At 59.7% G+C, this 54824-nt stretch carries 59 protein-coding genes (2 of these 59 running past the window's edge); 31 read left to right on the top strand and 28 right to left on the bottom strand.

Annotated elements, in window-relative coordinates; genetic code table 11:
• A protein-coding gene (gene tldD / locus KW841_RS24310) for a metalloprotease TldD (RefSeq protein ID WP_007970251.1) crosses the window boundary here: on the top strand, positions 1-1228 show its 3' portion. 215 nt of this gene lie to the left of the window's left edge; 1228 of the gene's 1443 nt are visible here — the last part of the coding sequence; its start codon lies off the left edge, out of view; it ends in the stop codon at positions 1226-1228.
• A 103-nt stretch (positions 1229-1331) separates the two neighbouring features.
• Here the strand turns inward: tldD and yjgA are convergent, their stop codons facing one another.
• Entirely contained in the window at positions 1332-1856 is a 525-nt protein-coding gene (yjgA, locus tag KW841_RS24305; protein ID WP_007970253.1) for a ribosome biogenesis factor YjgA, read from the bottom strand.
• A gap of 108 nt (positions 1857-1964) precedes the next feature.
• Between yjgA and pmbA the strand changes: the two genes are divergently transcribed.
• Complete coding sequence (gene pmbA / locus KW841_RS24300) at positions 1965-3311, top strand: metalloprotease PmbA (RefSeq protein WP_218480089.1); 1347 nt, start codon at positions 1965-1967, stop codon at positions 3309-3311.
• 80 nt (positions 3312-3391) lie between these two features.
• On the opposite strand, the gene KW841_RS24295 is transcribed toward pmbA, so the two are convergent.
• From KW841_RS24295 to KW841_RS24250, 10 genes are all read right to left on the bottom strand, one after another.
• The gene (locus tag KW841_RS24295; protein ID WP_007970256.1) at positions 3392-3664 is read right to left on the bottom strand and encodes an HPr family phosphocarrier protein; all 273 of its coding nucleotides are present in this window, start codon (positions 3662-3664) and stop codon (positions 3392-3394) included.
• Between the two features lie 15 nt (positions 3665-3679).
• Positions 3680-4537, bottom strand: a complete 858-nt coding sequence (rapZ, locus tag KW841_RS24290) for an RNase adapter RapZ (protein WP_218480088.1) — start codon at positions 4535-4537, stop codon at positions 3680-3682.
• Between the two features lie 2 nt (positions 4538-4539).
• A complete protein-coding gene (ptsN, locus tag KW841_RS24285) occupies positions 4540-5004 on the bottom strand; it encodes a PTS IIA-like nitrogen regulatory protein PtsN (RefSeq protein ID WP_116580967.1) in 465 nt (154 codons plus the stop codon).
• Between the two features lie 12 nt (positions 5005-5016).
• Complete coding sequence (hpf, locus tag KW841_RS24280) at positions 5017-5325, bottom strand: ribosome hibernation-promoting factor, HPF/YfiA family (RefSeq protein WP_007941242.1); 309 nt, start codon at positions 5323-5325, stop codon at positions 5017-5019.
• Between the two features lie 74 nt (positions 5326-5399).
• A complete protein-coding gene (locus tag KW841_RS24275; protein WP_218480087.1) occupies positions 5400-6893 on the bottom strand; it encodes an RNA polymerase factor sigma-54 in 1494 nt (497 codons plus the stop codon).
• A gap of 245 nt (positions 6894-7138) precedes the next feature.
• Positions 7139-7864, bottom strand: a complete 726-nt coding sequence (lptB, locus tag KW841_RS24270; protein ID WP_007970262.1) for an LPS export ABC transporter ATP-binding protein — start codon at positions 7862-7864, stop codon at positions 7139-7141.
• Positions 7864-8412: a lipopolysaccharide transport periplasmic protein LptA gene (gene lptA / locus KW841_RS24265; RefSeq protein WP_104450946.1), complete on the bottom strand. Its 549-nt coding sequence runs from the start codon at positions 8410-8412 to the stop codon at positions 7864-7866. Before lptA ends, lptB begins: the two co-directional genes overlap by 1 nt.
• Positions 8399-8971: an LPS export ABC transporter periplasmic protein LptC gene (lptC, locus tag KW841_RS24260; RefSeq protein ID WP_218480086.1), complete on the bottom strand. Its 573-nt coding sequence runs from the start codon at positions 8969-8971 to the stop codon at positions 8399-8401. Before lptC ends, lptA begins: the two co-directional genes overlap by 14 nt.
• Positions 8972-8978: 7 nt before the next feature.
• Positions 8979-9503, bottom strand: coding sequence for an HAD family hydrolase (locus KW841_RS24255; RefSeq protein WP_008018712.1), 525 nt, complete (start codon positions 9501-9503; stop codon positions 8979-8981).
• A complete protein-coding gene (locus KW841_RS24250) occupies positions 9503-10477 on the bottom strand; it encodes a KpsF/GutQ family sugar-phosphate isomerase (protein ID WP_218480085.1) in 975 nt (324 codons plus the stop codon). The genes KW841_RS24255 and KW841_RS24250 overlap by 1 nt, the downstream gene beginning before the upstream one ends.
• 276 nt (positions 10478-10753) lie before the next feature.
• Between KW841_RS24250 and KW841_RS24245 the strand changes: the two genes are divergently transcribed.
• The 10 genes from KW841_RS24245 to hisC all read left to right on the top strand — a co-directional run bounded on the left by KW841_RS24245 (position 10754) and on the right by hisC (position 18693).
• Entirely contained in the window at positions 10754-11563 is an 810-nt protein-coding gene (locus tag KW841_RS24245) for an ATP-binding cassette domain-containing protein (protein WP_218480084.1), read from the top strand.
• A complete protein-coding gene (gene mlaE, locus KW841_RS24240) occupies positions 11563-12360 on the top strand; it encodes a lipid asymmetry maintenance ABC transporter permease subunit MlaE (protein ID WP_007970268.1) in 798 nt (265 codons plus the stop codon). Before KW841_RS24245 ends, mlaE begins: the two co-directional genes overlap by 1 nt.
• Positions 12360-12827, top strand: coding sequence for an outer membrane lipid asymmetry maintenance protein MlaD (mlaD, locus tag KW841_RS24235; protein WP_007970271.1), 468 nt, complete (start codon positions 12360-12362; stop codon positions 12825-12827). The genes mlaE and mlaD overlap by 1 nt, the downstream gene beginning before the upstream one ends.
• 11 nt (positions 12828-12838) lie before the next feature.
• A complete protein-coding gene (locus tag KW841_RS24230; protein WP_218480083.1) occupies positions 12839-13480 on the top strand; it encodes a phospholipid-binding protein MlaC in 642 nt (213 codons plus the stop codon).
• The gene (locus KW841_RS24225; protein ID WP_218480082.1) at positions 13477-13782 is read left to right on the top strand and encodes a lipid asymmetry maintenance protein MlaB; all 306 of its coding nucleotides are present in this window, start codon (positions 13477-13479) and stop codon (positions 13780-13782) included. The genes KW841_RS24230 and KW841_RS24225 overlap by 4 nt, the downstream gene beginning before the upstream one ends.
• 114 nt (positions 13783-13896) lie before the next feature.
• A complete protein-coding gene (locus tag KW841_RS24220) occupies positions 13897-14136 on the top strand; it encodes a BolA family protein (protein ID WP_015093504.1) in 240 nt (79 codons plus the stop codon).
• Between the two features lie 22 nt (positions 14137-14158).
• A complete protein-coding gene (gene murA / locus KW841_RS24215; protein ID WP_007970276.1) occupies positions 14159-15424 on the top strand; it encodes a UDP-N-acetylglucosamine 1-carboxyvinyltransferase in 1266 nt (421 codons plus the stop codon).
• Between the two features lie 127 nt (positions 15425-15551).
• Complete coding sequence (hisG, locus tag KW841_RS24210; RefSeq protein WP_007970278.1) at positions 15552-16187, top strand: ATP phosphoribosyltransferase; 636 nt, start codon at positions 15552-15554, stop codon at positions 16185-16187.
• A 125-nt stretch (positions 16188-16312) separates the two neighbouring features.
• Positions 16313-17638, top strand: coding sequence for a histidinol dehydrogenase (hisD, locus tag KW841_RS24205; RefSeq protein ID WP_218480081.1), 1326 nt, complete (start codon positions 16313-16315; stop codon positions 17636-17638).
• Positions 17639-17640: 2 nt separating this feature from the next.
• Positions 17641-18693 carry a histidinol-phosphate transaminase gene (gene hisC, locus KW841_RS24200; protein ID WP_116580972.1) on the top strand — a complete coding sequence of 351 codons (1053 nt, stop codon included), beginning with the start codon at positions 17641-17643 and terminating at the stop codon, positions 18691-18693.
• Positions 18694-18815: 122 nt separating this feature from the next.
• Here the strand turns inward: hisC and algW are convergent, their stop codons facing one another.
• Positions 18816-19976, bottom strand: coding sequence for a Do family serine endopeptidase AlgW (algW, locus tag KW841_RS24195; protein ID WP_007970284.1), 1161 nt, complete (start codon positions 19974-19976; stop codon positions 18816-18818).
• A gap of 103 nt (positions 19977-20079) precedes the next feature.
• Here algW and KW841_RS24190 point away from each other — a divergent pair, with 103 nt between their 5' ends.
• From KW841_RS24190 to cysN, 3 genes are all read left to right on the top strand, one after another.
• Positions 20080-20838, top strand: coding sequence for a Nif3-like dinuclear metal center hexameric protein (locus tag KW841_RS24190; protein WP_116580973.1), 759 nt, complete (start codon positions 20080-20082; stop codon positions 20836-20838).
• 257 nt (positions 20839-21095) lie between these two features.
• The gene (cysD, locus tag KW841_RS24185; RefSeq protein ID WP_007970286.1) at positions 21096-22013 is read left to right on the top strand and encodes a sulfate adenylyltransferase subunit CysD; all 918 of its coding nucleotides are present in this window, start codon (positions 21096-21098) and stop codon (positions 22011-22013) included.
• A 9-nt stretch (positions 22014-22022) separates the two neighbouring features.
• Entirely contained in the window at positions 22023-23921 is a 1899-nt protein-coding gene (gene cysN, locus KW841_RS24180) for a sulfate adenylyltransferase subunit CysN (RefSeq protein ID WP_102701496.1), read from the top strand.
• A 178-nt stretch (positions 23922-24099) separates the two neighbouring features.
• Here cysN and KW841_RS24175 read toward each other — a convergent pair whose 3' ends face one another.
• The 3 genes from KW841_RS24175 to KW841_RS24165 form a co-directional block, all read right to left on the bottom strand.
• Entirely contained in the window at positions 24100-25005 is a 906-nt protein-coding gene (locus KW841_RS24175; RefSeq protein ID WP_218480080.1) for an acyltransferase, read from the bottom strand.
• Positions 25006-27105, bottom strand: a complete 2100-nt coding sequence (pta, locus tag KW841_RS24170) for a phosphate acetyltransferase (RefSeq protein WP_218480079.1) — start codon at positions 27103-27105, stop codon at positions 25006-25008. It abuts the gene before it with no gap.
• Between the two features lie 61 nt (positions 27106-27166).
• Positions 27167-27493, bottom strand: a complete 327-nt coding sequence (locus KW841_RS24165; protein WP_218480078.1) for a DUF3565 domain-containing protein — start codon at positions 27491-27493, stop codon at positions 27167-27169.
• Between KW841_RS24165 and KW841_RS24160 the strand changes: the two genes are divergently transcribed.
• The 3 genes from KW841_RS24160 to KW841_RS24150 all read left to right on the top strand — a co-directional run bounded on the left by KW841_RS24160 (position 27462) and on the right by KW841_RS24150 (position 29875).
• Positions 27462-27947 (top strand): peptidylprolyl isomerase, encoded by a 486-nt coding sequence (locus KW841_RS24160; RefSeq protein WP_007942189.1) that lies wholly within the window; start codon positions 27462-27464, stop codon positions 27945-27947. The genes KW841_RS24165 and KW841_RS24160 overlap by 32 nt on opposite strands.
• A gap of 122 nt (positions 27948-28069) precedes the next feature.
• Positions 28070-28552, top strand: coding sequence for a glutathione peroxidase (locus KW841_RS24155; RefSeq protein WP_007970293.1), 483 nt, complete (start codon positions 28070-28072; stop codon positions 28550-28552).
• A 219-nt stretch (positions 28553-28771) separates the two neighbouring features.
• Positions 28772-29875 carry an NADH:flavin oxidoreductase gene (locus tag KW841_RS24150; RefSeq protein WP_218480077.1) on the top strand — a complete coding sequence of 368 codons (1104 nt, stop codon included), beginning with the start codon at positions 28772-28774 and terminating at the stop codon, positions 29873-29875.
• Between the two features lie 119 nt (positions 29876-29994).
• On the opposite strand, the gene KW841_RS24145 is transcribed toward KW841_RS24150, so the two are convergent.
• Positions 29995-31194 carry a glycosyltransferase family 1 protein gene (locus tag KW841_RS24145; RefSeq protein ID WP_218480076.1) on the bottom strand — a complete coding sequence of 400 codons (1200 nt, stop codon included), beginning with the start codon at positions 31192-31194 and terminating at the stop codon, positions 29995-29997.
• Positions 31195-31225: 31 nt separating this feature from the next.
• On the opposite strand from KW841_RS24145, the gene KW841_RS24140 reads away from it, so the two are divergent.
• The gene (locus tag KW841_RS24140) at positions 31226-32023 is read left to right on the top strand and encodes a hypothetical protein (protein WP_218480075.1); all 798 of its coding nucleotides are present in this window, start codon (positions 31226-31228) and stop codon (positions 32021-32023) included.
• A gap of 215 nt (positions 32024-32238) precedes the next feature.
• On the opposite strand, the gene cysZ is transcribed toward KW841_RS24140, so the two are convergent.
• On the bottom strand, positions 32239-32994 hold the full coding sequence (gene cysZ, locus KW841_RS24135; protein WP_218480074.1) for a sulfate transporter CysZ: 756 nt from the start codon (positions 32992-32994) through the stop codon (positions 32239-32241).
• A gap of 315 nt (positions 32995-33309) precedes the next feature.
• On the opposite strand from cysZ, the gene trxB reads away from it, so the two are divergent.
• Positions 33310-34266, top strand: a complete 957-nt coding sequence (gene trxB / locus KW841_RS24130) for a thioredoxin-disulfide reductase (RefSeq protein ID WP_007970300.1) — start codon at positions 33310-33312, stop codon at positions 34264-34266.
• Between the two features lie 173 nt (positions 34267-34439).
• On the opposite strand, the gene KW841_RS24125 is transcribed toward trxB, so the two are convergent.
• The 7 genes from KW841_RS24125 to KW841_RS24095 form a co-directional block, all read right to left on the bottom strand.
• Positions 34440-35690 (bottom strand): aspartate aminotransferase family protein, encoded by a 1251-nt coding sequence (locus tag KW841_RS24125; RefSeq protein ID WP_218480073.1) that lies wholly within the window; start codon positions 35688-35690, stop codon positions 34440-34442.
• 248 nt (positions 35691-35938) lie between these two features.
• Entirely contained in the window at positions 35939-36277 is a 339-nt protein-coding gene (locus tag KW841_RS24120; RefSeq protein ID WP_218480072.1) for a HopJ type III effector protein, read from the bottom strand.
• Positions 36270-36566 (bottom strand): DUF1244 domain-containing protein, encoded by a 297-nt coding sequence (locus KW841_RS24115; protein WP_008023232.1) that lies wholly within the window; start codon positions 36564-36566, stop codon positions 36270-36272. The genes KW841_RS24120 and KW841_RS24115 overlap by 8 nt, the downstream gene beginning before the upstream one ends.
• A gap of 96 nt (positions 36567-36662) precedes the next feature.
• On the bottom strand, positions 36663-37034 hold the full coding sequence (gene folX, locus KW841_RS24110) for a dihydroneopterin triphosphate 2'-epimerase (protein ID WP_007970304.1): 372 nt from the start codon (positions 37032-37034) through the stop codon (positions 36663-36665).
• 2 nt (positions 37035-37036) lie between these two features.
• Entirely contained in the window at positions 37037-37597 is a 561-nt protein-coding gene (folE, locus tag KW841_RS24105; RefSeq protein WP_218480071.1) for a GTP cyclohydrolase I FolE, read from the bottom strand.
• Positions 37598-37617: 20 nt separating this feature from the next.
• Entirely contained in the window at positions 37618-38328 is a 711-nt protein-coding gene (folM, locus tag KW841_RS24100) for a dihydromonapterin reductase (RefSeq protein WP_218480070.1), read from the bottom strand.
• A gap of 171 nt (positions 38329-38499) precedes the next feature.
• Complete coding sequence (locus tag KW841_RS24095) at positions 38500-39069, bottom strand: antibiotic biosynthesis monooxygenase (RefSeq protein ID WP_116580984.1); 570 nt, start codon at positions 39067-39069, stop codon at positions 38500-38502.
• 223 nt (positions 39070-39292) lie between these two features.
• Here KW841_RS24095 and KW841_RS24090 point away from each other — a divergent pair, with 223 nt between their 5' ends.
• Complete coding sequence (locus KW841_RS24090; RefSeq protein ID WP_218480069.1) at positions 39293-40252, top strand: MerR family transcriptional regulator; 960 nt, start codon at positions 39293-39295, stop codon at positions 40250-40252.
• A 3-nt stretch (positions 40253-40255) separates the two neighbouring features.
• On the opposite strand, the gene KW841_RS24085 is transcribed toward KW841_RS24090, so the two are convergent.
• Positions 40256-40861, bottom strand: a complete 606-nt coding sequence (locus KW841_RS24085) for a hypothetical protein (RefSeq protein ID WP_007970311.1) — start codon at positions 40859-40861, stop codon at positions 40256-40258.
• 54 nt (positions 40862-40915) lie between these two features.
• On the bottom strand, positions 40916-41392 hold the full coding sequence (locus tag KW841_RS24080; protein WP_218480068.1) for a PAS domain-containing protein: 477 nt from the start codon (positions 41390-41392) through the stop codon (positions 40916-40918).
• Positions 41393-41494: 102 nt separating this feature from the next.
• On the opposite strand from KW841_RS24080, the gene KW841_RS24075 reads away from it, so the two are divergent.
• The 4 genes from KW841_RS24075 (at position 41495) to KW841_RS24060 (ending at position 45066) form a co-directional block, all read left to right on the top strand.
• On the top strand, positions 41495-41950 hold the full coding sequence (locus KW841_RS24075; protein WP_007970315.1) for a flavodoxin: 456 nt from the start codon (positions 41495-41497) through the stop codon (positions 41948-41950).
• Positions 41951-42176: 226 nt separating this feature from the next.
• Positions 42177-42959, top strand: a complete 783-nt coding sequence (locus tag KW841_RS24070; protein WP_102701466.1) for a class II aldolase/adducin family protein — start codon at positions 42177-42179, stop codon at positions 42957-42959.
• Entirely contained in the window at positions 42959-43861 is a 903-nt protein-coding gene (locus KW841_RS24065; protein ID WP_218480067.1) for an alpha/beta fold hydrolase, read from the top strand. The genes KW841_RS24070 and KW841_RS24065 overlap by 1 nt, the downstream gene beginning before the upstream one ends.
• Before the next feature lie 293 nt (positions 43862-44154).
• Positions 44155-45066, top strand: a complete 912-nt coding sequence (locus KW841_RS24060) for an SDR family oxidoreductase (RefSeq protein ID WP_218480066.1) — start codon at positions 44155-44157, stop codon at positions 45064-45066.
• A gap of 74 nt (positions 45067-45140) precedes the next feature.
• Here the strand turns inward: KW841_RS24060 and KW841_RS24055 are convergent, their stop codons facing one another.
• Positions 45141-45911, bottom strand: a complete 771-nt coding sequence (locus tag KW841_RS24055) for an N-acetylmuramoyl-L-alanine amidase (protein ID WP_218480190.1) — start codon at positions 45909-45911, stop codon at positions 45141-45143.
• A 639-nt stretch (positions 45912-46550) separates the two neighbouring features.
• Between KW841_RS24055 and KW841_RS24050 the strand changes: the two genes are divergently transcribed.
• The 5 genes from KW841_RS24050 (at position 46551) to KW841_RS24030 (ending at position 53662) form a co-directional block, all read left to right on the top strand.
• The gene (locus KW841_RS24050; protein ID WP_104450975.1) at positions 46551-48344 is read left to right on the top strand and encodes a DUF1302 domain-containing protein; all 1794 of its coding nucleotides are present in this window, start codon (positions 46551-46553) and stop codon (positions 48342-48344) included.
• Positions 48345-48367: 23 nt separating this feature from the next.
• The gene (locus KW841_RS24045; protein WP_218480065.1) at positions 48368-49738 is read left to right on the top strand and encodes a DUF1329 domain-containing protein; all 1371 of its coding nucleotides are present in this window, start codon (positions 48368-48370) and stop codon (positions 49736-49738) included.
• A 142-nt stretch (positions 49739-49880) separates the two neighbouring features.
• Entirely contained in the window at positions 49881-52427 is a 2547-nt protein-coding gene (locus tag KW841_RS24040) for a LuxR C-terminal-related transcriptional regulator (RefSeq protein ID WP_218480064.1), read from the top strand.
• Between the two features lie 169 nt (positions 52428-52596).
• Positions 52597-53286 carry a hypothetical protein gene (locus tag KW841_RS24035; RefSeq protein ID WP_218480063.1) on the top strand — a complete coding sequence of 230 codons (690 nt, stop codon included), beginning with the start codon at positions 52597-52599 and terminating at the stop codon, positions 53284-53286.
• A 64-nt stretch (positions 53287-53350) separates the two neighbouring features.
• The gene (locus KW841_RS24030) at positions 53351-53662 is read left to right on the top strand and encodes a hypothetical protein (protein ID WP_218480062.1); all 312 of its coding nucleotides are present in this window, start codon (positions 53351-53353) and stop codon (positions 53660-53662) included.
• Between the two features lie 60 nt (positions 53663-53722).
• Here KW841_RS24030 and KW841_RS24025 read toward each other — a convergent pair whose 3' ends face one another.
• The gene (locus tag KW841_RS24025; RefSeq protein ID WP_218480061.1) at positions 53723-54520 is read right to left on the bottom strand and encodes an IclR family transcriptional regulator; all 798 of its coding nucleotides are present in this window, start codon (positions 54518-54520) and stop codon (positions 53723-53725) included.
• Between the two features lie 163 nt (positions 54521-54683).
• Here KW841_RS24025 and hmgA point away from each other — a divergent pair, with 163 nt between their 5' ends.
• Positions 54684-54824 carry the 5' portion of a homogentisate 1,2-dioxygenase gene (gene hmgA, locus KW841_RS24020; RefSeq protein ID WP_218480060.1) on the top strand. The gene runs 1164 nt beyond the window's last position, so 141 of the gene's 1305 nt are visible here — the first part of the coding sequence; its start codon is at positions 54684-54686; the stop codon falls past the right edge of the window.

The following is a 54824-nucleotide window of genomic DNA, read 5'->3' as shown; positions in this document are numbered from 1 at the left end:
GCAATCGGGTGAGAAAACCGGTTTTGCCTACAGCAATGCCATCACCCTTGAAGCCCTGGGTGCGGCGGCGCGTGCCGCCCGTTCGATTTCCCGGGCCGGGCAACACGGTACGGTGCAGGCATTCACCAGCCAGGATGTCGCGCAGTTGTATGCGCCGGACAACCCCCTGGAAGTGCTGACCCGTGCCGAAAAGGTTGATTTGCTCAAGCGCGTCGACGCCGCGACCCGTGCACTTGACCCGCGCATCCAGCAGGTTACCGTGAGCATGGCCGGTGTCTGGGAGCGGATCCTGGTGGCGTCCACCGACGGTGGACTGGCGGCGGATGTACGTCCGCTGGTGCGCTTCAACGTCAGCGTGATCGTCGAGCAGAACGGTCGCCGCGAGCGCGGCGGTCATGGCGGTGGCGGCCGGACCGATTACCGCTATTTCCTCGGCGAAGACCGCGCCATGGGCTATGCCCGTGAAGCGTTGCGCCAGGCGCTGGTCAACCTTGAAGCCATTCCGGCGCCTGCCGGTACCTTGCCGGTGGTGCTCGGCTCCGGCTGGTCGGGCGTGCTGCTGCACGAAGCCGTCGGGCATGGTCTGGAAGGCGACTTCAACCGCAAGGGCAGCTCGGCTTATAGCGGGCGCATGGGCGAGATGGTTGCCTCCAAGCTGTGCACCATCGTCGATGACGGCACCCTGGCCGGTCGTCGCGGTTCGTTGAGCGTCGATGACGAAGGCACGCCGACCGAGTGCACCACGTTGATCGAAAACGGCGTACTCAAGGGCTACATGCAGGACAAGCTCAACGCCCGTCTGATGGGTGTGGCGCGCACCGGCAACGGTCGTCGCGAGTCTTACGCGCACCTGCCGATGCCGCGCATGACCAACACCTACATGCTCGCCGGCGAAAGTGATCCGCAAGAAATCATCGCCTCGGTGAAACGCGGCATCTATTGCGCCAACCTCGGCGGCGGTCAGGTGGACATCACCAGTGGCAAGTTCGTGTTCTCCACCAGCGAGGCGTACCTGATCGAAGACGGCAAGATCACAGCTCCAGTCAAGGGCGCGACCCTGATCGGCAACGGGCCGGAAGCCATGAGCAAGGTGTCGATGGTCGGTAATGATCTGTCGCTGGACAGCGGCGTGGGCACATGTGGCAAGGATGGGCAGTCGGTGCCGGTGGGTGTCGGCCAGCCAACGCTTAAGATTGATGCGATCACCGTGGGTGGCACGGGGTCGTAAGGAGATACACCGCCTTTGTAGGAGCTGCCGCAGGCTGCGATCTTTGCTTTTCAAAGATCAAAAGATCGCAGCCTTCGGCAGCTCCTACAAGGGCTGCGATGACTCAACGCAGTCCGCGTTGAGTCTCGTCCAGCTCACGGATGTACTTGAAGATTTTACGGCTGGAAGCAGGAGGCTTGTTTTGCGCAACCTCATGCTGGGCCTGACGGATCAGGGAGCGCAGTTGCTGGCGATCCGCGTCGGGGTATTCGACGACGAATTTTTCCAGTACGGCGTCGTCACCGGCAATCAGACGATCGCGCCAGCGTTCCAGGTTATGGAAGCGTTCGTTGTATTGACGGGTGGAGGCATCGAGTTGATCGAGCAGAACCAGAATCGCGTCAGTGTCCTGATCGCGCATCAGTTTGCCGATGAACTGAAGGTGCCGTTTACGCGCGATATTCGCGGTGTGCTTGGGCGCATCGGCCAGGGCCCGGCGCAATCCGTCGGTCAATGGCAGTTTGTTGAGCAAGTCAGGCTTGAGCGTTGTAAGGCGCTCGCCGAGGTCAACCAGAGCATGCAGCTCGCGTTTGACCTGGGATTTGCTTTTTTCTCCCGTATCGAGGGAGTCGTCGTAAGAATCAACCATGGTGGCAGTCCGCAAAGAAACGCCGCCATGATAACCAGTCGGGGGCCGCTTGTCCGGCCCGGTCGCTCGATGACCGTTACCGAAAGCAGAATTTGAGTGGAGAACAGCATGAGTGCAGTTGAAAGCGTCGGCCCACAAGCATTGCCGGCACTGCAGGAACAGGTCGAGCAGATCATCGCTGAAGCCAGGCGCCAGGGTGCCAGCGCCTGTGAAGTGGCCGTCTCCCTGGAGCAGGGCCTTTCGACGTCGGTGCGCCAGCGTGAAGTCGAAACGGTCGAGTTCAACCGCGATCAGGGTTTTGGCATCACCCTGTACGTAGGTCAACGCAAGGGCTCGGCCAGCACGTCGGCCAGCGGTCCGGAAGCGATTCGCGAAACGGTGGCCGCTGCTCTGGCTATCGCCAAACACACCTCGGAAGACGAGGCCTCGGGCTTGGCGGATGCCGCGTTGATGGCGCGGGATCTTCAGGATTTCGACCTGTTTCACCAGTGGGACATTACGCCGGAGCAAGCCATCGAGCAGGCCCTGGCCTGCGAAGCCGCGGCGTTTGCCGCCGACAACCGGATCAAGAACGCCGACGGTACCACCCTCAGCACCCATCAGGGCTGCCGCGTTTATGGCAACAGTCACGGGTTTATCGGTGGTTATGCGTCGACTCGCCACAGCCTCAGCTGCGTGATGATTGCCGAAGCAGACGGCCAGATGCAGCGTGATTACTGGTACGACGTGAATCGTCAGGGCAACTTGCTGGCCGATCCGGTGAGCATCGGCCAGCGTGCCGCGCAACGGGCGGCGAGCCGTCTGGGCGCGCGTCCGGTGCCGACCTGCGAGGTACCTGTGCTGTTTTCAGCAGAGTTGGCGGGCGGTCTGTTCGGCAGTTTCCTGTCGGCGATTTCCGGTGGCAGCCTGTATCGCAAGTCATCGTTCCTTGAAGGCACGCTGGGGCAGAAGCTGTTTCCGGAGTGGCTGACCATCGACGAGCGCCCACACTTGATGCGTGCCATGGGTAGCGCGGCTTTCGATGGAGATGGTCTGGCAACCTACGCCAAACCGTTCGTCGAAAAAGGCGAGTTGGTGTCGTACATCCTCGGCACCTACTCAGGCCGCAAGCTCGGCATGCCGAGCACCGCCAATGCCGGCGGCGTGCACAACCTGTTTGTCACCCATGGCGATGAAGATCAGGCGGCCTTGCTGCGACGCATGGGGCGCGGGCTGTTGGTGACTGAACTGATGGGGCAGGGCCTGAACATGGTGACCGGTGACTATTCCCGCGGCGCGGCGGGTTACTGGGTCGAGAACGGCGAAATCCAGTTCGCGGTCCAGGAAGTGACTATCGCCGGCAACATGCGCGACATGTTCAAGCAGATCGTGGCCGTGGGTAATGATCTTGAGTTGCGTAGCAACATTCGTACAGGCTCGGTGCTGATCGAGCGGATGACCGTAGCGGGTAGCTAAACCTCTCCGTTACACGAAAAGATCGCAGCCTTCGGCGCAAACCACTGTAGGAGCTGCCGAAGGCTGCGATCTTTTGATCTTTATTCGCCTTCGTCGAAGAAATTATTGATCAACGCCACCAGCGCATCCAGGGCTTCCTGTTCCTGCTCGCCTTCTGTGCTCAAGTGGATCGTGGTGCCTTTGCCGGCGGCCAGCATCATCATCGCCATGATGCTTTTGCCATCGACCATGGACTCTGGTGTGCGACCGGCCCGGATCTGGCACGGGAACTGACCTGCGACCCCAACGAATTTTGCAGAAGCGCGGGCGTGCAGGCCCAGTTTATTGATGATTTCGATTTCCAGAGCAGGCATCGCGATGTGAATCCTTTAGCTGAGGTCGCGGTGGCGAACCTGGACGTTCTTCAGGGTTTTTTGCAGCGCCTGCCCCAGACGCTCGGTCAGGTAGACGGAGCGGTGATGTCCGCCCGTGCAGCCAATGGCAATGGTGACGTAGGCGCGGTTGCTGGCGGCAAAACGAGGCAGCCACTTTAGCAGGTATGTGGAAATGTCCTGGAACATCTCTTCGACATCCGGCTGTGCCGCCAGGTACTCGGCAACCGGTAGATCGAGCCCGGACTGCTCGCGCAATTCCGGTTTCCAGTAAGGATTGGGCAGGCAGCGCACATCGAATACCAGGTCGGCGTCCACTGGCATGCCGCGCTTGAATCCGAAGGATTCCACCAGGAACGCAGTGCCGGGTTCTGGCTGGTTCAACAGGCGCAACTTGATGGTGTCGCGCAGTTGATAGAGGTTCAGGCTGGTGGTGTTGATCTTGAGATCGGCGAGGTCTGCAATCGGCCCGAGCAGGACGCTTTCGACGTTGATGGCTTCGGCCAGCGAGCGGTTGGCGTTGCTCAGGGGGTGACGTCGACGGGTTTCCGAGAAGCGCTTGAGCAAGGTTTCTTCGTCGGCATCCAGGTACAGGACATCGCACTGGATGTGGCGGCTGCGGACTTCTTCGAGCAGGTCGGGAAAGCGTGACAGGTGGCTGGGCAGGTTGCGGGCGTCAATGGATACGGCCACCAGTGGCTGCATCAGCTCGGTATGAATCAACGCCCGTTCGGCCAGTTCCGGCAGCAGGCCGGCAGGCAGATTGTCGATGCAGTAGTAGCCGTTGTCCTCAAGAACATTGAGGGCGGTGCTTTTACCCGAGCCGGAACGGCCACTGACGATGATCAAGCGCATGATTACTGACCGTTTTGCTCGTCCAGGACAACCTGATACAGGGCTTCGTTGCTTGCGGCATTACGCAGTTTTTCGCGAACGTCCTTGCGGTCGAGCATGCTGGCGATCTGTCGCAGCAGCTCAAGGTGCGCATCGGTAGCGGCTTGCGGGACCAGCAGAACGAACAGCAGGTCAACCGGCGCGCCGTCGATGGCGTCGAAATCGATTGGGGCGTCCAGGTGCATCAATGCACTGATGGGCGATACACAACCCTTGAGACGGCAGTGTGGAATAGCGATGCCGTTGCCAAAACCGGTGGAACCGAGTTTTTCACGGGCAATCAGCGCCTCGAAGACATCTTGCATCTCCAGAGCCGGCACTTCGCGGGCGATCAGATTGGCAATTTGTTCGAGGGCTTTCTTTTTACTGCCGCCCGGCACGTTCACGAGTGAACGGCCGGGGGTCAGGATACTTTCAAGTCGGATCATGGGTTGGGAGTGTTAACGACCGGTTGCGCCCTGAAGGAGGCTCTGGGTCTTTTCCTTATGCTTTTTGAGTTGTTTATCCAGCTTGTCGGTGAGTGCATCGATCGCAGCGTACATATCGGTATGTTCCGCATTGGCGACCACTTCATTCCCGGGAATATGCAGCGTGGCTTCGATTTTCTGCTTCAGCTTCTCGACGGTCATCGTGACCTGCACGTTAGTGATCTTGTCGAAATGTCGCTCCAATCGTTCGAGTTTTTCGCCGATGTAGGTGCGAAGAGGTTCGGTCACTTCCAGTTGGTGTCCACTGATGTTGACTTGCATACAGCTTCTCCTTCGTTGCCAGTGCATAAAGCGGTAGATCAGATGATCTACCACTGGAACGCTGTGGCGTGGCTCTACATCAACCGCTTGCGTTCGCTCGAAGGCGCGATCCCGAGGGATTCGCGGTACTTGGCGACGGTGCGGCGAGCCACCTGAATGCCTTGTGCCTCCAGTAAACCAGCGATCTTGCTGTCACTCAACGGCTTTTTCTGATTTTCCGCGGCAACCAGTTTTTTGATGATCGCCCGGATCGCCGTGGACGAGCATTCGCCGCCTTCTGAGGTGCTTACGTGACTGGAGAAAAAGTATTTCAGTTCATAGATGCCCCGGGGGGTGTGCATGAACTTCTGGGTAGTCACCCGTGAAATCGTCGACTCATGCATGCCGACCGCTTCGGCGATGTCATGCAGGACCAGCGGCTTCATGGCTTCGTCGCCATATTCGAGGAACCCGCGCTGATGCTCCACGATCTGGGTGGCAACCTTCATCAGGGTTTCATTGCGGCTCTGCAGGCTCTTGATGAACCAGCGGGCCTCCTGCAACTGATTGCGCATGAACGTGTTGTCGGCGCTGGTATCGGCGCGGCGCACAAAACCGGCGTACTGGGCGTTGACCCGCAGCCGTGGCACCGACTCCTGATTCAGCTCCACCAGCCAGCGCTCGTTGTCCTTGCGGACGATAACGTCGGGAACGACGTACTCGGCTTCGGTGGACTCAATTTGCGAGCCCGGGCGCGGGTTGAGGCTCTGGACCAGCTCTATGACCTGGCGCAGCTCATCTTCCTTGAGCTTCATGCGGCGCATCAACTGGCTGTAGTCGCGGCTGCCAAGCAGGTCGATGTAATCGGTGACAAGGCGCTTGGCTTCGGTCAGCCAAGGGGTTTTGGCGGGCAACTGGCGCAATTGCAGCAACAGGCATTCGCCCAGGTTGCGTGCGCCGATGCCCGCAGGCTCGAATTGCTGGATGCGGTGCAGGACGGCTTCGATTTCGTCCAGTTCGATGTCCAGTTCCGGGTCGAAGGCTTCGAGGATTTCCTCGAGGGTTTCGTCCAGATAGCCCTGATTGTTGATGCAGTCGATCAGGGTCACGGCGATCAGGCGATCGGTATCGGACATCGGGGCCAGGTTCAGTTGCCACAGCAAGTGGCTTTGCAGGCTTTCACCGGCAGAGGTGCGGGTGGTGAAGTCCCACTCGTCATCGTCATTGCTGGGCAGGCTGCTGGCGCTGGTCTGGTAGACGTCTTCCCACGCGGTGTCGACGGGGAGTTCATTGGGGATACGCTCGTTCCAGTCACCCTCTTCGAGGTTATCAACCGTCGGGGCGCTTTCCTGGTAGGAAGGTTCCTGGATATCGGAGTTGGGCTTTTGTTCGGCGTTGTCGGCCAAGGGGTCGGAATTGTCGAAGTCGTCGCCTTCTTCCTGGCGTTCGAGCATCGGATTGGACTCCAGGGCTTCCTGGATTTCCTGTTGCAGGTCCAGGGTCGACAATTGGAGCAGGCGGATGGCCTGTTGCAGCTGAGGTGTCATCGTCAGCTGCTGGCCCATTCTCAAGACTAGCGATGGTTTCATGGCAGGGGCTTAACACCTTATTCGCCGGCGCACATGCGCCATCCACTACAGGGCGCCGGGGCGCCAAACATAAGCAAATTATATGCCTGAAACTGAAGGATTTGCCTAGAGCGCTGTAACAATAAAAAACTATAAATTTGTGTTGCGGTGCTGCCCTTGTTGGGGGCTGAACATCCTGCTTTGCATGAAGCGCCGATGAATCGCGAGTTCGGTGCCCGGGCGACTGCCTGGGCACAGCTCAGCGTTTACAGGCGGAACTCATGGCCCAGGTACACTTCCTTCACCAGATCATTGGCCAGGATAGTCTCTGCGTCACCTTCGGCAATCAGTTGGCCGTCATTGACGATATAGGCGGTTTCACAGATATCCAGGGTTTCACGAACGTTGTGGTCCGTGATCAGCACGCCAATGCCTTTGGCCTTGAGGTGGTAAATGATCTGTTTGATGTCGCCGACCGAAATCGGGTCCACGCCGGCGAACGGTTCATCGAGGAGGATGAATTTCGGGTTGGTGGCCAGGGCGCGGGCGATTTCCACGCGGCGGCGCTCACCACCGGACAGGCTCATGCCGAGGTTGTCGCGGATGTGGCTGATGTGGAATTCCTGCAGCAGGCTTTCCAGCTCCTTGCGACGACCGGCCTTGTCGAGCTCCTTACGGGTCTCGAGGATGGCCATGATGTTGTCGGCCACCGACAATTTGCGGAAGATCGATGCTTCTTGCGGCAAATAGCCGATACCGGCTTTTGCGCGGCCGTGCATCGGCTGGTGGCTGACGTCCAGGTCATCGATCAGAACGCGGCCCTGGTCGGCTTGCACCAGGCCCACGATCATGTAGAAGCAGGTGGTCTTGCCGGCGCCGTTCGGGCCAAGCAGGCCGACGATCTGACCGCTGTCGATGGACAGGCTGACATCACGCACGACCTGGCGGCTCTTGTAGCTCTTGGCCAGATGCTGAGCTTTCAGAGTTGCCATTACTGGGCCTTTTTCTCGTCGGTTTTCTTCTTCGGCTGGATCACCATGTCGATGCGCGGACGCGACTCGGTCACCTTGCTGCCGGTGGCGCGCCCGGCGCTGGCCAGCTTCTTCTCGGTGTCGTAGACGATTTTCTCGCCTTGGGTGACGTTGTTGTCCTTGTCGACAACCTTGGCCTTGTCGATCAACACGACGCGATTTTGCGTGGCGTGATACTGGATGGTCACGCCCCAACCCTGAACAGGCTTGGTATCGCCAGCCGTCTGCAATTGCTCGAAGTACGCCAGGTTGCCCACCGAGGTCACTACGTCAATATCGCCAGTCGGGGTGCGGGTGATGGTAACGGTGTTGCCTGTCACCTTCATCGAGCCTTGGGTGATGATCACGTCACCCTTGTAGGTAGCAATACCTTGCTTGTCGTCCAGTTGGGCATCGTCGGCCTGAATGCGGATAGGCTGCTGTTGGTCTTCCGGCAGAGCCCAGGCGCTCACGCTTCCCAGTGCTGCGCCCAGACTGAGCAAAATCGGGAGGGTTTTAACGAGCCTCATACTGTCCTCTTACGTTCGATAGCAGGTGTATCCTGCTTTCTTTCAAATACGCTTTCATTCCCTTGCCAGTCGATACACCGCCAGCGCCGTCGATTCTAACGTCTTGCTCGGTCTGCGCATATTGCTGCTGCGGGAACACGGTCATGCGGGTGCTGGTGATCAGGGTCTTGCGGTTTTTCTCGTCGAAGCGCGTGATGCGCACGTCATCGATAAGTTCGACCTGCGTGCCGTCAGGGTTGACCTCACCGTGCAGGCTCTGGACGTGCCACGGGAATTCGGTGCCGCGGAACACGTTCAGGTCGGGATTGGTCAGCAGCGTCACCTCGGTCGCCTTCAGGTGCTCGACCTTGTCGGACACCAGATCATATTGCAGCTTGCCGTCCGGCAGGTACTGCACGCTGTGGGCGTTGATGGCGTAATAGTCGATCGCGCTTTCGTCGACCGGCGTTACCGGCTTGTCGAGGAAGCGTTCCGGGCTGATGTTCCAGTAGCCAACCGCGGCGAATATCGCCGCGATGCAACTGTACAGCAGGGTGTTGCGAAACTTTTTGCTCAGCATATCGGACTCACAGGTACGCCGCATTGGCCGCATCGAGGCGGTCCTGGGCGCGCAGGATCAATTCGCAGAACTCGCGAGCGGCACCTTCGCCGCCGCGGGCGAGGGTGATGCCGTGAGCATGTTCGCGCACGAAGCTGGCGGCATTGGCCACCGCCATGCCCAGGCCTACGCGGCGAATCACCGGCAGGTCCGGCAGGTCGTCGCCGAGGTAGGCCACCTGTTCGTAGCTCAAATTCAGTTGGGCCAGCAGTTCGTCGAGTACCACCAGTTTGTCTTCGCGGCCCTGATACAGGTGCGGGATGCCGAGGTTTTTGGCCCGCCGCTCGACCACCGGGGTCTTGCGGCCACTGATGATCGCAGTCTGCACGCCAGCGGCCATCAGCATCTTGATGCCTTGGCCGTCGAGCGTGTTGAACGTCTTGAATTCGCTGCCGTCTTCGAGGAAGTACAGGCGTCCATCGGTCAGCACGCCGTCGACATCGAACACCGCCAGTTTGATCTGTTTGCCGCGTTGCAGCAGGTCCGCACTCATTACATTACTCCTGCACGCAGCAAGTCGTGCATGTTCAAGGCGCCGACCGGGCGGTCTTCGCTGTCGACCACGACCAGCGCGCTGATTTTATGGTCTTCCATGATTTTCAGTGCTTCGGCGGCCAGCATTTCGGCGCGGGCGGTCTTGCCATGGGCCGTCATGACCTGGTCGATGACCACGCTGTGGATGTCGATGCTGCGGTCCAGTGTGCGGCGCAAATCACCGTCGGTGAAGATTCCGGCCAGCTTGCCGTCGGCCTCGAGGATGACAGTCATGCCCAGGCCCTTGTGGGTCATTTCCATCAAGGCATCCTTGAGCAGGGTGCCGCGCTGGACCTGCGGAAGTTCCTGGCCGGCGTGCATGACATTTTCCACTTTCAGCAGCAGGCGTCGGCCCAGGGCGCCACCGGGGTGGGAAAAGGCGAAGTCTTCGGCGGTGAAACCACGGGCTTCCAGCAGCGCGACCGCCAGGGCGTCGCCCATGACCAGTGCAGCGGTGGTCGACGAGGTAGGTGCCAGGTTCAGCGGGCAGGCTTCGTGTTCGACGTGAACATTCAGGTTGACCTCGGCGGCCTTGGCCAGCGGCGAATCAGGGTTGCCGGTCATGCTGATCAACTGTATGCCCAGGCGCTTGATCAGTGGCAGCAGGGTAACGATTTCATTGGTGGAGCCGGAATTCGAGAGCGCCAGAATGATGTCGTCGCGGGTAATCATGCCCATGTCACCATGGCTGGCTTCCGCCGGGTGCACAAAAAATGCCGTGGTGCCGGTGCTGGCCAGGGTCGCGGCGATTTTGTTGCCGATGTGCCCCGACTTGCCCATGCCGACCACGACCACGCGGCCTTTGCTGGCCAGAATCATCTCGCAAGCGCGTACGAAATCTGCGTCGATTTGCGGTAGCAGGCCTTGTACGGCTTCTACTTCGAGGCGGATGGTGCGTTGTGCTGATTGAATCAGGTCGCTGGATTGGCTCATGTCAGAAATCGTATAGCCTGATGAAAAGGCGGCGATTATAGCGGTTATGATTGAATCCCTCACGCAAGTTCGTCGCGCATTGTCATTCCTTGTTACCTGAAACCCTCTAGACGGGGCTTTGAACCACTCCTGCAGTTGCAGATGACTCGGCTTTGGCCTTGGGCGCGCGGCCTTTGCAGTGATATAGTTCGCCGCCAGTTCGGCCTGCCCGGGAGGTATGTGCTTTCGTCAGAAAGTCAGGCGTCCGAGTGAGAGGCTGCATCGCAAGGAGTTTAGATGAGTGCCGATAACGCCTACGCGGTCGAGCTGAAGGGACTGTCCTTCAAGCGCGGTGCGCGCAGCATTTTCAATAATGTCGATATCCGTATCCCGCGTGGCAAGGTCACCGGCATCATGGGGCCTTCCGGGTGCGGCAAGACCACGCTTTTGCGTCTGATGGGCGCCCAGTTGCGCCCCACCAAGGGCGAAGTCTGGGTCAACGGTCAGAACCTGCCAGAACTGTCGCGCAGCGACCTGTTCGATGCGCGCAAGCATATGGGCGTGCTGTTTCAGAGTGGTGCGCTGTTTACCGACCTCGATGTCTTCGAGAACGTCGCGTTTCCGTTGCGGGTTCATACGCAACTGCCGGAAGAAATGATCCGTGACATCGTCCTGCTCAAATTGCAGGCCGTTGGTTTGCGCGGAGCCATCGACCTGATGCCCGACGAGCTGTCCGGCGGCATGAAGCGCCGTGTTGCACTGGCCCGGGCGATTGCGCTCGATCCACAGATCCTCATGTACGACGAACCCTTTGTCGGCCAGGACCCCATCGCCATGGGCGTTCTGGTGCGTCTGATTCGCTTGCTCAACGATGCGCTGGGCATCACCAGCATCGTGGTTTCCCACGACCTGGCCGAGACCGCGAGCATTGCCGATTACATTTATGTGGTGGGCGATGGCCAGGTGTTGGGGCAGGGGACCCCGGACGAATTGATGAACTCGGATGAACCGCGCATTCGTCAGTTCATGACCGGCGAACCCGATGGCCCGGTTCCGTACCACTTTCCAGCGACGGATTACCGCGCAGATATTCTGGGGAAGCGCTGATGCGCAGAATTTCATTGATGGAGCGCGTTCGCCGCTTCGGCCAGGCCGGCATCGATGTGCTGGCGGTGTTCGGGCGTTCGGCTTTGTTCCTGTTTCATGCCTTGCTTGGTCGCGGTGGTATCGGTGGCGGCTTCGGGCTGCTGGTCAAGCAGCTGCATTCGGTGGGCGTGATGTCCCTGGTGATCATCGTGGTCTCCGGGGTGTTCATCGGCATGGTGCTGGCGCTGCAGGGCTTCAACATCCTTTCCAGCTATGGTTCGGAGCAGGCTGTCGGGCAGATGGTTGCGCTGACGCTGCTGCGAGAACTGGGGCCGGTGGTGACCGCCTTGCTGTTCGCCGGGCGCGCCGGTTCGGCGTTGACCGCGGAAATCGGCAACATGAAGTCCACCGAGCAGTTGTCCAGCCTGGAAATGATCGGGGTTGACCCGCTCAAGTACATCATCGCGCCACGCTTGTGGGCCGGCTTCATTTCCCTGCCGGTGCTGGCGATGATTTTCAGTGTGGTGGGCATCTGGGGCGGCTCGTGGGTCGCTGTCGACTGGCTGGGGGTCTATGAAGGTTCCTACTGGTCGAACATGCAGAACAGCGTGACGTTCACTGAGGATGTGCTCAACGGGATCATCAAAAGCATCGTCTTTGCCTTTGTCGTGACCTGGATCGCCGTATTCCAAGGCTATGACTGCGAACCCACTTCCGAGGGGATCAGTCGTGCCACTACCAAGACCGTTGTCTATGCCTCGTTGGCAGTACTCGGCCTGGACTTTATTCTGACCGCCTTGATGTTTGGAGATTTCTGATGCAAAACCGCACCCTGGAAATCGGTGTCGGCCTTTTCTTGCTGGCTGGCATCCTGGCTTTGCTCTTGTTGGCGTTGCGGGTCAGTGGGCTGTCCCCGACTCCGAGCACCGACACTTATAAACTTTACGCATACTTTGACAATATCGCCGGTTTGACTGTCAGAGCAAAGGTGACCATGGCCGGTGTGACCATCGGCAAGGTCACGGCCATCGATCTGGATCGCGACAGCTTTACGGGTCGGGTGACCATGCAGCTGGAAAAACGCATCGATAATCTGCCGGCGGACTCCACTGCATCTATCCTGACCGCTGGGTTGTTGGGTGAGAAGTACATCGGTATCAGCGTGGGCGGGGAAGACACCCTGCTCAAGGATGGTGGAACCATCCATGACACGCAGTCATCGCTGGTACTCGAGGACCTGATCGGTAAATTCCTGCTCAATACCGTTAGCAAAGAAGCTAAATGAGGAACTGTTAAATGATCTCTACCTTGCGACGTGGCCTGTTGGTAATGCTCGCGGTGTTTCCGTTGGTGTCCCACGCCGTAGCGGCACCTTCGGCGCACGATCTGGTGCAGGACACAACCAACCGTATGCTCGCGGACCTGGCGGCAAACAAAGAGAAGTACAAGCAGGATCCGCAAGATTTTTATGCGGCGCTGAACACCATCGTCGGGCCGGTCGTGGATGCCGAGGGTATTTCCAAGAGCATCATGACGGTCAAGTACTCGCGCAAAGCTACGCCTGAGCAGATGAAGACCTTCGAAGAAAACTTCAAGAAGGGCCTGTTCCAGTTCTATGGCAATGCCTTGCTGGAGTACAACAACCAGGGCATCACCGTTGAACCGGCCAAGGACGAGTCGGGCGACCGTACCAGCGTTGGCATGACTGTCAAAGGCAGCAGCGGCGCGATCTATCCGGTGTCCTACACGCTGGAAAAGATCAACGGCGAGTGGAAGCTGCGTAACGTCATCATCAATGGCATCAATATCGGCAAGCTGTTCCGCGATCAGTTCGCCGATGCGATGCAGCGCAATGGCAACGACCTGGACAAGACCATCAATGGTTGGGCCGGGGAAGTCGCCAAGGCCAAGGAATCCACCGAGAAGCAGACCCAATGAGTGAGTCGGCAGTCCTGATGGACGAAGCGGGTGAGCTGCGACTCAGTGGCGTGCTGGATTATCGCACCGGCCCCGGCCTGCGTGAGCAGGGCAGGGCGCTGATCAAGGCCAGCAAGGCTGCGGCGCTGGTGGTCGATTGTTCGGCGGTGACCAAGTCCAGCAGTGTCGGTTTGTCATTGCTGCTGTGCTTCATCCGCGATGCTCAGGCGGCCGGCAAGGCGTTGAGCATCCGTGGAATGCCGGAAGACATGCGTGAAATCGCTCAGGTCAGCGAGCTGACCGAGCTGTTGGCGCATCCCTAACCCGCATCTATAAAGAAGCCCCCCGTCAGAGTCCTGCTTCGCGGGGTTCGCAGGCGCGGGGCTTTTTTGTATGATGTCCGACCCGCGCGCACAGGGCGCCGATTGAGGTTGAGCATGCAGGCCGTAGAAGTGAAGAGCTTCCTTGAAGGAAAGCTGCCCGGAACGTTGGTAGAAGTCGAGGGCGAAGGCTGCAATTTCCAGCTGAATGTGATTAGCGATGAACTGGCGGCGATGAGCCCGGTGAAGCGTCAGCAGCAGATCTATGCCCATTTGAACCCATGGATCACCGATGGCAGCATCCATGCGGTCACAATGAAATTTTTCAGCAGCGCGGCCTGGGCCGAGCGCACCTGAGCCCAAGGGCGTCGAGATTCTTATGGATAAATTGATTATTACTGGCGGTGCTCGTCTTGATGGCGAAATCCGCATCTCCGGGGCAAAGAACTCTGCCCTGCCGATCCTGGCTGCCACGCTGCTGTGCGATGGTCCGGTGACCGTTGCCAACCTGCCGCACCTGCACGACATCACCACCATGATCGAACTGTTCGGTCGCATGGGGATCGAGCCGGTGATCGACGAAAAACTCGCCGTCGAAATCGACCCGCGCACCATCAAGACCCTGGTCGCACCGTACGAACTGGTTAAAACCATGCGTGCGTCGATCCTGGTGCTGGGCCCGATGGTTGCCCGTTTCGGCGAAGCCGAAGTCGCGCTGCCTGGCGGTTGCGCCATCGGTTCGCGTCCGGTTGACCTGCACATCCGTGGCCTGGAAGCCATGGGCGCGGTCATCGACGTCGAAGGCGGCTACATCAAGGCCAAGGCGCCTGAGGGCGGCTTGCGCGGTGCGCACTTCTTCTTCGATACCGTCAGTGTGACCGGTACCGAAAACATCATGATGGCCGCTGCACTGGCCAAGGGCCGTAGCGTTCTGGCCAACGCCGCGCGCGAACCTGAAGTGGTCGACCTGGCGAACTTCCTCAACGCCATGGGCGCCAAGGTTTCCGGCGCCGGCACCGACACCATCACCATCGATGGCGTCGAGCGTCTGCACACCACCACTTACAAGGTGATGCCGGACCGTATCGAAACCGGTACCTACCTGGTTGCCGCTGCCGTGACCGGCGGCCGCGTGAAGGTCAAGGACACGGATCCGACCATCCTCGAAGCCGTTCTGGAAAAACTCCGGGAGTCCGGTGCCGAAATCACCTGCGGCGAAGACTGGATCGAGCTGAACATGCACGGCAAGCGTCCGAAAGCCGTCAACGTGCGGACCGCTCCGTACCCGGCGTTCCCGACCGACATGCAAGCGCAGTTCATCTCCCTCAACGCCATTGCCGAAGGCACGGGCGCTGTGATCGAAACGATCTTCGAAAACCGCTTCATGCACGTCTACGAACTGCACCGCATGGGCGCCAAGATCCAGGTCGAGGGCAACACTGCCATCGTCACCGGCACCGAGAAGCTCAAGGGCGCGCCAGTGATGGCCACCGACCTGCGTGCTTCGGCCAGCCTGGTGATCTCGGCCCTGGTCGCCGAGGGCGACACCCTGATCGACCGCATCTACCACATAGACCGTGGCTACGAGTGCATCGAGGAAAAACTGCAGATGCTGGGCGCCAAGATCCGTCGCGTCCCGGGCTAGTACTGCTGCATGGGCACAGGGAGGTGCCCGTTGGATTGTTGTAGGTCGAGCCGGTTTCCGGCTCGACGCGTGTCCGGCGCCGATTGCGACCGGGCATAAGATTCCTGATTAAGGGCTGACGTTTCCCATGCTGACTATCGCACTGTCCAAGGGCCGCATCCTTGACGACACATTGCCGCTTCTGGCTGAAGCGGGCATCGTGCCGACCGAGAATCCGGACAAGAGCCGCAAGCTGATCATCCCCACGACCCAGGACGATGTCCGTCTGCTGATCGTGCGTGCCACCGATGTGCCGACCTATGTCGAACATGGTGCTGCCGACCTCGGCGTCGCCGGTAAAGATGTGCTGATGGAATACGGCGGCCAGGGCCTGTACGAGCCGCTGGACCTGCAAATTGCCCAGTGCAAGCTGATGACCGCCGGTAAAGTCGGTGCAGTCGAGCCCAAGGGCCGTCTGCGTATCGCCACCAAGTTCGTCAATGTTGCCAAGCGCTACTACGCCGAACAGGGTCGTCAGGTCGACATCATCAAGCTTTACGGTTCGATGGAGCTGGCGCCGCTGATCGGTCTGGCGGACAAGATCATCGACGTGGTCGACACCGGTAACACGCTACGGGCCAACGGCCTGGAGCCACAGGATTTCATCGCGGCCATCAGCTCCCGCCTGATCGTCAACAAGGCTTCGATGAAAATGCAGCACGCCCGTATCCAGGCGTTGATCGACACCCTGCGCAAGGCAGTGGAGTCTCGACACCGCGGCTGATTCACCTGCGCGACCGCAAGGCGCGCCGTCTATCCGCCTCATAGCCAGAATTCTCAGGTGCCCAAGCGGATCGAATGTTAGCTTCGGGCGCCTGAGTTTTTTGCCATTCCTATGAGGCTCTCGCTATGACCGCACTGACTGCAATTCGCCGACTCAACGCTGCTGACCCGGATTTCGCGCATCATCTGGATCATCTGCTGAGCTGGGAAAGTGTGTCTGACGACTCGGTCAATCAGCGAGTGCTGGACATCATCAAGGCCGTGCGCGAGCGCGGTGACGCGGCGCTGGTGGACTTCACCCGTCAGTTCGACGGCCTGGACGTGAAGACCATGGCCGACCTGATCCTGCCGCGCGAGCGTCTGGAGTTGGCGCTGACCCGCATCTCCGTGGCCCAGCGCGAAGCACTGGAAGTCGCCGCAGCCCGCGTGCGCAGCTACCACGAGAAGCAGAAGCAGGACTCCTGGAGTTACACCGAGGCGGACGGCACCGTACTGGGCCAGAAAGTCACGCCGCTGGATCGTGCCGGTCTGTACGTGCCGGGCGGCAAGGCGTCGTACCCGTCGTCGGTGTTGATGAACGCGATTCCGGCAAAGGTGGCCGGCGTTACCGAAGTGGTCATGGTCGTGCCGACCCCGCGCGGTGAAATCAACGAGCTTGTGCTGGCTGCGGCCTGCATCGCCGGTGTCGACCGCGTGTTCACCATCGGCGGTGCCCAGGCCGTAGCGGCGCTGGCTTACGGCACCGAAAGCGTGCCGAAGGTCGACAAGGTCGTCGGCCCGGGCAACATCTATGTGGCTACCGCCAAGCGCCACGTGTTTGGCCAGGTCGGCATCGACATGATCGCCGGCCCTTCGGAAATCCTCGTGGTGTGCGACGGCCAGACCGATCCGGACTGGATCGCCATGGACCTGTTCTCCCAGGCCGAGCACGACGAAGACGCCCAGGCCATTCTGGTCAGCCCCGATGCCGGGTTCCTCGACAAGGTCGCCGCCAGCATCGCCAAATTGATGCCGACCATGGAGCGTGCCGCAATCATCGAAACCTCGATCAATGGCCGTGGTGCACTGATCAAGGTTCGTGACATGGAACAGGCCATCGAAGTGGCCAACCGCATCGCGCCGGAGCACCTCGAGTTGTCCGTTGCCGATCCGCAAGCCTGGCTCCCGCAGATCCGCCACGCCGGCGCGATCTTCATGGGCCGTCACACCTCCGAAGCCCTGGGCGACTACTGCGCAGGCCCGAACCACGTGTTGCCGACCTCCGGCACCGCGCGTTTCTCCTCGCCGCTGGGTGTGTACGATTTCCAGAAACGCTCGTCGATCATCTTCTGCTCCGAGCAGGGCGCATCGGAACTGGGCAAGACCGCATCCGTGCTGGCCCGTGGCGAGTCGCTGACCGCGCACGCGCGTAGCGCCGAATATCGCATCGTTGACGACAAGCAGGGGAACTGAACATGAGTAAATTCTGGAGCCCGTTCGTCAAGAATCTGGTGCCTTACGTGCCGGGCGAGCAGCCGAAACTGGCAAAGCTGGTGAAGCTCAACACCAATGAAAACCCGTACGGTCCATCGCCCAAGGCCTTGGCCGCGATGCAGACCGAACTGAACGACAACCTGCGCCTGTACCCGGACCCGAACAGCGACCTGCTGAAGAATGCGGTCGCCAGGTACTACGGCGTGCAAGGCAATCAGGTGTTCCTCGGCAACGGTTCCGACGAAGTCCTGGCGCACATCTTCCACGGTTTGCTGCAGCACGATCAGCCGCTGCTGTTCCCGGACATCAGCTACAGCTTCTATCCGGTCTACTGCGGACTGTATGGCATCAACTTCGACGCGGTGCCGCTGGACGAGCAATTCCGGATCAACCCGGCGGACTACGCCAGGCCGAACGGCGGGATCATCTTCCCCAACCCGAACGCACCGACCGGCTGCCTGCTGGCGCTGGAAGCGGTGGAGCAGATTCTCAAGGCCAGCCCGGATTCGGTGGTCGTGGTGGACGAGGCCTACATCGATTTCGGCGGCGAGACGGCAATCACTCTGGTCGATCGTTATCCCAACCTGCTGGTGACCCAGACCCTGTCCAAGTCCCGCTCCCTGGCCGGTCTGCGGGTTGGCCTGGCGGTGGGGCATCCGGACCTGATCGAGGCGCTGGAGCGGATCAAGAACAGCTTCAACTCCTATCCGCTGGATCGCATGGCGAATGTCGGCGCCGCTGCCGCGTTCGAGGATCGCGAGTATTTCGACAAGACCTGCCGGTTGGTGATCGAGAATCGCGAGAAGGTCGTCGGCCAATTGCAGGCCAAGGGATTTGAAGTGCTGCCGTCAGCGGCGAACTTCATTTTCGCCCGTCATCCCCAGCACGATGCGGCGGGGTTGGCGGCGAAGTTGCGTGAACAGGGGGTGATCGTCCGGCACTTCAAGCAGGAGCGGATTGCCCAGTTCCTGCGGATCTCCATCGGCACGCCAGAGCAGAACCAGGCGCTGATCGACGGTCTGGGCGACCTCTAAAACGCCGCTAACCCTGTGGGAGCGTGGCTTGCCCGCGATGAACGATAACGCGGTGTACCTGTTGCACCGCGGTGTCCCCATCGCGGGCAAGCCACGCTCCCACAGGGAGTTGTGTTGGTTGCTTACTCTTCTTCTTTCTCTTTGACCGGTGCCGGCGGCGGACGCAAACCGATTTCCGCGGTCAGCTTGAGTTCCTTGCCGTTGCGCATCACCTGGATCGTGACCTTGTCGGTCGGCTTGATCCGCGCTACCTGATTCATCGAGCGACGCCCGTCACCGGCCGGTTCGCCATCGATGGCAAGAATCACGTCACCCAGTTGCAGACCGGCCTTCTGTGCCGGACCATCGCGGAAAATCCCCGCCACGACAATGCCCGGACGCCCGGACAAGCCGAAGGATTCGGCCAGTTCCTGGGTCAACGGCTGCACTTCGATACCCAGCCAGCCACGAATCACCTGGCCGTGCTCGATGATCGACTTCATCACTTCCATCGCCAGTTTTACCGGGATCGCGAAGCCGATACCCTGGGAGCCGCCGGACTTGGAGAAGATCGCCGTGTTGATGCCGGTCAGGTTGCCAATGGCGTCCACCAGTGCGCCGCCCGAGTTGCCGGGGTTGATCGCGGCATCGGTCTGGATGAAGTCTTCGTAGTTGTTCAGGCCCAGTTGATTGCGCCCGGTGGCACTGATGATGCCCATGGTCACGGTCTGGCCGACGCCGAACGGGTTGCCGATGGCCAGCGCGACATCGCCGATGCGGATGTTGTCGGAGCGCCCCACGGTGATCGACGGCAGGTTTTTCAGGTCGATTTTCAGCACCGCGAGATCAGTCTCCGGGTCGCTGCCGATCACCCGGGCCAGGGTCTCGCGGCCGTCCTTGAGCGCCACGACGATCTGGTCGGCGCCGCTGGTCACGTGGTTGTTGGTCAGGATGTAGCCTTCCGGGCTCATGATCACGCCGGAACCGAGGCTCGACTCCATGCGTTTCTGCTTGGGCGAGTTATCGCCGAAGAAACGGCGGAACTGCGGATCTTCGAACAACGGATGATTGGGTTTGTTGATGACCTTGGTGGTGTACAGGTTCACCACCGACGGCGCTGCGGTGGTGACCGCGTCGGCATAAGACACCGGGCCCTGTTGCATGCTGGTGGTTTGCGGCGCTTGCTGCAGATTGACGTCGAGGCTCGGGAGCCCGACCCACTGCGGGTAACGCTGGATTATCAAAAGAGCGACAAGCACGCCGGCCAACAGCGGCCAGCCGGAAAAACGCAGCGCCTTGAGCATTAAGCAGTTCCTGAGAGAGTTGCAGGCGGTAAGAGACCGCTCATAATGACGCGCATTATACGAGGCCGCACGCGCCTCTGAACGGGATATTTAGGAGTCTTTCATGGCCGTCGCCCTGAGCACCCTGGTCGAAGAAGCCGACCGTTACCTCAACAGCGCCAAAATCGCCGATTACTGCCCCAATGGCTTGCAAGTCGAAGGCCGTCCGCAAGTGATGCGCATTGTCAGTGGCGTCACTGCCAGCCAGGCGTTGCTGGATGCCGCGGTAGAGGCCAATGCCGATCTGGTACTGGTGCACCACGGCTACTTCTGGAAGGGTGAAAACCCGTGCATCACCGGCATGAAGCAGCGCCGTTTGAAGACCCTGCTCAAGCACGATATCAGCCTCCTGGCCTATCACCTGCCGCTGGATCTGCACCCGGATGTCGGCAATAACGTGCAGCTTGCGCGGCAGCTCGACATCACCGTCGAAGGTCCGCTGGACCCGGACAACCTGAAGATTGTCGGGCTGGTCGGCTCGTTGAACGAGCCGATGATGCCCCGGGATTTCGCCCGCCGCGTACAGGAAGTCATGGGCCGTGAGCCGCTGTTGATCGAAGGCAGCGCCATGATCCGCCGCGTCGGCTGGTGCACCGGTGGCGGCCAGGGATACATCGATCAGGCCATTTCTGCCGGCGTCGACCTGTACCTCAGCGGCGAGGCTTCCGAGCAGACCTTCCACAGTGCACGGGAAAACGACATCAGCTTCATCGCCGCCGGTCACCATGCGACCGAGCGCTACGGCGTGCAGGCCTTGGGCGACTACCTGGCGCGACGCTTTGCGCTGGAGCACATATTCATCGATTGCCCGAATCCGATCTGAATCCGGGATCCCCTGTAGGAGCGAGCTTGCTCGCGATGGTCGTCAACGATAACGCTGGAAGCCTGACACCCCGCGGTGGTCTCAGGTTCATCGCGAGCAAGCTCGCTCCTACAGAGGGGCGATGTGCCCAAACAGCGGGGCATATTCATATGCTCTTTCGATCTAGTTGGCGTCCTGATTAGAAGAGGTCGCTGTGCTAGGATCCCCGCTCGAACACGGCCCGCTGGCCGTTCATAAGAAAGCTTTCGTGAGTAGCCATGGTCGACAAACTGACGCATCTGAAACAGCTGGAGGCGGAAAGCATCCACATCATCCGCGAGGTGGCCGCCGAGTTCGACAACCCGGTGATGCTGTACTCCATCGGTAAAGACTCCGCCGTGATGCTGCATCTGGCACGCAAGGCGTTCTTCCCGGGCAAGCTGCCGTTTCCGGTGATGCACGTCGACACTCGCTGGAAATTCCAGGAGATGTACGCCTTCCGTGACAAGATGGTCGCCGAGCTGGGCCTCGACCTGATCACCCACGTCAACCCGGACGGCGTGGCGCAGAACATCAACCCGTTCACCCACGGCAGCGCCAAGCACACCGACATCATGAAGACCGAGGGCCTGAAGCAGGCACTCGACAAGCATGGTTTCGACGCAGCGTTCGGCGGCGCCCGTCGTGATGAAGAGAAGTCTCGCGCCAAGGAACGCGTGTACTCGTTCCGCGACAGCAAGCACCGCTGGGATCCGAAGAACCAGCGTCCCGAGCTGTGGAACGTCTACAACGGCAAGGTCAACAAGGGCGAATCGATCCGCGTTTTCCCGCTGTCGAACTGGACCGAACTGGACATCTGGCAGTACATCTACCTTGAAGGCATCCCGATCGTCCCGCTGTACTTCGCCGCCGAGCGTGAAGTCATCGAGAAGAACGGCACGCTGATCATGATCGACGACGAGCGCATCCTCGAGCACCTGAGCGATGAAGACAAAGCGCGCATCGTCAAAAAGAAAGTGCGTTTCCGTACCCTTGGTTGCTACCCGTTGACGGGCGCGGTGGAGTCCGAGGCCGAAAGCCTTACGGACATCATTCAGGAAATGCTCCTGACGCGAACTTCCGAGCGCCAGGGCCGTGTCATCGACCACGATGGCGCAGGCTCGATGGAAGACAAAAAACGTCAAGGTTATTTCTAAGGGGCTGTCATGTCGCATCAATCTGATTTGATCAGCGAGGACATCCTCGCCTACCTGGGCCAGCACGAACGTAAAGAGCTGCTGCGCTTTCTGACCTGCGGTAACGTCGACGACGGCAAGAGCACCCTGATCGGGCGCCTGCTGCACGACTCCAAGATGATCTACGAAGATCACCTGGAAGCGATCACCCGCGACTCGAAAAAAGTCGGCACCACCGGCGAAGACATCGACCTGGCGTTGCTGGTCGACGGTCTGCAGGCCGAGCGTGAGCAAGGCATCACCATCGATGTCGCGTACCGCTATTTCTCCACCGCCAAGCGCAAATTCATCATCGCCGACACCCCCGGCCATGAGCAGTACACCCGCAACATGGCCACCGGTGCGTCCACCTGTGACCTGGCGATCATCCTGGTCGACGCCCGCTACGGCGTGCAGACCCAGACCCGTCGCCACAGCTTCATCGCCTCGTTGCTGGGCATCAAGCACATAGTCGTGGCCATCAACAAGATGGACCTCAAGGACTTCGATCAAGGCGTGTTCGAGTCGATCAAGGCCGACTACCTGCAGTTCGCCGAAGGCCTGAAGATGAAGCCCACCAGCATGCACTTCGTGCCGATGTCGGCATTGAAGGGCGACAACGTGGTGAACAAGTCCGAGCGCTCGCCGTGGTACACCGGCCAGTCGCTGATGGAAATCCTCGAGACCGTGGAAGTGGCGGGCGACCGCAACTTCACCGACCTGCGTTTCCCGGTGCAGTACGTCAACCGTCCGAACCTGAACTTCCGTGGCTTCGCCGGTACGCTGGCCAGCGGCATCGTCAAGAAAGGCGACGAAGTCGTGGTGCTGCCGTCGGGCAAGAGCAGCCGCGTGAAGTCCATCGTCACCTTCGAAGGTGAGCTGGAACACGCAGGTCCAGGTCAGGCCGTCACGCTGACCATGGAAGACGAAATCGACATCTCCCGTGGTGACCTGTTGGTTCACGCCGACAACGTGCCGCCGGTGACCGACAGCTTCGAAGCCATGCTGGTGTGGATGGCTGAAGAACCGATGCTGCCGGGCAAAAAATACGACATCAAGCGCGCCACCAGTTACGTGCCGGGCTCCATCGCCAGCATCGTCAACAAGGTCGACGTGAACACCCTGGAAGAAGGTCCGGCCAGCGCGTTGCAGTTGAACGAAATCGGCAAGGTCAAGATCGCGCTCGACGCGCCGATTGCCCTCGACGGTTACGACAGCAACCGCACCACCGGTGCCTTCATCATCATCGACCGCCTGACCAATGGCACCGTCGGCGCCGGCATGATCGTCGCCCAGCCTTTGGCCCATGGCACCAGCACCCACCACGGCAAGCTGGCCCACGTCGCCACCGAAGAGCGCGCACAGCGCTTCGGCCAGCAACCGGCCACCGTGTTGTTCAGCGGCCTGTCGGGCGCGGGCAAGAGCACTCTGGCGTATGCCGTTGAACGCAAGCTGTTCGACCTTGGCCGTGCGGTGTTCGTGCTCGATGGCCAGAACCTGCGTCACGACCTGAACAAGGGTCTGCCACAGGATCGCGCCGGGCGTACCGAAAACTGGCGTCGTGCCGCTCACGTTGCGCGTCAGTTCAACGAAGCCGGTCTGCTGACACTGGCGGCGTTTGTTGCGCCGAGCGCCGAAGGTCGTGAACAGGCTCGGGAACTGATCGGCAAGGAACGTCTGCTGACGGTCTACGTCCAGGCTTCGCCGACCGTCTGCGCCGAGCGTGATCCGCAAGGCCTGTACGCGGCGGCCGGGGATAACATCCCGGGTGAGTCCTTCCCGTACGACGTGCCGCTGGATGCCGACCTGGTGATCGACACCCAGTCCGTGTCGCTGGAAGAAGGCGTCAAGCAAGTGCTGGGTCTGCTGCGCGAGCGTGGTGCGATTTAAGCGCTAGGCAGAAATGAAAAACCCGCCGATGAGTGATCATCGGCGGGTTTTTTTGTGTCCTTGAAATCGCCATCGCTGGCAAGCCAGCTCCCACAGTGTTTGAGGTGTTCACGTTTTTTGTGTACGGCGCGATTCCTGTAGGAGCTGGCTTGCCAGCGAAGAGGCCAGTACAGGCACCTCAAGACTTCGCTGGATACTCGCGATGCATCTGCGCAAGCAACGCATCCTTGTCCTGCCACATCTGATTGATCCAGCCCTGGAACTGCAAGCGATACTCACCATCCTGGTCGTAGTTCTTGCCGATGAACTGCGGCGGAATCTTCAGCTCTTCAAAGTGCACCACCACATCCGCGATGTTCCCGCACAACAAGTCCCAGAAACCAGGGCGCCCGGCCGGGTAGTGGATGGTCACGTTGACGATCGACTCCAGTTGTTCGCCCATCGCATCCAGCACAAAGGCAATGCCACCGGCCTTGGGCCTGAGCAGGTACTTGAAGGGTGATTGCTGTTGCTTGTGCTTGCCCTCGGTGAAGCGCGTGCCTTCGACGAAGTTGAAAATACCCACCGGGTTGTCGCGGAATTTCGCGCAGGTCTTGCGGGTGGTTTCCAGGTCCTTGCCTTTTTTCTCCGGGTGCTTCTCCAGATAGGCCTTGGAGTAGCGCTTCATGAACGGAAAGCCCAGCGCCCACCAGGCCAGACCAATCACCGGGACCCAGATCAGCTCTTGTTTGAGAAAGAACTTCAACGGTTGAATGCGTCGGTTGAGCACGTATTGCAGCACCAGGATGTCGACCCAGCTCTGGTGGTTGCTGGTGATCAGGTACGAGTGCCGGTAGTCGAGGCCTTGCAGGCCGCTGATGTGCCAGCGCGTGCGGCGCACCAGGTTCATCCAGCCTTTGTTGAGGCTGATCCAGGCTTCATGGGTATGGCTCATCAGCCAGCCCGCGATGCGTTGGGTGAGGGCGAACGGCAATGCCTTGACGAGCGCCACGCAGAACAGGAACGAGCAGAGCAAAATCGTGTTCAATGCCAGCAGCAGCGAGGCGATCACGCCGCGCAACGGGGCGGGTAGGAAGTCCAGCATTTACACATCCATAGGTCGGTTGGCGGCTTGAATCGCGGTCAGGGCGATGGTGTAGACGATGTCGTCGACCTGCGCGCCGCGCGGCAAATCGTTCACCGGTTTACGCAGGCCTTGCAGCATCGGCCCGAGGCTGACGCAGTCGGCGCTGCGCTGCACGGCTTTGTGGGTGGTGTTGCCGGTGTTGAGGTCGGGGAACACGTACACCGTGGCACGACCGGCCACCTGGCTGTTCGGCGCCAGCTGCCGGGCGACGCTTTCGTTGGCCGCGGCGTCGTACTGCAAGGGGCCGTCGATCAGCAGCGAGTGCTGTTGTTCGTGGGCGAGCAGAGTGGCCTCGCGGACCTTTTCGACTTCCTCGCCGCTGTCCGATTCGCCGCTGGAGTAGCTGATCATCGCCACCCGCGGGGTGATGCCGAATGCGGCGGCCGAGTCGGCGCTTTGCAGGGCGATCTCGGCCAGTTCGCTGGCGCTCGGGTGCGGGTTCATCACGCAGTCGCCGTAGACCAGCACTTCTTCGGGGAACAGCATGAAGAACACCGAAGACACCAGGGTGCAGCCCGGTGCTGTTTTAATCAGCTGCAGGGCCGGGCGGATGGTGTTGGCGGTGGTGTTGATCACGCCCGATACGAGGCCGTCGACTTCATCGAGGGCCAGCATCATGGTGCCGATCACCACGGTGTCTTCGAGTTGTTGCTCGGCCATCGGCGCGTTGAGGCTTTTGCTTTTGCGCAGCGCGACCATTGGCTCGACGTAGCGCTCGCGGATCAAATCCGGATCGATGATTTCCAGACCAGGCGGCAGCTCGATGCCCTGGGCGCGGGCGACGGCCTGCACGTCCTCGGGCTTGGCCAGCAGCACGCAGCGAGCGATGCCACGGGCCTGGCAGATCGCTGCGGCCTGCACGGTCAGCGGCTCGCTGCCTTCGGGCAGCACGATGCGCTTGTTGGCCGCCTGGGCGCGCTGGATCAATTGATAGCGGAACACCGCTGGCGACAGGCGCATCTCGCGCGGTGTACCGCAGCGCTGGTGCAACCAGTTGGCATCGAGATGGCCAGCGATGAAATCGGTGATGATTTCGGCGCGCTCGCGGTCGTCGATGGGGATTTCCTTGTTCAGGCCATTGAGCAGGTTGGCGGTGTCATAGGAGCCGGTACTCACCGACAGCACCGGCAGCCCGGCCTGCAGGGCACCTCGACACAGGTCCATGATGCGCGGGTCGGGCAGGGTGTCGCTGGTCAGCAGCAGGCCGGCCAGTGGCACGCCGTTCAAGGCCGCGAGGCTGACGGCGAGGATGATGTCGTCGCGGTCGCCGGGGGTCACCACCAGCACGCCGGGCTTGAGCAACTCCACGGTGTTGCGCATGGTGCGGGCGCAAATGATGATCTTGGTCATGCGCCTGGTTTCATAATCACCGGCGTTGAGCACTTGCGCGCCCATCAGGTCGGCGACGTCGCGGGTGCGCGGGGCGTTCAGTTCCGGTTGGAACGGAATGCAGCCGAGCAAGCGGAAATCACCACTGCGCAGCAACGGCGAATGCTCCTTCAGGCGCGTGGCGAAGGCCTCCATGCTTTCCTCGGTCTTGACCTTGTTGAGGATCACGCCGAGGACTTTCGGGTCTTTCGGGCCGCCGAACAATTGCGCCTGCAACTCGACGCGACCGGAGAGTTCGGTCAGCACTTCGTTTTCCGGTGCCGAGACCAGGATCACCTCGGCGTCGAGGCTTTTGGCCAGGTGCAGGTTGACCCGCGCGGCGTAACTGGCGCTACGGGTCGGCACCATGCCCTCGACGATCAGCACGTCCTTGCCAATGGCCGCCTGCTGATACAGGGTGATGATTTCCTCGAGCAGCTCATCGAGCTGGCCGTCGCCGAGCATGCGCTCGACATGCGCCAGGCCCAGTGGCTGAGGCGGTTTCAAGCCGTGGGTACGCGCCACCAGTTCGGTGGAACGTTCCGGGCCCGTGTCGCCCGGATGCGGCTGGGCAATCGGTTTGAAAAAGCCGACCTTGAGCCCGGCGCGCTCAAGGGTACGCACCAGCCCGAGGCTGATGGAGGTCAGACCCACACCAAAATCGGTGGGCGCGATAAAAAAAGTTTGCATGCGGATTCTCTGGAAGGTGCATGGCAATGGTCACGACCTATGGCTGGTCGATTACCGAAATTCAGTCGCCAAGGTTATCGCTAACCGTGCCTTGTGCGCACCAACCGCAATCAAAGGGCTGGCCTATTTTTTCCTGGCGCTGCACAGGGTCCATGACCCAGGCGCGGGATTGCCAGGGCGGCTGGTGCCGCAGGTGTTGGGTGTGGCCGCAGGAAAGCTCGGCCACCCAGTGGCCGTCCTCGTCCTGATGGAAGCCTGTGACCGTCGAATCCCGTTTGTCCGGGTTGTGTTCGCTTTCGGTCGATTGCTTCGCTAAACTGGGCCTTTCTATATTCCTATACAAAAGGTTTCGCCCCATGCTGATCGCCGCCAATAAGGCTGTCTCCATCGACTATACCCTGACCAACGACGCTGGTGAGGTCATCGACAGCTCCGCCGGCGGCGCGCCGCTGGTCTACCTGCAAGGCGCAGGCAACATCATCCCGGGCCTGGAAAAGGCTCTGGAAGGCAAGGCCGTCGGCGACGAGCTGACCGTAGCCGTTGAACCGGAAGACGCTTACGGCGAATACGCCGCCGAACTGGTCAGCACCCTGAGCCGCAGCATGTTCGAAGGCGTCGACGAGCTGGAAGTGGGCATGCAGTTCCACGCTTCCGCTCCGGACGGCCAGATGCAGATCGTGACCATCCGTGATCTGGACGGCGACGACGTGACCGTTGACGGCAACCACCCATTGGCCGGTCAGCGCCTGAATTTCCAGGTCAAGATCGTTGCCATCCGTGACGCCAGCCAGGAAGAAATCGCTCATGGCCACGTCCATGGCGAAGGTGGCCATCACCACTGATTTCTGCGCTAAGCTCAGATAACTGGAGAGGCGCCCCGAGGGCGCCTTTTTAGTCTGCGGCTGTCCCTGACGACACCGCCAAGTGGCTGTTTCGAGAAGAACACGGGAATCTGGAGTACGCCATGAGTGCTTTTCACGACCTTAAATTGACAGCCCTGGATGGACAGGAGCTACCTCTGGCGCCTTTCAAAGGCCAAGTCGTATTGGTGGTCAACGTTGCCTCCAAATGCGGCCTGACCCCGCAGTACGCGGCGCTGGAAAACCTCTACCAACAATACAAGGCCAAAGGCTTCAGCGTGTTGGGCCTGCCGTGCAACCAGTTTGCCGGGCAGGAACCGGGGACCGAGCAGGAGATCAAGGATTTCTGCAGCCTCAACTATGGTGTGACCTTCCCGTTGTCCAGCAAGCTGGAAGTCAACGGGCATGACCGTCATCAGCTGTACCGCTTGCTGGCGGGCGAGGGTGCGGAATTCCCCGGCGATATCACCTGGAACTTCGAGAAGTTCCTGCTGGGCAAGGACGGTCGCGTACTGGCGCGGTTCTCGCCACGTACGGCGCCGGATGATCCGACCATTGTTCATGCGATTGAAAAAGCGCTGAGCTGATTCCCCTCCCCTGCAGGAGCGAGCTTGCTCGCGATGAACCTGAGAACGCCGCGCTGTGTCTGGATTACAGCGTCATCGTTGACGACCATCGCGAGCGGGCTCGCTCCTACAGTACTCCCTACCTTTTGACCCTTAATCACGCTGATCAATAATGCTGTTCAATGTGTTGGACTCTCCATATTATCACCGTCATAAAGTCATTCTTCCGTGGAGCGTCCCATGCCCGTAAAAGCCCTGTTCAAACCGTTCCACCTCGGCACCCTCGAATTGCCGACCCGCGTCGTCATGGCGCCGATGACCCGCTCCTTTTCTCCGGGCGGCGTGCCGAATTCCAAAGTGATCGAATACTACCGTCGCCGCGCCGCTGCAGGCGTCGGCCTGATCATCACCGAAGGCACCACCGTCGGTCACAAAGCTTCTAACGGCTACCCGAACGTTCCGCACTTCTATGGTGACGCGGCGCTGGCCGGCTGGAAGAAAGTCGTCGACGCCGTTCACGCCGAAGGCGGCAAGATCGTTCCGCAGTTGTGGCATGTGGGCAGCGTACGTCGTATCGGCACCGAGCCGGACGCCAGCGTGCCGGGCTATGGCCCGTCGGAAAAAAACAAGGACGGACAGGTCGTTGTGCACGGCATGACCCAGCAGGATATCCAGGACGTGATCACCGCGTTTGCCCAGGCTGCCAAGGACGCCCAGAGCATCGGCATGGACGGCGTGGAAATCCACGGTGCCCACGGTTACCTGGTCGACCAGTTCTTCTGGGAAGGCAGCAACCAGCGTACCGACGAATACGGCGGCAGCCTGGCCAACCGTTCGCGCTTCGCCATTGAATTGATTCAGGCCGTGCGTGCCGCGGTCGGTGAAGGCTTCCCGATCATCTTCCGTTTCTCCCAGTGGAAGCAGCAGGACTACACCGCGCGTCTGGTGCAAACCCCGGAGGCGCTGGGCGAGTTCCTCAAGCCGTTGGCCGATGCCGGCGTGGATATTTTCCACTGCTCGACCCGCCGCTTCTGGGAGCCGGAGTTCGACGGTTCCGAGCTGAACCTGGCTGGCTGGACCCGCCAACTCACCGGCAAGCCGACCATCACCGTGGGCAGCGTCGGCCTGGATGGCGAGTTCCTGCAGTTCATGGTCAACACCGACAAAGTGGCACAACCGGCCAGCCTGGAAAAACTGCTGGAGCGCCTGAACAACGACGAGTTCGACCTGGTGGCGGTCGGTCGTGCGTTGCTGGTGGACCCGGACTGGGCACAGAAAGTGCGCGATGGTCGTGAGGAAGACATCCTGCCGTTCAGCCGTGAAGCGTTGATGACGCTGGTTTAAGCGGCGACCGGGAAGGCCTCATCGCGAGCAAGCTCGCTCCCACATTGGTTCTGTGTCGTACACAAACCCCCTGTGGGAGCGAGCTTGCTCGCGATGGCTGACTAAAGAGCACTACAAAATCAGGGAACAATCGGTGCATTCGGCACCACCATCTCTCGGGCACACGCCCCGCGCAACTGTCCCTCGAACTGCTCGATGATCGTCGCCCAACCCTGGCGACTGGCATGCTGGCGCGCATTGAGCCGCACATTGCGCAAGGCTTCCCCGTCCTCCAGCAGCCATGCCGCTGCATCGCAGAACGCTTCTTCATCCCCCGGCATCGCCAACACACCGTTGTAGCCATGACGAATATGCTGGGCCGCCGCCGCCTGGTCGTAGGCCACCACGCCGAGCCCTGAGGCCAGCGCTTCAAGCACCACATTGCCGAAGGTTTCAGTCAGGCTCGGAAACAGAAATACGTCGCCCGACGCGTAGTGACAAGCCAGGGCCTCACCCCGCTGGGTGCCGCAGAAAATCGCCTCGGGCATTTCGTTTTGCAGTTCCTGGCGCTGCGGACCGTCGCCGACCACGATCAGTTTCAGGGTGCGCTGGGGATAACTGGCCTTGAGGGTATTGAAGGTGCGTTTGAGCAAGCCAAGATTCTTTTCCGGGGCCAGGCGTCCGACGTGAATGACGGCGATGTCTTCCTCGGTCAGTCCCCATTGCTCGCGCAGGGCACTGAGTCGTTTGGCCGGGTGAAACAACTCACTGTCGACCCCTCGGGAGAGCAACGCCAGACGTTCGAAATGCCGTCGTTCCAGTTCCATTCGCTGACTGACGCTGGGCACCAGGGTCATGGTCGAGCGGTTGTGGAACCAGCGCAGGTAGTGAGTCAGCAGGCGCGTGAGCAAACCAAGGCCGTACTGGTTGGAGTACTGCTGGAAATTGGTGTGGAAACCGCTGACCACGGAAATCCCCAGACGCCGTGCCGCACGCAAGGCCGACAGGCCCAGCGGGCCCTCGGTGGCAATGTAGAGCACGTCCGGGCGGTGACGCGTCCAACGCCGCAGCAGCTTGTGCATCGACGACTGACCCCATTGCAGACCGGGATAGCCCGGTAGCGGCCAGCCGCGGCACAGCAGCAACTCATCGTCGCTGCTCAACTGCTGGTCGCAGCCTTGGCGTGGGCGTACCAGTTCCACCTGATGCCCGCGCGCGCGCAAACCGTCGCACAAGCGACCCAGGGTGTTGGCCACGCCGTTGATTTCCGGAGGGAAGGTTTCGGTGATCAGGGTGATATGCAGAGCTGTCGTCATGAACCCAGTGTCGGCTGGGGCCATGTCGTCAGTGTGACGTCGGGATGATGGATTTGTGACGATGCAAACTTGTGTTCATCAAGCCTGGGCAGTTGAAACCGAGGCCGGTTACGCAGAATCCGATTCAGGAAACAGCGCGCCGTTCGCCTGGACTGTCAGTTTTGAGAGGTTGTTTGCACGCTGTCGCAGCGCTAAAAAGGTTCCGCTTACCGGCAATTCCGCCGCGAACTGGAGCACTAATATCATGACCGACCAGACAAAAAATCCATATCAATTACTACTTTCGTCAGAGGTGGCAGAAGGAACTGACGCAGTCGCGGTGGATCCGCCAACGACTCTTTACCCCCCACAAAACAGTCAACATGCCCCTGGATACGTGATGTTAGCGGGGGACTGTTTACAAGGCGCCAAGGTTCACATTTTGAATCCGGATAACACCATCTGGGCCGAGGCTATCGTTGAAGGCAAAAAGTGGCGATACCTCCATAAGTGGGTCGAGGGTCAGTGGTCCGTCAGGACTGGACAGATTGTGAATGGAGTGCCCTCCTATCCAAGCGTAGAGCGAAGGTTCACTGTGTCCGTAAAAAGCGATGCGCCATTGATTGCGGCACCCGTGGACGATAGCCGATACCGGCAAGGCCCTGTGCCAATTGTCGTGGGCTGTGACCCTGCAGCGAGCGCTGTTCAGATACAGAACTATGACGGTAGTTTCCTGGGCGAGGCCACAAAATTAATGCCTGGTCTTTGGCGTTTCACCCGTTCGTGGGACCGCGGTCTCAAGGGCGTCAAAGCGGTGGCGTTTGTGAACGGCATGTCTTCGCCTAGCGGGATGATTATGTTTCAAGTTGAATAATCGAGTCGGAGAGGGCAATTCGCGAAACTGTTTTCATCTCCCCGCTGCAGGCGGTCAAATTCGAAGGTGACGGAGTACGGCCCCTCCTGAGGAATCTGCGGCAAGGATCAAGCGTCCTTACCGCAGGTTTTTTACCAAACGTCTCTGGGAGAATCAGGTCCGCTGATGAAGGGTCTTCAACTGGTTCTGCCAGTTTGCTGCCTGCATGACGTCTGTCATCGGGCAGGAATCCCCCGCGCCTCGGCACCCCGCTCACGCACCCAGAACAACGTAGCCCCGGCCACTGCCGCCGGCATCATCAGGATGTTGACCACCGGAATCAGCAACACCAGATAAACAATCCCGCCAAAACTCATGCTCTGCCAGCGCTTCTCGCGCAGCCAGCGAAGCATCTCGTTCCAGCCCAGCTTGTGGTTGTCCGCCGGGTAGTCGATGTACTGGATCGCCATCATCCACACGCCGAACAATAGCCACAGCGGCGCGGCAATGATGTTCACCACCGGGATGAACGAGAGGATGAACAGCCCGATCGCCCGCGGCAGGAAGTAGCCGAGCTTGCGCATTTCCCGGGCCAGGGTGCGCGGGATCATCGCAATCAGTTCGCCCCAGCTGAAGGCCGGAAAATCATCGGTGCCGCGCACCACCACTTCGACTTTCTCTGCGAGGAAGCCGTTGAATGGCGCAGCAATGACGTTGGCGAGCATGGTGAAGGAGAAGAACACCATCAGCACGACGAGCACCACGAACAGCGGCCAGAGGATGTAGCTGAGAAAACTCAGCCAGTCGGGCAGGGACGGCATCAGCGTGTCGACCCACAGGCTGAATTGATGGCCGGCCAGGTAGATCAATCCGACGAACAGCACCAGGTTGATCGCCAGCGGCAACAACACAAACAAACGCAGGCTGGGGCTCAGCACCAGCTTGAGGCCTTCACGCAGGTATTGCGGGCCGGACAGAACAGGGGCGGGCATAAGTTGCTCCGGGCAGAGGGAAAACGCGCCGACCTTACCGGCTTTGCTTCACAGGCGAAAGCGCGGTGGCGGTATCGACATTCACTGTAACAAAGACGTCGATGTCGTCGGGCAGATTGCATAGAGACCACCTATGAGCTGGATTGTTAATCCGTATTTCCTTAATCTTCGCCCCCTCGATACGCTGCACCCAATCTTTTTACAGGACGGTCGGGTTCAAGCCTTCCCCAAGTGCTTTCAACCGTTCTTTTTTATTCCAGCCGGCAATCCGGCGTTCCGCGCCAGGTGTTCCGGGCCGGTCAACAGGAGCAGGTCATGTCTGAAGTCCGTCATTCGCGAGTGATTATTCTCGGTTCCGGCCCTGCCGGTTACAGCGCTGCGGTCTATGCCGCCCGTGCCAACCTCAAGCCACTGCTGATCACTGGCATGCAGGCCGGCGGTCAATTGACCACCACCACCGAAGTCGACAACTGGCCGGGCGACGTCCACGGCCTGACCGGCCCGGCGCTGATGGAGCGGATGCGCGAGCACGCCGAACGCTTTGAAACCGAGATCGTTTTCGATCACATCAATGCCGTGGACTTCGCTGCCAAGCCGTACACCCTGACTGGTGACAGCGCGACCTACACCTGCGATGCCCTGATCATCGCCACCGGCGCCAGTGCTCGTTACCTGGGCCTGCCGTCCGAAGAAGCGTTCATGGGCAAAGGCGTCTCCGCCTGCGCAACCTGCGACGGTTTCTTCTATCGCAACAAGCCGGTGGCTGTGGTCGGCGGTGGCAACACCGCTGTCGAAGAAGCCCTGTACCTGGCCAACATCGCCAGCAAAGTCACCCTGATCCACCGTCGCGAAACCTTCCGCGCCGAGAAGATCCTGATCGACAAGCTGAACGCCCGTGTTGCCGAAGGCAAGATCGAGCTGAAGCTGAACGCGACCCTGGACGAAGTACTGGGCGACAACATGGGCGTGACTGGTGCCCGCTTGAAGAACAACGACGGCAGCTTCGACGAAGTGAAAGTCGACGGTGTGTTCATCGCCATCGGCCATACTCCGAACACTTCGCTGTTCGAAGGCCAACTGACGTTGAAAGACGGTTACCTGGTCGTGCAGGGTGGCCGTGACGGCAACGCCACCGCCACCAACCTCGAAGGCATCTTCGCCGCCGGTGACGTGGCCGACCACGTGTATCGTCAGGCCATCACCTCGGCTGGTGCCGGTTGCATGGCGGCACTGGATGCCGAGCGTTACCTCGACAATCTGCAGAACGCTTGATTCTGTTTTGGTAAAAAAACCGGCCTCGGCCGGTTTTTTTATGCCCACGATTTAATGCTTGATAACACTCCGGTGTGGGAGCGGGCTTGCTCGCGAAGGCGGTGTGTCATTCAACATTGATGCTGGCTGATCCACCGCTTTCGCGAGCAAGCCCGCTCCCACAGGGATAGTGTTCAGGTCAGTTTTGCCAGGCAGGCTTCAAGAATATCCAGCCCTTCTTCCAGCACCGCAGCCTCGATGGTCAGCGGCGCCAGCAAGCGAATGATGTGCCGCGATTTGCCACTGGGCATCAGCAGCAGTCCCGCATCCCGCGCCAAAGCCAGCAGTTGGGTCAATTGTGCCGGTGCGGGCGAGCCATCGGCGTTGATCAGCTCGATGCCGCGCATCGCACCGACGCCGGTCAGACGGCCCAGATACGGCGTCAGGTTGTTCAAGCGCCAGGTTTCATAGCGGCCGACAATCGCTTCTTCCTGTTGTGTGCCCCAGGCGTGCAGGTTGGCATCGGTCATTTCATCCAGCGTCGCCAGCGCGGCGGCGCAGGCGATGGGATTGCCCGAGTAAGTGCCACCCAGTCCGCCCTTGGGCAGGTTATCCAGCAGCGATTTGCGCCCGACCACCGCCCCCAGCGGCACGCCGCCGGCGATGCTTTTGCCGAGCAGGATCAGATCCGGCTCGATGCCCAGCCGTGAGAACGCGAAGCGCTGGCCGGTACGGCCGAAACCGGACTGGATTTCATCGGCGATCAGCACAATGCCCTTGTCGTCGCAGAACTTGCGCAGCGCCTGGGCGAACTCGACGTCCATGGCCAGGAAGCCCGCTTCGCCCTGCACCGGTTCAACGATAAAGCAGGCGACGTCTTCGACATCGATCTCGACGCTGAACAGACGCTCCATGGCTTTGAGGGCTTCGGCGCAGGTCACGCCGTTGTCCGGGCCGGGAAAGGGCAGGTGATACACCGGCCCCGGCAGCACGCCGATTTTCTGTTTGTAGGGCGCCACTTTGCCATTGAGGTTGAGCGTGGCCAGTGTGCGGCCGTGGAATGCGCCGTCGAAGGCGATGACCGCGCTGCGGCCTGTGGCGCCACGGACAATCTTCAGGGCGTTTTCCGCCGCTTCCGCGCCGCTGTTGGTGAGCATGCCGCTGACCGGGTAACCCACGGGCATGAACGCACTGAGGCGATCCATCAGTTCGAGGTAAGGCACATGGGGCGCCGCGTTGAACGCATAGTGGGTCAGCCGCGTGGCTTGTTCGCGAATGGCCTCGACGATACGCGGATGGCAATGGCCGAGGTTCAACACGCCGATGCCGCCGACAAAGTCGATGTAGCGTTTGCCATCGGTGTCCCAGACCTCGGCATTCTTGCCGTGGCTGAGCGTGACAGGGTGAACGATGTTGATCGACTGGCTGATGGTTTCGCTGCGCATGAATGACCGGCTCGGAAGAAGGAGGACTTCTTTTTATCTAAGCCGTGAGCGGTGCTACGGGGCAAACGAAATAAAGTTGCCGGGTCAATCTTAAAAGTCGGGTTGTGCTTGTGATCAATTCCGCGCCATGAACGCAAAACCTGTAGGAGCGAGCTTGCTCGCGATGGTGGTGAACGATCACGCTGGGAGCCTGACACCCCGTAGCGTTCTTCAGTCCATCGCGAGCGGGCTCGCTCCTACAAATCAAATCAGCGGCGTGTCAGCGGCTGTTGGACGAACTTCACACCCGCCAGGCCGTGGGCAATCAACGCGCGGATGTTGCCGTGGTCGCTGCCTTCTGGCGTTGCCAGCACCGAGCGGTAATGCTCGCCGAAAGCCAGCAGGGCTTCTTCATCGCTCAAGCCTTCGAGCAGCGCGAGCCCCAGGGTCTTGCACGAGCCTTCGTTCTGCCCGGCCGCGTTTTCCACACCACCGTTGTTGAAGGCCTGAGGCTGGTAGTCGTAACCGCCAGCAATGAACGCCAGGGTGTCGGCGAAGGCGTGTTCGCCGCTGTTGAGGCTGGCGCGCAGGGTGTTCAAATCACTCATTGGGTTTTCCTTTGGCGAACGCCGCCTGTTGTTCGGCGCTGGCTTCTTGCTGATATTGGGCTTTCCATTCGGCGTACGGCATGCCGTAAACCACTTCGCGGGCTTCGTCGAGGCTGACCTCGATCTGGCGCTCATCCGCCGCCGCCTTGTACCACTTGGACAGGCAGTTGCGGCAGAAGCCCGAGAGGTTCATCAGGTCGATGTTCTGCACATCCTTGCGGCTGTCCAGGTGGGCCACCAGCCGACGAAAGGCGGCGGCTTCGAGTTCCAGGCGTTGTTGATCGGTCATGGGGGTCTCTGCGAGACAGCTGCAAGCGGCAAGCTTGAAGCTGCCAGATGATTGGCGTTGAGTCCAAGTTTACAGCTTGGCGCTTGAAGCTTGTAGCTAGCGGCTCGCTGCAAGCGTTATCGACACCGACTCGGCGAATCGCAGCGCGTGGGGCTTGTCGACCTCGACTTCGGCGTAGAGCACCGATGCGTTGGCCATCACCAGGTCGAGAATTTCCTGGGTCAGGCGTTCGAGCAGCGCAAAGCGGTTGCCTTCCACGTGGGCGATGATCGCCTTGGTGATCGTGCGGTAGTTCAGCGCGTGATCGATGTCGTTGTCACGTACCGCTTCCTGGGCCGCGTACAGAATGGTGAGGTTGATCAGCACATCCTGCTTGTTGAGGATTTCATCCTCATTGATGCCGATAAAGGTACGCAGGCACAGGTCTTTGACCCGGATACGTGCCATGCCTGGCTGAAGTTGTGGCATTGCTACTTGCTCCGTCCAATCAATTGCAGGAACTCCTGGCGGGTGTTGCTCGACTCGCGGAAGGCGCCGAGCATCACGGAGGTGTTCATGGTCGAATTCTGTTTCTCGACGCCGCGCATCATCATGCACATGTGCTGCGCTTCGATGACCACTGCGACGCCTGCCGCACCGGTCACCTGTTGCACGGCGTCGGCGATTTGCCGGGTGAGGTTTTCCTGGATCTGCAGGCGCCGGGCGAACATGTCCACCAGCCGCGCAATCTTCGACAGCCCCAGCACCTTGCCGGTTGGAATATAAGCCACATGCGCCTTGCCGATGAAGGGCAGCATGTGGTGTTCGCAAAGTGAATACAGCTCGATGTTGTCGACGATCACCATTTCATCGTTGTCGGAAGAGAACAGCGCGCCATTGACGATCTCTTCGACACTTTGTTCGTAACCATGGCAAAGGTACTGCATGGCTTTGGCTGCGCGCACCGGGGTGTCGAGCAGGCCTTCGCGGTCTGGATTCTCACCAAGGCCGATGAGGATCTCTCGATAATTCTGGGGCAGGGATAACGTCATGGAAAATCCTCGCGGGACACTTATTTGATGTGCCTTCCGCCGTTGACGGTCAGGGTGGTGCCGGTGACATAAGGGTTGTCGAGCAGATAGCGCAGGCTCTGGTAGATCACTTCGCAGCCGGGTTCGATGCCCAGCGCGGACTTGGCCAGTGCCTTGGCGCGGTAGGCCGCGTCGTCTTCAGGGTTGAACAGTAGCAGGGCCGGCGCAATCCCGTTGACCTTGATGCCCGGCGCGTACCTGGCGGCGAAGGACAGGGTCAGGCTGTCGAGTCCGGCTTTGCTGGCGCAATAGCCAATGTGCTTGCTGCTGCCCTTGCGGGTCACGTCATCGCTGATGTGCACGATGTCTGCGGGGCTTGAGTGTTGCAGCAGATCGGCGCAATGCAGGTTGATCAGGTAGGGCGCCAGCATGTGCACGCTGAACATGCGGGTGAATGCTGCAGCGTCAGTGTCCGGTGTTTCCGCCAGCCATTCGGAGGCGTTGTGGACAATCGCCCGCAAACAGTCGGTGTGGGTTTTCAGTTCACTGATGAAGGCGAGGATCCCGGCCTCGCTGGCGAAGTCCGCGAACACGGCGCTGGCCCCCAGGTCGCGCAGGGTTTGTACGCCGGGCCGCTCGCTGCGGTAGCTGAAAATCACGCGATGGCCGTCTTCCAGCAATCGCCGGGCGCAGTGCAGGCCGACACGCTGGCCGGCGCCGGTAATCAGGATAGGGGCTGCGGAAGAAGTCATGAACGGCTCGCGTCGCGGTGAGAGTAAAACTATACCAGCGACCGCAGCGCTCTACCTATTGCGGGGGGAAACAACTGTGGGAGCGAGCTCGCTCGCGATTGCGGACTGTCAGACGACACATATGTTGACTGACACGCCCTCATCGCGAGCAAGCTCGCTCCCACAGGGGGATCAGCGATTTTGGACGGTGGGTTCTGCGGGCAGCGGTCGAGCTGGCGCACTGTTCAGCCAATTGGCCAGCAAACGGGTCGACAACGGAATGAACAAATAAACCATCAGTGGCGTCAGGCACAGCGTGCTGATGAACACCCGCGGCAGCAGGCTCATGTCACTGATCAGCGGCCCCAGCACAAAGTTGAACAGCAGCGAGACCGGAAAGAACGCCAGCCAGATCGCCACGGCCTGTTTCCAGCGCGGCGGGCGTTGACCGGCGACGCCAAACCAGCCTTCGATACCGCTGACCCGGTGTTCTGTCGGGTGGGCGAACAGGTCGCTGCCGCGTCCGAGCCAGGCGCTGCGAGAGACGGAATGTTCCCAGGCGTGCAGAGTCTGTTCGTCGGCGAAGCGGAAAATGATCTGGAATTCGTCATCGTCGGGCGGCGGTGCGAGTACGCCGGAGCCGAGGTAGCCGGGAAAGTCGGTGGCCAATTGCTCGCCTTCGCGCAGCCAGGCGATCAGGTCCTGATAACGTCCATTGGCAACGCGGCGCGCAACCATCAGCGTGACGGGTGGGGTAGACATTGTGTATCTCCATAAGGCATTTGCGTCGCTCCGGATAGGCGCTTCGCCAGGCGCAGCGCCGGGGTGGTGGGCTGCGACTTGAAACAAGCAAGGATTATTCCTGATTCTGCCCGTGGCGTCTGTGACGTTTACCCGCTCCTTCGCAGTATTGATTTTTTACGGAAACTTTACGGGGCGGGGGCGTTAGAATATCGGACGGACGATACAGGGATGTTTCAACAGGATGCCCATACTTACAGACGTCGCTTCAGGATCCACGCAGGCCGTCGTGCTCGAACAGGAAGAGCTCTTTCCCATTCGCGAGGTGGCGCGACTGACAGGTGTCAACCCGGTCACGCTTCGCGCCTGGGAGCGACGTTATGGCCTCATTGTTCCAACACGCACCGATAGCGGGCATCGACTGTATTCGATGGCCGATATTGAGCGCGTCCGCAGCATCCTCGGCTGGATAGAGCGCGGTGTTGCGGTCAGCAGGGTCGGCAAGATCCTGGCCAGGACCGAGCCGCTCCAGACGTTGTCGCACATCATTCCCAGCAGCCTCGTGGAAGCCGATTACGCACAGTGGCAGCAGCAGGTTCTTGCTGCGGTCAACGGGTTTGACGACCTTCAGCTGGAGCAGGTCTACGGGCAAATCTTTTCCAGTTACGCCCTGCCGGTGGTATTTCAGGACATTTTGATCCCCGTCTGGAAGCAGTTGCTGCAGCGCCAGGACCAGTTCGGCGTAACCAGCGAGTGGCTGTTCCTGGATGGTTTTCTGCGTTCGCGGGTCGTGCAGCGCTTGCTGTTGACGCGCGAGAAGCAGCCGCGTCGCGTGGTCATCTGTGCCTTGGATGGTCACTGCCGGGAGCTGGAGCTGTTGGTTGCCGCCCTGTTCCTGAGTTCCGGGCCATCAGCCATTCGCGTATTGAACATAGGCCAGCCATTCGACGAACTGGCGCTGATGTGTGAAAGGATCAAACCCATGGCACTGGTATTGTTTTCCAATCAGGTGCCGAATGCCGAGTTACCACGGCGCTTGAATCGCCTGGCCTTGGGCCTGGAGTGTCGATTGTTGTTGGCTGGAGATGCTTCTGACCTGGCGCAGGAAAGCCTGGCCGGGTCATCGATCGGTTGCCTGGGCAATGAAGGGAAGGACATGAGCCAGCGTCTGAAGCAGTTCCTGGCGGGAAATCTGGATACTTGAGGTTCAGAGATGCAGCGTTGGGTGGGTCAAACGATGCTGTTGCAGGATGAACTGGCGCAGACGTTCGGCTTCGTCCGTATCGCTCTGGTTCAGTTGATAGGCGTAGAAGCCCTGTTCGTTTTCTTTCTCGAAGGTGCCGCGCAAGGCAATCCGCTCATAGCCTGAAGGGCTGAACCACAAGGCGAAATGCTTCGGTGGCTTGGTCTTGTTGCGAACCTCCAGCAAAACCCCTTTGCACGAGACTTCGTGTACCCACAGGGTCCCGGGTTGACCCTGGGCGTTTTCCAGCGCTACCGGCTCGTCCAGTACCAGGCGCCAAGGCCGGACCATGGGCCCGTCTTCATAGATGCTCGGCACGCCGAGACGCAAATGCATCGCATGGAACTCGTCTTCCACCAGGTGCAGGGGGAAGGTTATTTGCTGGTTTTCGAAGCTGGCTTGAATGGTGACCTGCTCATGGGCCGCCAGGCGGGTGAGCAGGTCACGAATTTGCGATCCACCGTTGACGAGCAGGCTCGACGTCGCATCCCGCACATTGAGTTGCGGGTTGTGTTGCATGGTCTGGATGAAATCCAGCTCATCCTGGGTCAGGAGCGCGTCGCGTTGCATGGCCAGCTCGAAAGGTATAGTTACAAAGTTATTGGTGATTGTAGTTACTGACCATTAATTCTGAGTTTCGTTTGCGCCGTTCGTCGCCTTGAGTGCGGCAAGCTCGGCCTGGAGTTCAGCGACTTGCCCCTCCAGTTGAGCCACGCGCTGTTGCGCCTTGACTTGCACGGTGACGTCTTTCTGCACACCGACAAAGTAGGTTTGCCCGTCCGCTGGATTTTTCACCGTTGAAAGGGACAGCTCATTCCAGAACGGTGTGCCGTCCTTGCGGTAGTTGCGCAGTATTTCCCGGCAGGAACCCTCTCGGTTCAAGGCGTCGCGAATCAACGGCAGGGCGTCCTGGTCGCGATCCCCCGACTGCAGGAAACGACAATCCTGATAGAGAATCTCTTCGCTGGAGTACCCCGTCAGGCGTTCGAACGCGGGGTTGACATAAATGAGGATTTTGTCCTGTTCGCCTTCCTTTTCGGCAATCACGATGCCGTCGTTGGACGCGTTGATCACCATTTGCAGCAGTTGAGCATTAATCATCGGAGTATCCTTTCCTGATTGATTGTCGATTGCATTCTAAAAGAACAATCACGACTGTGCTGTTAATATCCGGGTTTTTTACTCGGATTCAGGATCAGATTGATGAAAGTCGCCATCATTTCCGGCTCGGTGTACGGCACGGCCGAAGAAGTTGCCCGCCACGCCGCCAGCCTGTTGAAAGCCGCCGGTTTCGAAACCTGGCACAACCCGCGTGCGACCCTCGCCGATATCCAGGCGTTTGGCCCCGAAGCCTTTCTGGCGGTGACCTCGACCACCGGCATGGGCGAATTGCCGGACAACCTGCAACCGCTGTATTCGACCATTCGTGATCAATTGCCAGCGGCCTGGCGCGGTTTGCCGGGGGCGGTGATCGGATTGGGCGATGCGAGTTATGGCGATACTTTTTGTGGCGGCGGCGAGCAGATGCGTGAATTGTTCGGTGAACTGGGCATTCGCGAAGTGCTGCCAATGCTGCGCCTGGATGCCAGCGAAAGCGTGACCCCCGAAACAGACGCCGAGCCTTGGCTGGCGGAGCTGATCAGTGCACTGCGCGAGTGACGGATAACCCGCCATCAACGCCAGTCAGGGTTCTGACAGTGCGGTAAAAGCGGCCTGTCAGCCCCTTGCTTGCGCCGGTCGTTTGACATGGATCCAGGGCAGCAGGGCGACTGACTCGCTGAGACATCAAGCTGGCTGCCAATGCAACTACACGAACCTCAAGGGCTGACTAGACTCGGTAAACATAGGAAACACTCCATAATAAAAAACATCGAGGCTCCTTGCCGTGACTGTCGCTCCCGTCCAATCGCCACACAGTGTCAAAGACCAGGTCAGTGCTGCCGAGTGGCAGACTCGCGTTGACCTGGCGGCCTGTTATCGCCTGGTTGCCCAACACGGTTGGGATGACCTGATCTTTACCCACATCTCCGCCAAGGTACCCGGCACCGAAGATTTCCTGATCAATCCGTTCGGGTTGATGTTTCACGAAATGACCGCGTCGAGCCTGGTCAAGGTGGACCAGGCCGGCAACAAGCTGATGGACAGTCCTTACGAGATCAATCCGGCGGGTTACACCATCCACAGCGCCGTGCATGAAGTGCGTCACGATGTGGTTTGTGTGCTGCACACCCACACGGCTTCAGGGGTGGCGGTCTCGGCCCAGAAGCAGGGCGTTCTGCCGATCAGCCAACAATCGTTGTTCGTGCTTTCCAGCCTGGCCTACCACGCCTACGAAGGTGTGGCGCTCAACCATGAAGAGAAAGTGAGGCTGCAGGCGGACCTCGGTGAAAACAATTTCCTGATGCTGCATAACCACGGTCTGCTGACCTGTGGCAGCACCATCGCCGATACGTTCCTGATGATGTTTACCTTTCAACGTGCCTGCGACATTCAAGTCATGGCGCAAAACGGTGCGGCTGAACTGATTGCCATCGAACCGCAGATTCTGGCCGGCGCCAAAGCCATGATCGCGGGTGTCACCAGAAGTGCTCAAGGAATGGGCGGAGCGCTGGCGTGGCCGGCGCTGCTGCGCAAGCTCGATAAACTGGACCCGGGTTATAAACTCTAATGGCACTCGCCGAGATTCCTCTGTGTGTCTGGCGCAAACGCAGCCAGACGTTCGTTTTCCGTGGCCACAGCATCCGTTACTGGACGGCGGGGCAGGGTGAGCCGCTGTTGCTGATTCACGGTTTTCCGTCCGCCAGTTGGGACTGGCATTACCTGTGGCAGCCATTGACCCAGCGCTTTCGCGTGATCGCTTGCGACATGCTCGGCTTCGGCGATTCGGCCAAACCGGCGAATCACGAATACAGCCTGCTGGAGCAAGCGGATCTGCAACAGGCACTGCTTGAGCACCTGAATGTCGCGCAGCCGGTGCACCTGTTCGCCCACGACTATGGCGACAGCGTGGCCCAGGAACTGCTGGCCCGGCATTACGAGTCGCGGGCGGAGCTGGCCAGTTGTGTGTTTCTCAACGGCGGGCTGTTTCCGGAAACCCACCGCCCGGTATTGATGCAAAAACTCTTGCTCAGCCCTTTGGGCTGGATGATTGGCCGCGCCTTCAGCCGTGATGGCCTGGTGAGAAGCTTTCGGCAGATTTTCGGCCCGCAAACCCGTCCCAGTGAAAGCCAGATGGATGACTTCTGGAGCCTGGTCGAAAGCCATCGCGGGCCACGAATCATGCACAAATTGATCGCCTACATTCCGGAGCGACGGGTCTGGCGCAACCGCTGGGTGAGTGCGATGCAGCGCGGTGAAGTGCCGCTGCGAGTGATCGATGGCGGGGTCGATCCGATCTCCGGTGCGCATATGGTCGAGCGTTACCGGGAACTGATCCCGGATGCGGACACCGTGGTATTGCCCGACATCGGCCACTACCCGCAGATCGAGGCACCCTGCGAGGTCCTCAGGCATTACCTGGCGTTTCGCGATCAGTTGCTTTCCCCACCGCGCAAAGTCGCCTGCTCCTGATTTGCAGCGTGAACCTGCTCTGCTTCTGTGGCGAGGGGGCTTGCCCCCGTTCGGCTGCGAAGCAGTCGTAAACCTGCTGAACGCGTTATATCTGAATCACTGCGCTGTATGGTTTGGGGCCGCTTCGCAGCCCAACGGGGGCAAGCCCCCTCGCCACAGGGTTCGTGTCCGTATCTCTATCAATCATCCCCCAGCCTTATCGCGCACCATTCAGCCTTCCCCGTGTTGATTGTGACCCGCTGCGCCGTGCCGGACACTGCGACTCATCGTCCCTTGGCCTACTGGAGTCCCCCATGAATGAGTCTGTGCGCTTCGAAGATAAAGTCGTGATCATCACCGGCGCCGGTGGCGGCCTGGGGCGGGCGCATGCACTGCTGTTCGCCAAACAGGGCGCCAGGCTTCTGGTCAACGACCTGGGCGGCTCGACCCAGGGCGAAGGCGCCAACGCTTCGGCCGCCGCCCGCGTGGTAGCGGACATTCGCGAGGCCGGCGGCATCGCCGAGGCCAACCACGATTCGGTCACTGACGGTGACAAACTGGTCCAGCACGCCCTGGACGTCTTCGGTCGCGTCGACGTGGTGGTCAACAACGCCGGGATCCTGCGTGACAAGACTTTCCACAAAATGGAAGACGCCGACTGGGATCTGGTTTACCGCGTCCACGTCGAAGGTGCCTACAAAGTCACCCGTGCCGCCTGGCCGCACATGCGCGAGCAGAACTACGGCCGGGTGATTTTCACCGCGTCGACCTCGGGTATCTATGGCAATTTCGGCCAGTCCAACTACGGCATGGCCAAGCTCGGCCTCTATGGCCTGACCCGCACCCTGGCCATCGAAGGCCGCAAGAACAACATCCTGGTCAACGCTATCGCCCCCACCGGGGGCACGCGCATGACCGAAGGCCTGATCCCGCCGCAAGTCTTCGAACAGCTCAAGCCGGAACTGGTCAGCCCGCTGGTGGTGTACCTGGCCAGCGAGAACTGCCAGGAAACCTCCGGTCTGTTCGAGGTCGGCGGTGGCTGGATGGGCAAGGTCCGCTGGGAGCGCAGCCTCGGTGTCGGGTTCGATCCACGGGCCGGCTTCTCACCGGAAGACGTGGCGGCGAACTGGCAGCAGATTTGTGACTTCGAAGGCGCGGCGCATCCGAAGGACAACATCGAAGCGCTGAAGGAAATGATGGGGAATTTGCAGAAGTATTCGCTCTGACCTTGCCGGCAAGGTCACATTGACTGACCTTGCCGGTGGCTGCATTTATCGGTTGGAAAATCGTTTGCCCTCGATCAGCCGGAAAAGTATTTGAATACCAGTGCCTTCAGATTGGCGGCTGTCTGCGCATCCATTTTTCCGTCGAATTTCTCCGGGCGAAAGTGCATCTGGAATGCCCGCACCAACTGTTGAAAACCACCCTCCGTCGAGGTGCCCGAAACATCGTATCCATAGGACTTGAACAGCCCCAGCAATTCGCTTCGGCCTGGAACGCCTGATGTGGTGTATTGGCTCAGATACTGGTCCCGAGTGGCTTCATCGAACCAGGCGCCGACGCCTTTCAAGTACAGCGCCTGCCAGGGAAACATCGGCCCCGGGTCGCTTTTGCGGCCGATTGAAATATCGGAGTGGCCCAACACCTGCGTCGGCGTGATATCCGGGTAGCGCTGGAGGATGTTCAGCGCCAGTTGTTCAATCGCAGCAATCTGCTCGGGGTGATACGGCGGGAAGGTGAATTCGCCGTTGTTGTCAGTCGCCAGGTTGACCACCTCAATGCCGATTGACGTGTCATTCAAATTGCCGCGGTTGCCCCACTGACTGACGCCCGCGTGCCACGCGCGTTGGCCTTCATCCACCAGGTTGAACACTTCCTGCCCGGAATAACCGGCATTCAGGTAACTGGGGTCAGTGATATCCGGAATCAGATAGTGCGCGCTGACATTCGGGCCGGTCAGGGCACTGACAGAACTTGAAAAGTTAGTGGCGGTGTAGTGAAGAACCAGAAAGCGTATTCGGCTGTTGAAGCTTCTGGCTGAGCGATACTGGTTGTAGTTGATGGGCTTCATGGTTGCACTCGCAATAAGTAAGTTTGAAGCCGGACGAAGTTCAAGGTTGTTCGCCGACTTGCTGGTCAACTTAATGGCCCGAGTGCGATAGGTGTTTACCTATGTTTGTAGGTGCTTTCTGAAAGAAATGTAGGAGTCAGCTCGCTGGCGATGGACTCAAGTGCGCCGCGTTTATCCGGTTCATACGCGTTATCGTTAGCGACCATCGCTGCGATGCGGCGACCCGACAAGCCAGATCCTGCAGCGGACCTTGCCCACGCTGAAAATGAGGCCCATAAAAAAGGCCGCTGCAAACGCAGCGGCCAAAGTAAGACGTTGGATCAGGAGCTACAAATCAACGTCAGTGAACACGGGGGCGATGAACCGAATCCTCGATGCATCTGAAATCTTTCAGTCACGGTGCAGGCTCCGTGGCAGTCAGGTAAGAATAAGCCCTCTGCGCTGTAGGAAAAATACCAATTCCCGACATGCACTGTTGCAGCCCGGGCAACAGTGAGGATTCGGCTGCTCGACGTCCGGGTGATGACCCTGTGCCAGTCATCCTTTAGAGGTACACCACGAATACCTCTTTGGTGCGCTTATCGATCCCGGTGCCCCGGCAGTAGGGTGACGCCTTCTGTCACTCACCGGGGAAGACGCATGACAAAAACAACAATGCGCGCCATCTTCACACCGCAGGCGCTGGCGGCCGCGGTCGCATTGGGCTGCTGTGCCCAGGCTCAGGCCATTTCGTTCAGCATCGGGGAAATCGAGGGGACGTTCGACTCCTCATTGTCGGTCGGCGCGAGTTGGGGCATGCGGGATGCGGATGATGCCCTGGTAGGCACCGTCAATGGCGGTTCCGGTCAGTCTTCGACCGGTGACGACGGGCGCCTGAACTTCAAGAAGGGCGAAACCTTTTCGAAGATCTTCAAGGGTATTCATGACCTCGAACTGAAGTACGGCGACACCGGCGCGTTTGTGCGTGGCAAGTACTGGTACGACTTCGAGCTCAAGGATGAGAGCCGCCCATTCAAGGACATCAGCGATCACAATCGCAAAGAAGGCGCCAAGTCATCAGGCGGACAAATCCTCGACGCATTCGTCTATCACAACTACTCCCTCGCCGATTTACCGGGCACGGTGCGTGCCGGCAAGCAGGTGGTCAGTTGGGGCGAGAGCACCTTCATCGGCAACTCGATCAACAGCATCAATCCGGTCGACGTGTCCGCGTTCCGTCGCCCTGGAGCGGAGATCAAGGAGGGCCTGATCCCGGTCAACATGCTGTTCGCCTCCCAGGGCCTGACGGAAAAGTTGACCGTGGAAGGCTTCTATCAACTGGAATGGGACCAGACGGTCGTCGATAACTGCGGCACCTTCTTTGGTGTCGATGTGGTGGCCGATGGCTGCAACAAGGGCTACACCGTCGCCAGCCCGGCCATTGCACCCTTGCAGCCGATTGCGGCTGCCTTTGGCCAGGGCTTCGAGGTCAGCAAAGAGGGGGTGATCGTTCCCCGAGGCGGTGACCGTGATGCCCGGGACTCCGGACAGTGGGGTACGGCGTTGCGCTGGCTGGGGGATGACACCGAGTACGGCCTGTACTTCATGAACTACCACAGCCGCAGCCCCAACGTCGGGACCACCACCGCCGGGCTCAGTACGCTGGCAAGCCTTCCGGGAATCGTCGCCACCGCCAACCGAATCGCCCCCGGCAGCGGTTCAGGCCTGGCCCAGAGTGTGATGCTCGGTCGCGGCCAGTATTACCTCGAATACCCGGAGGACATCCGCCTCTACGGCGCCAGCTTCGCCACCACCTTATCGACCGGCACTGCGTGGAGCGGGGAAATCAGCTACCGCCCCAACCTCCCGGTGCAAGTCAACACCAATGACCTGACCCTGGCCATGCTCAATCCGATAGCAGGCGGTGCGGCATCACCGATCGCCACGTCACCGGGGGCTGACAACAAAGGTTACCGCCGCAAGGAAGTGACGCAGATCCAGAGCACCCTGACGCACTTCATCGATCAGGTCGCCGGTGCGGATCGCCTGACGTTGGTGGGTGAGGCGGCGGTGGTTCGGGTCGGTGGTTTGGAAGCACGCAGCAAACTGCGCTACGGCCGCGACTCGGTGTATGGCCAGTATGGTTTCCACGGCGATACCGACGGCTTCGTGACCTCGACTTCGTGGGGTTATCGCGCTCGGGCCATCCTCGACTACAACAACCTCATCGCCGGGATCAACGTCAGGCCCAATCTCTCGTGGTCCCACGACGTCTCCGGCTATGGCCCCAACGGCCTGTTCAACGAAGGCGCCAAGGCCATCAGCCTCGGTGTCGATGCGGACTATCGCAACACCTATACCGCGAGCCTCAGCTACACCGACTTTTTCGGCGGGGACTACAACGTCCTCACCGACCGTGACTTTGTGGCGTTGAGCTTTGGTGTGAACTTCTGATCTGGCTGAAAAGGATGAATTCAATGCGCAAGATGATTCTGCAATTGGGCACCGTTCTGGCTCTGAGTCTGCTGGCCGCCAACGTGATGGCCGCGGTGTCGCCGGAGGAAGCCAACAAGCTTGGCAGCAGCCTGACCCCACTCGGTGCCGAGAAGGCCGGCAATGCCGATGGTTCGATTCCGGCCTGGACCGGTGGCATCCCGAAAAACGCCGGCGCGGTGGACAGCAAGGGTTTCCTGGCCGACCCGTTCGCCAACGAAAAGCCCTTGTTCGTGATCACCGCAGCGACCGTCGACAAGTACAAGGACAAGCTTTCCGACGGCCAGATAGCGATGTTCAAGCGCTACCCCGAGACTTACAGGATTCCGGTCTATCCTAGCCATCGTACCGTGGCGTTACCGGCAGAAATCTATGAGTCGGCCAAGCGCAGTGCACTGAACGTAACACCGATAAACGACGGTAACGGTCTGGCCAACTTCACCGGCAATCGCTATTACGCGTTCCCGATTCCGAAGAATGGCGTGGAAGTGATCTGGAACCACGTCACCCGTTACCACGGCGGCAATCTGCGTCGCACCATCACCCAGGCGACACCGCAATCCAATGGTGATTTCACGGTGATCCGCTTCAAGGACGAAGTCGCCGTGCCGTCGTTGCTCAGTGATCTGAAACCGGGCAGCGACGATAACGTCCTCAACTACTTCAAGCAGGAAGTCACCGCACCGGCGCGGCTGGCGGGCAACGTGCTGCTGGTTCACGAGACGCTCGATCAGGTCAAGGAACCGCGCAAGGCCTGGATCTACAACGCCGGTCAGCGTCGGGTACGGCGTGCGCCACAGGTCGCCTATGACGGTGTCGGCACCTCATCCGATGGCCTGCGCACCACCGACAACTTCGACATGTTTTCCGGCGCGCCGGATCGCTACGACTGGAAGCTCATTGGCAAGAAGGAGATGTACATTCCCTACAACAGCTACAAGCTCGACTCGCCAGACCTCAAGTACACGGATGTGATCAAGGCCGGGCACATCAACCAGGACCTGACTCGCTATGAGCTGCACCGGGTCTGGGAAGTCGTCGCCACGGTCAAGCCGAGCGAACGGCACGTGTACGCCAAGCGCCACATGTACATCGACGAAGACAGCTGGCAAGTGGCGCTGGCCGACCACTACGACGGGCGTGGACAGCTTTGGCGCGTCGCCGAAGGGCATGCCCAGTTCTACTACGATCACCAGGTGCCGGCCTATACCGTCGAAGCGCTGTATGACCTGATTGCCGGTCGCTACATCGCATTGGGCATGAAGAACGAAGAAAAACGCAGCTTCGAGTTCAACATCGATGCAAAAGCAGGGGACTACACGCCAGCTGCCTTGCGCAGCACGGGGGTCAGGTAGGTTTCCTACAGGCTCCTACACAAAAGGGTGACTTTGCGGTCACCTTTTTTATAGGGGGCGATCAGTGTGTTGAATACTTCTTCAACAAGCGCTCGGGAGGGGTCTAGGGTGGCGCCAGAATTATAAAAAAAGGCGCATCACAATGACTGCAATGACGCACTGTCCGGACCGCCCAGGCCTTGTGCCCCGCCTGTCGTCCCATCATCTGTCCCGCGAGCGGTTGATCGAGCCCATGCTGGTATCGACCGCGAGGGTGAAGTTGCTTTGCGCACCGCCTGGCAGTGGCAAGAGCGCGTTGCTCACCGAGTGCCTGTTGCGGGCGCCGGAGCACTGTCGGGTCTGTTGGCTGCCGCTGGCGGGGGCGTCGTTGAGTGCTGCCGATTTTCTGTTGCGCCTGACGCAAGCGCTGGATCTGCCCTCGGCGGATGAGTCCGGGCTGCTGGCGCATCTGGCCCGACTACAGGCCCCGACCTGGCTGTTTCTGGATGATTACTGCCGCGCACCCAACCCGGAACTCGACCGCATGCTCGATCGCCTGTTGGCCGTCGCCAACCCGGTGCTGACCTGGTGGCTGGGTACCCGTCGTCGACCATCCTGCAACTGGCCGCGGCTGCTGCTCGATGATGAAGTGTACGAGTGCGAAGGCCGGGCGCTGGCGTTTACCGAGGCCGAGGTCGGGCAGTTGCTCGGTCATGTCGAGCCGACCCTGGCGACCCAGACTGCCAAGAGGGTAGTTGAGCGCAGCGGTGGCTGGTGCGCCGGTGCGCGGATTGCGTTACTCAATGGTTGTCCGTGGTCGAGTGAGCAGGGGCGTTCGGCAACGTTGCTTGATTATCTGCAGCACGAGTTGTTCAACACCTTGCCGCCGGAGTTGGTTGAGGTCTGGCAGGTGTTGGTTCATCTGCCACGCTTCAACGCCAGCTTGTGCGAGCATCTTTTCGGTGCGGGAGAGGGCGCGCAGTGGCTGCACGCGTTGCAGGACATGGGCTGCTTCATTGAGCCTTGGGAAGATTCCGTCGAGTGGTTGCGGATCTTCGAGCCACTGGCCCGGGCAATGGCTGAAGAGCCGACCCCGGCCGGGCGATCCTGGCATCGCCGCGCGTGCCAATGGTTCAGCGCTGAAGAGGACTGGCAAGGTGCGTTCGAGCAGGCGCTGTTGGCGCAGGAGTTCGAAGTGGCGGTCAGTCTGTTGCAGCACTTCAGCCTCGAACATTTGTTCCGGCGTGAAAATATCTGTCTGTTGTTGAAACTCCACGAGCGTCAACAGGCTGAGCTGACCCTTGTTACACCGCAAGTGGTGGGGCTGGTCAGTGCGGCGTTGTTGTTTGCCGGACGTTTCGATCCTGCCGCCGCGTGCATTGAGCAACTGGCACGATTTGCCCCGCAGCCTACGCAGGCGCAGCAACGGCAACTGCTGGCACGCTGGCAGGCGCAACAGGGCTGGCTGCTGCATTTGCAAGGCCGTATGGAGGCGGCCCGGACGCACTTTCTCGATGCGCTGGCCGAGCTGGGCGTCGATGCCTGGCCGGCGCGAGTGTTGTGCTTGTCAGGGCTGACCCAGCAGGCGTTGCTCAACGCCGAACTCGATGTGGCACAGGCGTTCAATCGTGAGGCGTTGTGCCTGGCGCGCGCCCAAGGTTCGCTATTGTTCGAAGGACTGCTTGAACTCGATCACGCACAGTTGCTGGAGATGCGCGGAGCGCCCCGACGTGCCGAGAGCTTGTTGGCTGATACTGTTGCGCTGTTGTCTCAAGAGGCTGATCGACCGACGCCGCTATTGGGGCGAATTGCCCTGCGGCGAGGACGGTTGGCCCTCTGTCAGGGACAAGATGAGCTGGCCGCCGGTTTCTTCCAGTCCGGCCTGGAGGACTGCCTGCAAAGCCAGGACAAGCACGTGCTGTATGGCTTTCTCGGGCAAGCGCAGATGGCCGCCAACCAGCGCGATTATGCCCATGCGTTCGATCGTCTGCGCGAAGCCGAACGGTTGATGCAGCAACGGCAGATCCCCGACACGGTGTATCGCAGCGTACTGCTGCAAATCAGCAGTCATTTCTGGCTGCAGCAAGGGCGCCCGGAGTTGGTCCGGGAAGCGCTGACCCGAGTCTTGCGTCATTATCGCGGGGCCCATGCACGCCAGGCACCACCCGCCACGCTGCAACTGATTGCGCGTATCGAATACCAGTTGGTGTTGGCCGAGACTCAACTTCAATTGGCGCAAAATCCATTGGATCGTCTCAAGGTGTTACTCAAGCAGGCGCAACAACAGGCCATGCTGGCGCTGGAAACGGAGTTGCAATTGGCAATCTGCGAAGTGGCGGACCTGACGGGCGAGCCGGACATGGCTCATGCCGCACTGGAGGCCGGCCTGGCCTTGGTGAAGCGTTGTCATGGGCAACAGGCATTGCGTGATTTGAGTTTGCGCCAGCCAAGTCTGATCTCTCGTCTACAGGGAGCGGCGGCAGTGGTCGCCAGGGACACCGATGTCAGTTTGCTGAGTGGGCGAGAGCTTGAAGTACTGGACCTGATTGCCCAAGGCAACTCCAATCAGCAAATCGCCGAACAACTGTTCATTTCGTTGCATACGGTGAAAACCCATGCCCGGCGCATTCACAACAAGTTGGGTGTGGAGCGACGCACGCAGGCAGTTGCCATGGCGAAGAAGTTGGGATTGATAATGCAAGTTTTGTAAGGGTTGGTTTTTAGTCTGGACATGAATTAAAACATACTGTCGCGTGCATAAATAATCGTGTTGATTAGTATGATTGTCGGCGCTGACAGGTTGGGATTTAGTTGTGCTGTCAGTACATTGATTCGATTCGCCGAGCAGGATGTTCGGCTATTCAAGACAGGAAGTCTGTATGGACGACAGTTTTTTTTCTTACAGCAAGATTTCGCTTTTGAAGCGCATTCGCGCGGATTTCGCAGTCGAAGTGCTGTTGGTTTCGCGCTTGGGGGAACTCGGGATTAACCCGTTCAAGACCTATTTGAATACGCTGGTTGATATTGTTGGCACTGACGTCAGCGAATCAAGGACGTTATTCGATGAGACACTGGAGTGGGTTGAGAAAGAGACACTGCCTAATTATATCCAGGGTATCACCGGGATTTTCAATCGGCAGTATTCTTTCGAATCGGAGCACCGGGTTGAAGGGTTGGACCTGATAGCGTTTGAGCGCATCGTAATTGATGTTGTCCGTTGGTTGACCGAGGCACCCTCAATCAACCTTTCAAAACGTTCGATCAAAGTATCCGGCATCGAAGCGGTCCACGCAGCCTTGAAGTATCAACTCCCGGAAATCAATATCGATAACCTGTACTTGACCCATTTTGTCGCGGAAGCGGGCGAGAGAAAGATACTTCAATCCCGAAGCCTGGCCGAAGATGTCTTTGCTCGTTTTCAACAGAATGAAATTCCTTACTATCACGGTGAGGGAATTGGTGTTTATACGATCGCTTACAGTGCCCAGGAATCTGATTTGCATCCGCAGCTTACAATCAAGGATGTCAGTGACCTGGTGATCGAAATCGCCCCGGACTTTCTGGTCTGAGTATTTGGTAAAAGCGCTGGCTATGGCAAAAAAGTTATAATTATTAATTATGGAGTTTTAGAATATGGAACAACTGACAAAAGAATTGGTTCGGGCCAAGCTGCACGCAAGGCTCAGTGGTCGCGGTATTGATGTCGATAAGGTCTATATAAATGCCGTTGTGTCAGCTGAGGATTTGACGGTTATTTACTCTGAGTCACTGGTGTCGGCGTTTTATCTTAAGTTGCAGGATGGGGAAGTTCCAAAGTTTGACAGTGAGGATTTGGGGATCTTTTCCGAACCGTATACGTTTGACCAGGAATATCGATTCGATGGTGTAAAAATTGATGAGCTCAATGAAATGGGTGCAGCCATTGCCCGGGACTTTTTGAGCTGATTGGTGTTTTCATAAAAGCAGTTGTGCCAACCCCCCGCTTGGTTGGCACAGCTGTGGCAGTCAGGTTGCGGAGGTGGCGGCTTCATACCCCATGCGCCAACTGACCGCACGGCTGGCGGATAACAGGCGTTGCGCCGCCGGCCCGTTTTCATCGGCATGGAACAAGGATGTCGGCCCCACCACCGTCAGCACGGCAACCACTCTGCCCATCGCGTTGAACACCGGTGCCGACAAGGCATCCACCCCTGGCAGCAGCAAACCATGTACATGGTGCAAACCGCGTGCGCGGATCTGTTCGCACTGGGCCGCGTAGGCCTGATCGTCTGCCAGCACATGGGCTGCGTGGGACTGCAACTCCTGCACGCGCAGATCCTCAGTCTCGCGTTTCGGCAGGTAGGCACCAAAAACCAATCCCGTCGAAGAGCTGAGCAGCGGCAGCACCGAGCCCAGCTGTGTCACCACCGTCACCGCACGCACTGCCGGTTCGATGTGCACCACGGTCGCGCCCTGATTGCCCCATACCGCCAGAAAGCAGGTTTCGTTCAAGTCATCGCGCAGCTCAGCCAGGGGCAGGGCGGCGACTTTCAGCACGTCCATACTGTTGAGTGCTGCCAAGCCCACGCGCAAGGCTTCACGGCCCAGGCCGTAATGGTTGGTCGCTGCGTTCTGTTCGGCAAACCCGCTGGCGATCAGCGCCTGCAAATAGCGGTGGACCTTGCTCGCTGGCATTTGCACGTGTTCGGCCAGGCGCGACAGAGAAGTCGAAGGCGACAACTCGGCCAGAGCCTTGAGGATGTCAGTACCCACCTCGGCCGAGCGGACTTTCTGTTTACCGTTGTTGTCGCTGGTTTTTTCCATGGTGGCTGGGATCCCGGGACGAATGGGCGTCTTTATAGCTTGACGGTCAATACCAATCAAATTACGTTATGCGTAATCAGATTACGATAAAAATAACCCAGGCGTGCCTCTACCTCTGCAACAGAGCGAGCGGCCACTGCCGACTCCCTGTTCAGGAGGCTCCATGAACCCCGATTCAACGATGCCAGCGCTGGCCTACCTGTCAGGCTTCGGCAACGAATTCAGCAGCGAAGCCTTGCCCGGCGCACTGCCTGTCGGCCAGAACTCCCCGCAAACAGCCCCTTACGGTCTATACACCGAGCTG

This window comes from Pseudomonas sp. PDM28, from assembly GCF_019219115.1.
Classification (GTDB): domain Bacteria; phylum Pseudomonadota; class Gammaproteobacteria; order Pseudomonadales; family Pseudomonadaceae; genus Aquipseudomonas; species Aquipseudomonas laurylsulfatiphila.
This window is presented reverse-complemented; position numbering and strand designations above follow the sequence as displayed.

Excerpts from the sequence above, each read along its gene's own strand:
- KW841_RS24120 (WP_218480072.1), bottom strand. The coding sequence starts at position 36,277 with ATGAGTGATTTGAACACCCTGCGCGCCAGCCTCAACAGCGGCGAACAC.
- pta (WP_218480079.1), bottom strand. The coding sequence starts at position 27,105 with ATGCAAACTTTTTTTATCGCGCCCACCGATTTTGGTGTGGGTCTGACC.
- KW841_RS24245 (WP_218480084.1), top strand. The coding sequence starts at position 10,754 with ATGAGTGCCGATAACGCCTACGCGGTCGAGCTGAAGGGACTGTCCTTC.
- rapZ (WP_218480088.1), bottom strand. The coding sequence starts at position 4,537 with ATGCGCTTGATCATCGTCAGTGGCCGTTCCGGCTCGGGTAAAAGCACC.
- KW841_RS24165 (WP_218480078.1), bottom strand. The coding sequence starts at position 27,493 with ATGGAGACAGCCTTATTGGCGGCGATCAGCATGGGGCGAAACCTTTTG.
- lptA (WP_104450946.1), bottom strand. The coding sequence starts at position 8,412 with ATGAGGCTCGTTAAAACCCTCCCGATTTTGCTCAGTCTGGGCGCAGCA.
- KW841_RS24075 (WP_007970315.1), top strand. The coding sequence starts at position 41,495 with ATGAAAGTCGCCATCATTTCCGGCTCGGTGTACGGCACGGCCGAAGAA.
- KW841_RS24150 (WP_218480077.1), top strand. The coding sequence starts at position 28,772 with ATGCCCGTAAAAGCCCTGTTCAAACCGTTCCACCTCGGCACCCTCGAA.
- folM (WP_218480070.1), bottom strand. The coding sequence starts at position 38,328 with ATGACTTCTTCCGCAGCCCCTATCCTGATTACCGGCGCCGGCCAGCGT.
- pmbA (WP_218480089.1), top strand. The coding sequence starts at position 1,965 with ATGAGTGCAGTTGAAAGCGTCGGCCCACAAGCATTGCCGGCACTGCAG.
- algW (WP_007970284.1), bottom strand. The coding sequence starts at position 19,976 with ATGCTCAAGGCGCTGCGTTTTTCCGGCTGGCCGCTGTTGGCCGGCGTG.
- KW841_RS24090 (WP_218480069.1), top strand. The coding sequence starts at position 39,293 with ATGCCCATACTTACAGACGTCGCTTCAGGATCCACGCAGGCCGTCGTG.
- lptB (WP_007970262.1), bottom strand. The coding sequence starts at position 7,864 with ATGGCAACTCTGAAAGCTCAGCATCTGGCCAAGAGCTACAAGAGCCGC.
- hisC (WP_116580972.1), top strand. The coding sequence starts at position 17,641 with ATGAGTAAATTCTGGAGCCCGTTCGTCAAGAATCTGGTGCCTTACGTG.
- ptsN (WP_116580967.1), bottom strand. The coding sequence starts at position 5,004 with ATGATCCGACTTGAAAGTATCCTGACCCCCGGCCGTTCACTCGTGAAC.
- KW841_RS24050 (WP_104450975.1), top strand. The coding sequence starts at position 46,551 with ATGACAAAAACAACAATGCGCGCCATCTTCACACCGCAGGCGCTGGCG.
- folE (WP_218480071.1), bottom strand. The coding sequence starts at position 37,597 with ATGACGTTATCCCTGCCCCAGAATTATCGAGAGATCCTCATCGGCCTT.
- KW841_RS24040 (WP_218480064.1), top strand. The coding sequence starts at position 49,881 with ATGACTGCAATGACGCACTGTCCGGACCGCCCAGGCCTTGTGCCCCGC.
- cysD (WP_007970286.1), top strand. The coding sequence starts at position 21,096 with ATGGTCGACAAACTGACGCATCTGAAACAGCTGGAGGCGGAAAGCATC.
- murA (WP_007970276.1), top strand. The coding sequence starts at position 14,159 with ATGGATAAATTGATTATTACTGGCGGTGCTCGTCTTGATGGCGAAATC.
- KW841_RS24030 (WP_218480062.1), top strand. The coding sequence starts at position 53,351 with ATGGAACAACTGACAAAAGAATTGGTTCGGGCCAAGCTGCACGCAAGG.
- KW841_RS24190 (WP_116580973.1), top strand. The coding sequence starts at position 20,080 with ATGGCCGTCGCCCTGAGCACCCTGGTCGAAGAAGCCGACCGTTACCTC.
- cysN (WP_102701496.1), top strand. The coding sequence starts at position 22,023 with ATGTCGCATCAATCTGATTTGATCAGCGAGGACATCCTCGCCTACCTG.
- KW841_RS24275 (WP_218480087.1), bottom strand. The coding sequence starts at position 6,893 with ATGAAACCATCGCTAGTCTTGAGAATGGGCCAGCAGCTGACGATGACA.
- trxB (WP_007970300.1), top strand. The coding sequence starts at position 33,310 with ATGTCTGAAGTCCGTCATTCGCGAGTGATTATTCTCGGTTCCGGCCCT.
- KW841_RS24155 (WP_007970293.1), top strand. The coding sequence starts at position 28,070 with ATGAGTGCTTTTCACGACCTTAAATTGACAGCCCTGGATGGACAGGAG.
- KW841_RS24125 (WP_218480073.1), bottom strand. The coding sequence starts at position 35,690 with ATGCGCAGCGAAACCATCAGCCAGTCGATCAACATCGTTCACCCTGTC.
- hpf (WP_007941242.1), bottom strand. The coding sequence starts at position 5,325 with ATGCAAGTCAACATCAGTGGACACCAACTGGAAGTGACCGAACCTCTT.
- KW841_RS24295 (WP_007970256.1), bottom strand. The coding sequence starts at position 3,664 with ATGCCTGCTCTGGAAATCGAAATCATCAATAAACTGGGCCTGCACGCC.
- yjgA (WP_007970253.1), bottom strand. The coding sequence starts at position 1,856 with ATGGTTGATTCTTACGACGACTCCCTCGATACGGGAGAAAAAAGCAAA.
- KW841_RS24055 (WP_218480190.1), bottom strand. The coding sequence starts at position 45,911 with ATGAAGCCCATCAACTACAACCAGTATCGCTCAGCCAGAAGCTTCAAC.
- KW841_RS24065 (WP_218480067.1), top strand. The coding sequence starts at position 42,959 with ATGGCACTCGCCGAGATTCCTCTGTGTGTCTGGCGCAAACGCAGCCAG.
- KW841_RS24035 (WP_218480063.1), top strand. The coding sequence starts at position 52,597 with ATGGACGACAGTTTTTTTTCTTACAGCAAGATTTCGCTTTTGAAGCGC.
- folX (WP_007970304.1), bottom strand. The coding sequence starts at position 37,034 with ATGCCACAACTTCAGCCAGGCATGGCACGTATCCGGGTCAAAGACCTG.
- hisD (WP_218480081.1), top strand. The coding sequence starts at position 16,313 with ATGACCGCACTGACTGCAATTCGCCGACTCAACGCTGCTGACCCGGAT.
- lptC (WP_218480086.1), bottom strand. The coding sequence starts at position 8,971 with ATGCTGAGCAAAAAGTTTCGCAACACCCTGCTGTACAGTTGCATCGCG.
- KW841_RS24060 (WP_218480066.1), top strand. The coding sequence starts at position 44,155 with ATGAATGAGTCTGTGCGCTTCGAAGATAAAGTCGTGATCATCACCGGC.
- KW841_RS24175 (WP_218480080.1), bottom strand. The coding sequence starts at position 25,005 with ATGCTGGACTTCCTACCCGCCCCGTTGCGCGGCGTGATCGCCTCGCTG.
- KW841_RS24080 (WP_218480068.1), bottom strand. The coding sequence starts at position 41,392 with ATGATTAATGCTCAACTGCTGCAAATGGTGATCAACGCGTCCAACGAC.
- KW841_RS24045 (WP_218480065.1), top strand. The coding sequence starts at position 48,368 with ATGCGCAAGATGATTCTGCAATTGGGCACCGTTCTGGCTCTGAGTCTG.
- KW841_RS24250 (WP_218480085.1), bottom strand. The coding sequence starts at position 10,477 with ATGAGCCAATCCAGCGACCTGATTCAATCAGCACAACGCACCATCCGC.
- cysZ (WP_218480074.1), bottom strand. The coding sequence starts at position 32,994 with ATGCCCGCCCCTGTTCTGTCCGGCCCGCAATACCTGCGTGAAGGCCTC.
- KW841_RS24225 (WP_218480082.1), top strand. The coding sequence starts at position 13,477 with ATGAGTGAGTCGGCAGTCCTGATGGACGAAGCGGGTGAGCTGCGACTC.
- KW841_RS24095 (WP_116580984.1), bottom strand. The coding sequence starts at position 39,069 with ATGTCTACCCCACCCGTCACGCTGATGGTTGCGCGCCGCGTTGCCAAT.
- KW841_RS24115 (WP_008023232.1), bottom strand. The coding sequence starts at position 36,566 with ATGACCGATCAACAACGCCTGGAACTCGAAGCCGCCGCCTTTCGTCGG.
- KW841_RS24085 (WP_007970311.1), bottom strand. The coding sequence starts at position 40,861 with ATGCAACGCGACGCGCTCCTGACCCAGGATGAGCTGGATTTCATCCAG.
- hisG (WP_007970278.1), top strand. The coding sequence starts at position 15,552 with ATGCTGACTATCGCACTGTCCAAGGGCCGCATCCTTGACGACACATTG.
- KW841_RS24230 (WP_218480083.1), top strand. The coding sequence starts at position 12,839 with ATGATCTCTACCTTGCGACGTGGCCTGTTGGTAATGCTCGCGGTGTTT.
- KW841_RS24025 (WP_218480061.1), bottom strand. The coding sequence starts at position 54,520 with ATGGAAAAAACCAGCGACAACAACGGTAAACAGAAAGTCCGCTCGGCC.
- KW841_RS24255 (WP_008018712.1), bottom strand. The coding sequence starts at position 9,503 with ATGAGTGCGGACCTGCTGCAACGCGGCAAACAGATCAAACTGGCGGTG.
- KW841_RS24145 (WP_218480076.1), bottom strand. The coding sequence starts at position 31,194 with ATGGCCCCAGCCGACACTGGGTTCATGACGACAGCTCTGCATATCACC.
- KW841_RS24160 (WP_007942189.1), top strand. The coding sequence starts at position 27,462 with ATGCTGATCGCCGCCAATAAGGCTGTCTCCATCGACTATACCCTGACC.
- mlaD (WP_007970271.1), top strand. The coding sequence starts at position 12,360 with ATGCAAAACCGCACCCTGGAAATCGGTGTCGGCCTTTTCTTGCTGGCT.
- KW841_RS24220 (WP_015093504.1), top strand. The coding sequence starts at position 13,897 with ATGCAGGCCGTAGAAGTGAAGAGCTTCCTTGAAGGAAAGCTGCCCGGA.
- mlaE (WP_007970268.1), top strand. The coding sequence starts at position 11,563 with ATGCGCAGAATTTCATTGATGGAGCGCGTTCGCCGCTTCGGCCAGGCC.